48 protein-coding genes (1 of these 48 only partly in view) are annotated in these 56,997 nt (G+C 59.6%); 19 read left to right on the forward strand and 29 right to left on the reverse strand.

Annotated elements, in window-relative coordinates; translation table 11 throughout:
- The first annotated feature begins 472 nt into the window (after positions 1-472).
- The 7 genes from tig (at position 473) to FHL16_RS26500 (ending at position 10,058) form a co-directional block, all read left to right on the forward strand.
- Positions 473-1,783, forward strand: a complete 1,311-nt coding sequence (tig, locus tag FHL16_RS26470) for a trigger factor (RefSeq protein WP_010458704.1) — start codon at positions 473-475, stop codon at positions 1,781-1,783.
- A 93-nt stretch (positions 1,784-1,876) separates the two neighbouring features.
- The gene (gene clpP, locus FHL16_RS26475) at positions 1,877-2,512 is read left to right on the forward strand and encodes an ATP-dependent Clp endopeptidase proteolytic subunit ClpP (RefSeq protein ID WP_010458706.1); all 636 of its coding nucleotides are present in this window, start codon (positions 1,877-1,879) and stop codon (positions 2,510-2,512) included.
- Positions 2,513-2,624: 112 nt separating this feature from the next.
- Positions 2,625-3,908 (forward strand): ATP-dependent Clp protease ATP-binding subunit ClpX, encoded by a 1,284-nt coding sequence (gene clpX, locus FHL16_RS26480; protein WP_007946893.1) that lies wholly within the window; start codon positions 2,625-2,627, stop codon positions 3,906-3,908.
- Positions 3,909-4,070: 162 nt separating this feature from the next.
- The gene (gene lon, locus FHL16_RS26485; protein WP_010458711.1) at positions 4,071-6,467 is read left to right on the forward strand and encodes an endopeptidase La; all 2,397 of its coding nucleotides are present in this window, start codon (positions 4,071-4,073) and stop codon (positions 6,465-6,467) included.
- A gap of 147 nt (positions 6,468-6,614) precedes the next feature.
- On the forward strand, positions 6,615-6,887 hold the full coding sequence (locus FHL16_RS26490; RefSeq protein ID WP_002552737.1) for an HU family DNA-binding protein: 273 nt from the start codon (positions 6,615-6,617) through the stop codon (positions 6,885-6,887).
- Positions 6,888-7,120: 233 nt separating this feature from the next.
- The gene (locus FHL16_RS26495) at positions 7,121-8,992 is read left to right on the forward strand and encodes a SurA N-terminal domain-containing protein (RefSeq protein ID WP_077749741.1); all 1,872 of its coding nucleotides are present in this window, start codon (positions 7,121-7,123) and stop codon (positions 8,990-8,992) included.
- Positions 8,993-9,221: 229 nt separating this feature from the next.
- Complete coding sequence (locus FHL16_RS26500) at positions 9,222-10,058, forward strand: DUF2242 domain-containing protein (RefSeq protein ID WP_010458715.1); 837 nt, start codon at positions 9,222-9,224, stop codon at positions 10,056-10,058.
- Positions 10,059-10,403: 345 nt separating this feature from the next.
- On the opposite strand, the gene FHL16_RS26505 is transcribed toward FHL16_RS26500, so the two are convergent.
- Together FHL16_RS26505 and FHL16_RS26510 are read right to left on the reverse strand one after the other, a co-directional pair.
- Positions 10,404-11,444, reverse strand: a complete 1,041-nt coding sequence (locus FHL16_RS26505) for an AraC family transcriptional regulator (RefSeq protein ID WP_077749742.1) — start codon at positions 11,442-11,444, stop codon at positions 10,404-10,406.
- Positions 11,445-11,447: 3 nt separating this feature from the next.
- Complete coding sequence (locus FHL16_RS26510) at positions 11,448-12,578, reverse strand: carbon-nitrogen hydrolase family protein (protein ID WP_077749743.1); 1,131 nt, start codon at positions 12,576-12,578, stop codon at positions 11,448-11,450.
- A gap of 208 nt (positions 12,579-12,786) precedes the next feature.
- Here FHL16_RS26510 and FHL16_RS26515 point away from each other — a divergent pair, with 208 nt between their 5' ends.
- Together FHL16_RS26515 and FHL16_RS26520 are read left to right on the forward strand one after the other, a co-directional pair.
- Positions 12,787-14,826, forward strand: coding sequence for an oxidoreductase (locus FHL16_RS26515; protein WP_077749744.1), 2,040 nt, complete (start codon positions 12,787-12,789; stop codon positions 14,824-14,826).
- A 190-nt stretch (positions 14,827-15,016) separates the two neighbouring features.
- Positions 15,017-15,943 (forward strand): 1-aminocyclopropane-1-carboxylate deaminase/D-cysteine desulfhydrase, encoded by a 927-nt coding sequence (locus tag FHL16_RS26520; RefSeq protein WP_010458726.1) that lies wholly within the window; start codon positions 15,017-15,019, stop codon positions 15,941-15,943.
- A gap of 29 nt (positions 15,944-15,972) precedes the next feature.
- On the opposite strand, the gene FHL16_RS26525 is transcribed toward FHL16_RS26520, so the two are convergent.
- The 3 genes from FHL16_RS26525 to FHL16_RS26535 form a co-directional block, all read right to left on the reverse strand.
- Positions 15,973-16,521 (reverse strand): cytochrome b, encoded by a 549-nt coding sequence (locus tag FHL16_RS26525; protein WP_077749745.1) that lies wholly within the window; start codon positions 16,519-16,521, stop codon positions 15,973-15,975.
- A gap of 189 nt (positions 16,522-16,710) precedes the next feature.
- The gene (phnX, locus tag FHL16_RS26530; RefSeq protein ID WP_010458730.1) at positions 16,711-17,538 is read right to left on the reverse strand and encodes a phosphonoacetaldehyde hydrolase; all 828 of its coding nucleotides are present in this window, start codon (positions 17,536-17,538) and stop codon (positions 16,711-16,713) included.
- Between the two features lie 125 nt (positions 17,539-17,663).
- Positions 17,664-18,773, reverse strand: coding sequence for a 2-aminoethylphosphonate--pyruvate transaminase (locus FHL16_RS26535; RefSeq protein WP_077749746.1), 1,110 nt, complete (start codon positions 18,771-18,773; stop codon positions 17,664-17,666).
- A gap of 115 nt (positions 18,774-18,888) precedes the next feature.
- On the opposite strand from FHL16_RS26535, the gene FHL16_RS26540 reads away from it, so the two are divergent.
- The gene (locus FHL16_RS26540) at positions 18,889-19,752 is read left to right on the forward strand and encodes a LysR substrate-binding domain-containing protein (RefSeq protein ID WP_010458735.1); all 864 of its coding nucleotides are present in this window, start codon (positions 18,889-18,891) and stop codon (positions 19,750-19,752) included.
- A gap of 120 nt (positions 19,753-19,872) precedes the next feature.
- Here the strand turns inward: FHL16_RS26540 and FHL16_RS26545 are convergent, their stop codons facing one another.
- A complete protein-coding gene (locus tag FHL16_RS26545) occupies positions 19,873-20,745 on the reverse strand; it encodes a LysR family transcriptional regulator (protein WP_077749747.1) in 873 nt (290 codons plus the stop codon).
- Positions 20,746-21,014: 269 nt separating this feature from the next.
- Here FHL16_RS26545 and FHL16_RS26550 point away from each other — a divergent pair, with 269 nt between their 5' ends.
- Positions 21,015-22,334: an MFS transporter gene (locus tag FHL16_RS26550; protein ID WP_077749748.1), complete on the forward strand. Its 1,320-nt coding sequence runs from the start codon at positions 21,015-21,017 to the stop codon at positions 22,332-22,334.
- 164 nt (positions 22,335-22,498) lie between these two features.
- On the opposite strand, the gene FHL16_RS26555 is transcribed toward FHL16_RS26550, so the two are convergent.
- The gene (locus FHL16_RS26555; RefSeq protein WP_077749749.1) at positions 22,499-23,806 is read right to left on the reverse strand and encodes a type VI secretion system Vgr family protein; all 1,308 of its coding nucleotides are present in this window, start codon (positions 23,804-23,806) and stop codon (positions 22,499-22,501) included.
- 232 nt (positions 23,807-24,038) lie between these two features.
- On the opposite strand from FHL16_RS26555, the gene FHL16_RS26560 reads away from it, so the two are divergent.
- Positions 24,039-24,746, forward strand: a complete 708-nt coding sequence (locus FHL16_RS26560) for a YebC/PmpR family DNA-binding transcriptional regulator (protein WP_010458744.1) — start codon at positions 24,039-24,041, stop codon at positions 24,744-24,746.
- 137 nt (positions 24,747-24,883) lie between these two features.
- On the opposite strand, the gene FHL16_RS26565 is transcribed toward FHL16_RS26560, so the two are convergent.
- From FHL16_RS26565 to FHL16_RS26600, 8 genes are all read right to left on the reverse strand, one after another.
- Positions 24,884-26,200 (reverse strand): leucine-rich repeat-containing protein kinase family protein, encoded by a 1,317-nt coding sequence (locus FHL16_RS26565; RefSeq protein WP_077749750.1) that lies wholly within the window; start codon positions 26,198-26,200, stop codon positions 24,884-24,886.
- Positions 26,201-26,423: 223 nt separating this feature from the next.
- Positions 26,424-27,470: an ABC transporter substrate-binding protein gene (locus FHL16_RS26570; protein WP_077749751.1), complete on the reverse strand. Its 1,047-nt coding sequence runs from the start codon at positions 27,468-27,470 to the stop codon at positions 26,424-26,426.
- Between the two features lie 18 nt (positions 27,471-27,488).
- Entirely contained in the window at positions 27,489-28,604 is a 1,116-nt protein-coding gene (locus tag FHL16_RS26575) for an NAD(P)/FAD-dependent oxidoreductase (RefSeq protein ID WP_010458750.1), read from the reverse strand.
- Positions 28,601-29,956 (reverse strand): FAD/NAD(P)-dependent oxidoreductase, encoded by a 1,356-nt coding sequence (locus tag FHL16_RS26580; protein WP_077749752.1) that lies wholly within the window; start codon positions 29,954-29,956, stop codon positions 28,601-28,603. Before FHL16_RS26580 ends, FHL16_RS26575 begins: the two co-directional genes overlap by 4 nt.
- A 154-nt stretch (positions 29,957-30,110) precedes the next feature.
- The gene (locus tag FHL16_RS26585) at positions 30,111-30,401 is read right to left on the reverse strand and encodes a (2Fe-2S)-binding protein (protein ID WP_010458754.1); all 291 of its coding nucleotides are present in this window, start codon (positions 30,399-30,401) and stop codon (positions 30,111-30,113) included.
- Positions 30,402-30,408: 7 nt separating this feature from the next.
- Entirely contained in the window at positions 30,409-31,203 is a 795-nt protein-coding gene (locus tag FHL16_RS26590; protein ID WP_077749753.1) for an ABC transporter permease, read from the reverse strand.
- A 6-nt stretch (positions 31,204-31,209) separates the two neighbouring features.
- A complete protein-coding gene (locus FHL16_RS26595) occupies positions 31,210-32,079 on the reverse strand; it encodes an ABC transporter permease (protein ID WP_010458758.1) in 870 nt (289 codons plus the stop codon).
- Positions 32,076-33,095 carry an ABC transporter ATP-binding protein gene (locus FHL16_RS26600; RefSeq protein WP_010458760.1) on the reverse strand — a complete coding sequence of 340 codons (1,020 nt, stop codon included), beginning with the start codon at positions 33,093-33,095 and terminating at the stop codon, positions 32,076-32,078. The genes FHL16_RS26595 and FHL16_RS26600 overlap by 4 nt, the downstream gene beginning before the upstream one ends.
- Positions 33,096-33,339: 244 nt before the next feature.
- Between FHL16_RS26600 and FHL16_RS26605 the strand changes: the two genes are divergently transcribed.
- Positions 33,340-34,176, forward strand: coding sequence for an IclR family transcriptional regulator (locus FHL16_RS26605; protein ID WP_077749754.1), 837 nt, complete (start codon positions 33,340-33,342; stop codon positions 34,174-34,176).
- Positions 34,177-34,241: 65 nt separating this feature from the next.
- Here FHL16_RS26605 and FHL16_RS26610 read toward each other — a convergent pair whose 3' ends face one another.
- On the reverse strand, positions 34,242-34,994 hold the full coding sequence (locus FHL16_RS26610) for an anti-sigma factor family protein (protein ID WP_010458764.1): 753 nt from the start codon (positions 34,992-34,994) through the stop codon (positions 34,242-34,244).
- On the reverse strand, positions 34,991-35,497 hold the full coding sequence (locus FHL16_RS26615) for an RNA polymerase sigma factor (RefSeq protein WP_010458766.1): 507 nt from the start codon (positions 35,495-35,497) through the stop codon (positions 34,991-34,993). Before FHL16_RS26615 ends, FHL16_RS26610 begins: the two co-directional genes overlap by 4 nt.
- Positions 35,498-35,655: 158 nt before the next feature.
- Between FHL16_RS26615 and FHL16_RS26620 the strand changes: the two genes are divergently transcribed.
- A complete protein-coding gene (locus FHL16_RS26620) occupies positions 35,656-36,747 on the forward strand; it encodes a catalase family peroxidase (RefSeq protein WP_077749755.1) in 1,092 nt (363 codons plus the stop codon).
- Entirely contained in the window at positions 36,744-37,289 is a 546-nt protein-coding gene (locus FHL16_RS26625) for a cytochrome b (RefSeq protein ID WP_010458769.1), read from the forward strand. The genes FHL16_RS26620 and FHL16_RS26625 overlap by 4 nt, the downstream gene beginning before the upstream one ends.
- A gap of 43 nt (positions 37,290-37,332) precedes the next feature.
- Here FHL16_RS26625 and FHL16_RS26630 read toward each other — a convergent pair whose 3' ends face one another.
- Positions 37,333-38,484 (reverse strand): M14 family metallopeptidase, encoded by a 1,152-nt coding sequence (locus tag FHL16_RS26630; RefSeq protein ID WP_077749756.1) that lies wholly within the window; start codon positions 38,482-38,484, stop codon positions 37,333-37,335.
- A gap of 484 nt (positions 38,485-38,968) precedes the next feature.
- Complete coding sequence (locus FHL16_RS26635) at positions 38,969-39,307, reverse strand: DUF6124 family protein (protein WP_077749757.1); 339 nt, start codon at positions 39,305-39,307, stop codon at positions 38,969-38,971.
- A gap of 129 nt (positions 39,308-39,436) precedes the next feature.
- On the opposite strand from FHL16_RS26635, the gene FHL16_RS26640 reads away from it, so the two are divergent.
- A complete protein-coding gene (locus FHL16_RS26640; protein ID WP_077749758.1) occupies positions 39,437-40,084 on the forward strand; it encodes a LexA family protein in 648 nt (215 codons plus the stop codon).
- A gap of 39 nt (positions 40,085-40,123) precedes the next feature.
- Here FHL16_RS26640 and FHL16_RS26645 read toward each other — a convergent pair whose 3' ends face one another.
- The 4 genes from FHL16_RS26645 to FHL16_RS26660 form a co-directional block, all read right to left on the reverse strand.
- Positions 40,124-42,079, reverse strand: coding sequence for an acetyl/propionyl/methylcrotonyl-CoA carboxylase subunit alpha (locus tag FHL16_RS26645; RefSeq protein WP_010458777.1), 1,956 nt, complete (start codon positions 42,077-42,079; stop codon positions 40,124-40,126).
- Entirely contained in the window at positions 42,079-42,894 is an 816-nt protein-coding gene (locus FHL16_RS26650) for a gamma-carboxygeranoyl-CoA hydratase (protein WP_010458779.1), read from the reverse strand. The genes FHL16_RS26645 and FHL16_RS26650 overlap by 1 nt, the downstream gene beginning before the upstream one ends.
- 125 nt (positions 42,895-43,019) lie before the next feature.
- Complete coding sequence (locus tag FHL16_RS26655; RefSeq protein ID WP_010458780.1) at positions 43,020-44,624, reverse strand: carboxyl transferase domain-containing protein; 1,605 nt, start codon at positions 44,622-44,624, stop codon at positions 43,020-43,022.
- A 105-nt stretch (positions 44,625-44,729) separates the two neighbouring features.
- Complete coding sequence (locus tag FHL16_RS26660) at positions 44,730-45,893, reverse strand: isovaleryl-CoA dehydrogenase (protein ID WP_077749759.1); 1,164 nt, start codon at positions 45,891-45,893, stop codon at positions 44,730-44,732.
- Positions 45,894-46,186: 293 nt separating this feature from the next.
- On the opposite strand from FHL16_RS26660, the gene FHL16_RS26665 reads away from it, so the two are divergent.
- Positions 46,187-47,884, forward strand: a complete 1,698-nt coding sequence (locus tag FHL16_RS26665) for an AMP-binding protein (RefSeq protein WP_077749760.1) — start codon at positions 46,187-46,189, stop codon at positions 47,882-47,884.
- Positions 47,885-48,493: 609 nt separating this feature from the next.
- Here the strand turns inward: FHL16_RS26665 and FHL16_RS26670 are convergent.
- The 3 genes from FHL16_RS26670 to FHL16_RS26680 form a co-directional block, all read right to left on the reverse strand.
- Entirely contained in the window at positions 48,494-49,393 is a 900-nt protein-coding gene (locus FHL16_RS26670) for a hydroxymethylglutaryl-CoA lyase (protein ID WP_077749761.1), read from the reverse strand.
- Positions 49,394-49,542: 149 nt separating this feature from the next.
- Positions 49,543-49,944: a MerR family transcriptional regulator gene (locus FHL16_RS26675; protein WP_010458788.1), complete on the reverse strand. Its 402-nt coding sequence runs from the start codon at positions 49,942-49,944 to the stop codon at positions 49,543-49,545.
- 203 nt (positions 49,945-50,147) lie between these two features.
- Positions 50,148-51,077 (reverse strand): LysR family transcriptional regulator, encoded by a 930-nt coding sequence (locus tag FHL16_RS26680; RefSeq protein WP_008148497.1) that lies wholly within the window; start codon positions 51,075-51,077, stop codon positions 50,148-50,150.
- A gap of 153 nt (positions 51,078-51,230) precedes the next feature.
- Between FHL16_RS26680 and FHL16_RS26685 the strand changes: the two genes are divergently transcribed.
- Positions 51,231-52,460 carry an acyl-CoA dehydrogenase gene (locus FHL16_RS26685; RefSeq protein ID WP_077749762.1) on the forward strand — a complete coding sequence of 410 codons (1,230 nt, stop codon included), beginning with the start codon at positions 51,231-51,233 and terminating at the stop codon, positions 52,458-52,460.
- A 70-nt stretch (positions 52,461-52,530) separates the two neighbouring features.
- On the opposite strand, the gene FHL16_RS26690 is transcribed toward FHL16_RS26685, so the two are convergent.
- From FHL16_RS26690 to xthA, 3 genes are all read right to left on the reverse strand, one after another.
- The gene (locus FHL16_RS26690; RefSeq protein ID WP_077749763.1) at positions 52,531-53,754 is read right to left on the reverse strand and encodes a delta-60 repeat domain-containing protein; all 1,224 of its coding nucleotides are present in this window, start codon (positions 53,752-53,754) and stop codon (positions 52,531-52,533) included.
- Positions 53,755-53,894: 140 nt separating this feature from the next.
- Positions 53,895-55,235, reverse strand: a complete 1,341-nt coding sequence (locus FHL16_RS26695) for a substrate-binding domain-containing protein (protein WP_077749764.1) — start codon at positions 55,233-55,235, stop codon at positions 53,895-53,897.
- A gap of 193 nt (positions 55,236-55,428) precedes the next feature.
- Complete coding sequence (gene xthA / locus FHL16_RS26700; RefSeq protein WP_010458795.1) at positions 55,429-56,241, reverse strand: exodeoxyribonuclease III; 813 nt, start codon at positions 56,239-56,241, stop codon at positions 55,429-55,431.
- A gap of 331 nt (positions 56,242-56,572) precedes the next feature.
- Here xthA and FHL16_RS26705 point away from each other — a divergent pair, with 331 nt between their 5' ends.
- Positions 56,573-56,997 carry the 5' portion of a GNAT family N-acetyltransferase gene (locus FHL16_RS26705; RefSeq protein WP_010458800.1) on the forward strand. Its footprint extends 226 nt past the window's final position, so the window shows 425 of its 651 coding nt (coding positions 1-425); it begins with the start codon at positions 56,573-56,575; its stop codon lies beyond the right edge, outside the window.

Genomic DNA, 56,997 nt, shown 5'->3' on the forward strand with positions numbered 1-56,997 from the left:
CGTAGCTCAGTTGGTAGAGCACGGGATTGTGACTCCCGTTGTCGAGGGTTCGATCCCCTTCGTCCACCCCATATTTCGAGAGGCGCCAGATTTAACAGTCTGGCGCCTTTTTTGTTTTAGCGGTTCGAGTGTCAAGCGGCTGCATGTCCTGGGTCGCAGGGGTGGGGTGTTTCGTCGTATTTATGTTTCTCGATGATGCCGCGCCGCCCGCCGGCTTGCTCGCAAGACCGGCTGTCAGGGAGATGATTGGCAACTTCTTCTATATATAGAAGGATTGGTGCAGAGCCCTGGCGTGACTGGCTGTATTTGCTAACAGGGCGAGGCACAACCGTTTGTCCCCGCCTATAAATTGCCTGCTGCTTTTTTACCCGTTTTCAGTAGGGTGACTTCTTGAGTTTGACCCACTAGAATGCATGCCCTTGATTCTGGGGTCGGAAACGGCCGGCTAACGTCTGTGCAACGAGGAATATCCATGCAAGTTTCTGTTGAAAATACTTCTGCTCTTGAGCGCCGCATGAGCATCACCGTGCCGGCTGAGCGCATCGAGACTCAGGTCAACAAGCGTCTGCAGCAGACTGCCCAAAAGGCCAAGATTGCTGGCTTCCGTCCAGGCAAAGTGCCAATGAGCGAAATCAAGCGCCGTTTCGGTGCTGATGCGCGTCAGGAAGCTGTAGGCGATGTGATCCAGTCTTCGTTCTACGAAGCTGTTGTCGAGCAAAAGCTGAACCCGGCTGGCGCTCCTTCGATCGAGCCTAAATCGATGGAAGCTGGCAAAGATCTGGAATACGTTGCAGTTTTCGAAGTGTTCCCTGAGTTCACCGTTGCTGGCTTCGACGGCATCACCGTAGAGCGCCTGAGCGCTGACGTGGCTGACGCCGATCTGGACAAGATGCTGGACGTGCTGCGCAAGCAGAACACCCGTTTCGAAGTGGCTGAGCGCGCCGCTCAGAACGAAGACCAACTGAACATCGATTTCGTTGGCAAGGTTGACGGTGAAGTGTTCGCTGGCGGTTCTGCCAAGGGTACTCAGCTGGTGCTGGGTTCCGGCCGCATGATCCCTGGTTTCGAAGACGGCCTGGTCGGCGCTAAAGCCGGCGAAGAGCGCGTGCTGAACCTGACCTTCCCAGAGGACTATCAGAACCTCGACCTGGCTGGCAAAACCGCTGAGTTCACCGTGACCGTGAACACTGTTTCCGAGCCGAAACTGCCAGAACTGAACGAAGAATTCTTCGCTCAATTCGGCATCAAGGAAACGGGCCTGGAAGGCTTCCGCACCGAAGTTCGCAAGAACATGGAGCGTGAACTGCGTCAGGCGATCAAATCCAAGGTCAAGAATCAGGTAATGGACGGTCTGCTGGCCACCAACCCGATCGAGGTGCCTAAGGCGCTGCTGTCCAACGAAGTTGACCGTCTGCGCGTGCAGGCTGTTCAGCAGTTCGGCGGCAACATCAAGCCTGACCAACTGCCGGCCGAGCTGTTCGAAGAACAAGCCAAGCGCCGTGTTGTTCTGGGTCTGATCGTGGCTGAAGTGGTCAAGCAATTCGACCTCAAGCCTGACGAAGCCCGCGTTCGTGAAATGATTCAGGAAATGGCTTCGGCCTACCAAGAGCCTGAGCAGGTTGTGTCCTGGTACTACAAGAACGACCAGCAACTGAACGAAGTTCGTTCGGTTGTGCTGGAAGAACAAGTTGTGGATACTGTTCTGCAGAAAGCTAGCGTGACCGACAAATCGGTCTCTTACGAAGAAGCAGTCAAGCCGGTAGAAGCTCCACAAGCCGACTGATCGTTTTTGCGGTAAGAAGCACACACCATAAGCCAGCCTTCGTGCTGGCTTATGCGTATTCAAGACATAACTATTTGGGAGTGACTGCAGAGCATGTTCCGTAATTCGTATATTCAGCAGAACTCTGATATCCAGGCCGCTGGCGGCCTGGTCCCGATGGTTGTCGAGCAGTCTGCTCGTGGCGAGCGCGCCTATGACATCTACTCGCGCCTTCTCAAGGAACGAGTGATTTTTCTGGTTGGCCCGGTAGAGGACTACATGGCCAACCTGATTTGTGCGCAATTGCTGTTCCTTGAAGCGGAAAACCCGGACAAGGACATCCATCTCTATATCAACTCCCCGGGCGGTTCGGTGACAGCGGGCATGTCGATCTATGACACCATGCAGTTCATCAAACCCAATGTATCGACCACCTGTATTGGTCAGGCCTGCAGCATGGGCGCCTTCCTTTTGACGGCTGGTGCCGCCGGCAAGCGTTATTGCCTGCCGAATTCGCGCGTGATGATTCACCAGCCACTGGGCGGTTTCCAAGGCCAGGCTTCGGATATCGAAATCCATGCCAAGGAAATTCTCTTCATTCGTGAGCGTCTCAACACGCTGATGGCCAAGCACAGCGGCCACACACTTGAAGAAATCGAGCGCGATACCAACCGCGATAACTTCATGAGTGCAGAAGCCGCGCGTGAGTACGGGTTGATCGATGAAGTGATCAACCAGCGCCCCGCTTAAATTAAGCAGCTCAAAATAGGGTGGGTCGGCTGGTCCGATCACCGGCGGGCTTGAAAAAGCCCGCAATAGCCTTCATCTTGTGTTGCAAGCCTATCGGATTTGGATCGAACGAATGACTGACACCCGCAACGGCGAGGACAACGGCAAGCTGCTCTATTGCTCCTTCTGTGGCAAAAGCCAGCATGAAGTACGCAAATTGATTGCCGGCCCCTCGGTCTTTATCTGCGACGAGTGCGTCGACCTGTGCAATGACATCATCCGAGAGGAGGTGCAGGAAGCCCAGGCCGAAAGCAGCGCGCATAAATTGCCTTCGCCTAAAGAAATCAGCGGCATCCTTGATCAGTACGTGATTGGTCAGGAGCGTGCGAAAAAGGTTCTGGCCGTAGCGGTGTACAACCACTACAAGCGTCTGAACCAGCGCGATAAAAAGAATGACGACGTCGAACTTGGCAAAAGCAACATCTTGCTGATCGGCCCGACAGGCTCGGGTAAAACCCTGCTTGCCGAAACACTGGCCCGCTTGCTGAACGTTCCGTTCACCATCGCCGATGCAACCACCCTCACCGAGGCGGGTTACGTGGGTGAAGATGTCGAGAACATCATTCAGAAGCTGTTGCAGAAGTGCGATTACGACGTGGAAAAAGCCCAGATGGGCATTGTCTACATCGACGAAATCGACAAGATCTCGCGCAAGTCTGACAACCCGTCGATCACCCGGGACGTTTCCGGTGAAGGCGTGCAGCAGGCCCTGCTCAAGTTGATCGAAGGCACGGTCGCTTCCGTTCCGCCGCAAGGTGGTCGCAAGCATCCGCAGCAGGAATTCCTTCAGGTCGACACCCGTAACATCCTGTTCATCTGCGGTGGTGCGTTCTCCGGTCTGGAAAAGGTTATTCAAAACCGTTCCACCAAGGGCGGCATCGGTTTCAACGCGGAAGTTCGCAGCAAGGAAGAAGGCAAGAAGGTGGGTGAATCCCTGCGTGAAGTCGAGCCTGACGATCTGGTCAAGTTCGGTCTGATCCCGGAGTTCGTCGGTCGTCTGCCGGTCCTTGCCACGCTGGACGAGCTTGATGAAGCTGCGTTAATGCAGATTCTCACCGAGCCGAAAAATGCTTTGACCAAGCAGTATGCCAAGCTGTTCGAGATGGAAGGTGTAGACCTGGAATTCCGGGCCGACGCACTGAAATCGGTCGCCAAACGTGCCCTGGAACGCAAGACCGGTGCCCGTGGACTGCGTTCGATTCTCGAAGGTGTATTGCTCGACACTATGTATGAAATCCCCTCGCAGTCCGAGGTGAGTAAAGTAGTGATCGACGAAAGCGTTATAGAAGGCAAGTCCAAGCCACTGTATATCTACGAAAACAGTGAGCCGGCTGCCAAGGCTGCGCCAGACGCTTAAGCGTCCGGCAGCTGGAGCAAAGAAGGGGCCTTCGGGCCCCTTTTCTTTTAAAGCGTTTTTAACACCCTCTTTGCGCTTGTTTTTTTTCAAAGCAGCCCCCATCTTGGTTTCAAGCTTACTTCCATCTGTTTACGGCCATATGGCCGCCGTAGAGGCGAAATCATGAAGACAACCATCGAATTGCCTCTCCTGCCATTGCGTGATGTTGTGGTTTATCCGCACATGGTTATCCCGCTGTTCGTGGGGCGCGAGAAATCCATCGAAGCCCTCGAGGCTGCGATGACGGGCGACAAGCAGATTCTTCTGCTGGCTCAGAGAAACCCTGCTGACGACGATCCCGGTGAAGATGCACTTTATCGCGTAGGCACCATTGCGACCGTTCTGCAGCTGCTCAAGCTGCCTGACGGCACGGTCAAGGTTCTGGTCGAAGGCGAGCAGCGGGGCGCCGTGGAGCGCTTCAGCGAAGTGGACGGCCACTGCCGTGCCGAAGTCTCGCTGATCGACGAAGTCGACGCGCCTGAGCGCGAGTCGGAAGTGTTCGTCCGCAGCCTTTTGGCTCAGTTCGAACAATATGTGCAGCTGGGCAAGAAAGTCCCGGCTGAAGTCCTCTCGTCGCTAAACAGCATCGACGAGCCGGGTCGCCTGGTCGACACCATGGCCGCTCACATGGCCCTGAAGATCGAGCAGAAGCAGGAAATCCTCGAAATCATCGATTTGTCGGCCCGGGTCGAGCACGTTCTGGCGTTGCTGGATGCCGAGATCGATCTGCTGCAAGTCGAAAAACGCATTCGCGGTCGCGTCAAGAAACAAATGGAGCGCAGCCAGCGCGAGTACTACCTGAATGAGCAGATGAAGGCCATTCAGAAAGAGCTCGGCGACAGCGACGAAGGCCACAACGAAATCGAAGAGCTGAAAAAGCGCATCGATGCCGCTGGCCTGCCCAAAGATGCCTTGGCCAAGGCCCAGGGTGAGCTGAACAAGTTGAAACAAATGTCGCCAATGTCCGCGGAAGCGACCGTGGTGCGTTCGTACATCGACTGGCTGGTTCAGGTGCCGTGGAAGGCCCAGAGCAAAGTGCGCCTGGACCTTGCGCGCGCAGAAGACATTCTTGATGCAGACCACTACGGTCTGGAAGAAGTCAAAGAGCGGATCCTCGAATACCTCGCCGTGCAAAAGCGCGTGAAGAAAATTCGTGGTCCGGTGTTGTGCCTGGTCGGTCCTCCAGGGGTGGGTAAAACCTCTCTGGCAGAGTCGATCGCCCACGCCACCAACCGCAAATTTGTCCGTATGGCCCTCGGTGGCGTGCGTGACGAAGCGGAAATTCGTGGTCATCGCCGGACTTACATCGGTTCGATGCCAGGAAGATTGATTCAAAAGATGACGAAGGTGGGCGTCCGCAACCCGCTGTTCCTGCTCGATGAAATCGACAAAATGGGCAGCGACATGCGTGGCGATCCGGCGTCGGCGTTGCTGGAAGTGCTCGATCCGGAGCAGAACCACAACTTCAACGATCACTATCTGGAAGTCGACTACGACTTGTCCGATGTGATGTTCCTGTGCACCTCGAACTCCATGAATATTCCGCCGGCGCTGCTCGACCGGATGGAAGTGATTCGTCTGCCTGGCTACACCGAAGACGAAAAGATCAACATCGCCGTCAAATACCTCTCGCCCAAGCAGATTACAGCCAACGGCTTGAAGAAAGGCGAGCTGGAATTCGACGCCGAAGCGATCCGCGACATCATCCGCTACTACACCCGCGAAGCCGGTGTGCGTGGGCTGGAACGCCAGATTGCGAAGGTTTGCCGCAAGGCGGTCAAAGAGCACGCACTGGAAAAACGCTTCTCGGTGAAGGTCACTGCCGAGATGCTGGAACACTTCCTGGGTGTGCGCAAATTCCGCTACGGTCTGGCTGAGTCGCAGGATCAGATCGGTCAGGTCACCGGTCTGGCATGGACTCAGGTCGGTGGTGAATTGCTGACCATCGAAGCTGCTGTCGTGCCGGGTAAAGGCCAGCTGATCAAGACCGGTTCGCTGGGTGATGTGATGGTCGAATCGATCACGGCCGCGCTGACCGTTGTGCGCAGCCGTGCGAAGAGCCTGGGGATTCCCCTGGACTTCCACGAGAAGCGCGACACGCACATCCACATGCCGGAAGGGGCGACCCCGAAAGACGGCCCTAGCGCCGGCGTAGGCATGTGCACGGCCCTGGTGTCGGCATTGACCGGGATTCCAGTACGTGCGGATGTTGCCATGACAGGCGAAATCACCTTGCGTGGCCAGGTGTTGGCGATTGGCGGATTGAAGGAAAAACTGCTGGCTGCTCACCGTGGCGGGATCAAGACCGTGATCATTCCTGAAGAGAACGTGCGCGATCTGAAGGAAATTCCTGACAATATCAAGCAAGATCTGCAGATTAAACCGGTTAAATGGATTGACGAGGTCCTGCAAATTGCGCTGCAATACGCGCCGGAGCCGCTGCCAGATGTGGTTCCAGAGATAGTTGCAAAGGATGAAAAACGCGAGTCTGACTCTAAGGAAAGAATTAGCACGCATTAGTACGCATTTGCCTGAGTGGCTTGTTGACAGCTTTTTAGAGCCCTTGTTATAAAGCGGCTCTTAAGTGTCTGTAGGCCATTCAGCACTCGTTTTTGCTTTCACCAAAAAACTTAGAATCATACTCAAATAGATATAAGGGGACTTAGAGTGAACAAGTCGGAACTGATTGATGCTATCGCTGCATCCGCTGATATCCCGAAAGCTGCTGCTGGCCGTGCGCTGGACGCTGTAATCGAATCCGTCACTGGCGCTCTCAAGGCTGGCGACTCTGTTGTTCTGGTTGGTTTCGGTACCTTCTCCGTTACCGATCGTCCAGCTCGCATTGGTCGTAACCCACAGACCGGTAAGACGCTGGAAATCGCAGCAGCCAAAAAACCAGGTTTCAAAGCCGGTAAAGCACTGAAAGAAGCTGTCAACTAAGTTCGTTTCAGGTTTTTGCCTATCCGGGTCGGGGTCATGCCTGACCTGGCAGCGGAGCGGTAGTCCAGTCGGCAAGTTGCCGGTCCGAGACGCCGAGGGTCGCAAGTTCGAACCCTTGGTCCGCTCCGCCAGTTACGAGAAGGCGCATCCTCGGATGCGCCTTTCTTCTATCCGGATTCTACCCACGCTCCACGGTTGCCTAATTTTGAAGTTCAACCGTTTCTGGGGGACGCATGCTGCAGAATATCAGGGACAATTCACAAGGCTGGATTGCCAAGACCATTATCGGGGTCATCGTTGCACTGATGGCTTTGACCGGTTTCGACGCCATTTTTCAGGCCACCACCAGTCGTAATGATGCGGCCAAGGTTAACGGCGAAGAAATCAGCCAGAACGAGCTGAGCCAGGCGGTCGATATGCAACGCCGTCAGCTGATGCAACAGCTGGGCAAGGATTTCGACGCTTCCTTGCTCGACGAAAAAATGCTGCGCGAATCGGCTCTCAAAGGCTTGATCGACCGCAAACTGCTGCTGCAAGGCGCAGAAGAATCGAAATTCGCTTTCTCCGAAGCGGCCTTGGACCAAGTGATCCTGCAAACACCTGAGTTTCAGGTGGATGGCAAGTTCAGTGCTGAGCGCTTCGATCAGGTGATTCGTCAACTGGGCTACAGCCGCATGCAATTCCGCCAGATGCTGGCTCAGGAAATGCTGATCGGTCAGCTGCGCGCTGGCCTGGCGGGTAGCGGTTTCGTCACCGACGCACAGGTTCTGGCCTTCGCCCGTCTGGAAAAACAGACCCGCGATTTCGCTTCCCTGAACGTCAAGGTTGACCCGGCAGCGGTGAAGCTGACCGACGATGAGGTCAAGGCCTACTACGACGAACATGCCAAGGAATTCATGACGCCGGATCAGGTTGTCATCGATTACCTGGAATTGAAGAAGTCTTCCTTCTTCGATCAGGTCAGCGTCAAGGACGAAGACCTGCAAGCGGCGTATCAGAAAGAAATCGCGAACCTGTCCGAGCAACGCCGGGCTGCGCACATTCTGATCGAAGTGAACGATAAAGTGACCGAGGCGCAAGCCAAGGCCAAGATCGAAGACATTCAGGCGCGTCTGGCCAAAGGCGAGAAATTCGAGGCGCTGGCCAAGGAATTCTCCCAGGACCCGGGTTCGGCGAACAACGGCGGTGACCTGGGCTACGCAGGCCCTGGTGTATACGACCCTGCATTTGAAACCGCGCTGTATGCGTTGGCCAAGGATCAAGTGTCGGCACCGATTCGCACTGACTTCGGTTTCCACCTGATCAAACTGTTGGGCGTTGAAGCACCGGAAGTGCCGACGCTGGCCAGCCTGAAAGACAAGCTGACCCGTGAGCTGAAAACCCAGCAGGTCGAGCAGCGTTTTGTCGAGGCGACCAAGCAACTGGAAGACTCTTCGTTCGAGTCCTCCGATCTGGCCCAGCCGGCGCAAGACCTGAAGCTGACTGTCCACACCTCCAAGCCGTTTGGCCGCGAGGGTGGCGAAGGTGTGGCGGCTAACCGTGCCGTGATCACCGCGGCGTTCAGTCCTGAAGTGCTGGATGAAGGTGCCAACAGCACCGCCATCGAGCTGGACCCGGAAACCGTGATCGTGCTGCGCGCCAAGGAACACTTGAAGCCTGCGCAACTGCCGCTGGAAAGCGTCAATGCCAGCATTCGTGCGCAGTTGGCCAAGGAGCACGCCAGTGCTGCCGCCAAGACCAAGGCTGATGAGTTGATCGCCAGCCTGCGCGATGGCAAGACTCCGCTGGACAAGGCGATTGACGGTCAGAACTGGAAAGTGACTGAAGCGGCAACTCGCGCTCAGGAAGGGATTGACCCAACCGTGCTGCAAGCGCTGTTCCGCATGCCAAAACCTGTCGCCAAGGACAAGCCGACCTACAGCAGCGTGACCCTGACGGATGGTAGCCTGGTGATCGTGCGCCTGAACGGCGTGAACGAAGCCGCCGCGCCGACCGAAGAAGAGAAGGTCCAGTACCGTCGCTTCCTCGCCTCGCGCATTGGCCAGCAGGACTTTGCGGCCTACCGCAAACAGCTGGAAAGCCAGGCCGAGATCAAGCGTTTCTGATGCTTGACTGAGTTGCCCGTTCCACAAAGACCCCGGCCGAAAGGCCGGGGTTTTTTATGTGTGCGATCCAGACCGCGACTTCCGAGGGGCCCTTCGGTCACTCAGACGGGACTTTTTCCCATAGCTGACAGTCAGTAGCCTTGTAAATGTTTTAAGACACTAATCGATGCTCCGCTAAGCATCGATCTGTTGCACAATACGCCCCGGACCGTTTCCCTCAGGATGTTCAATGTTTAAATCAATTCCCATGCGTGTTGCCGGGCTGGCGCTGTTGCTGGCCGCCGCTGCCGGCTGCTCGTCGAAGAAAGCCCCCATCTACGAGCATGAGAACTTCGATGACTCCGGGACGTTTTCGCGCAATTACCCGGTGACGGATGCGCAGACCTGCGAAGCCGCCCGTCGGGCGTTGCTGAGCCAGGGCTATATCATCACCAGCGCCGACCCGAAACTGGTCAGCGGACACAAAAGCTTCCAGCAGACCGGCGAGACCCACATGGAGATCAGCTTCAGTGTGGTGTGTGCCGATGATGGCAGTGAGGGCCATCATGCGACCATGTTCGCCAACGCCCTGCAGGACCGTTATGCGCTGAAGAAAACCAATAACTCGGCCAGTGTGGGCGTGGGTGTGTTGGGTTCGGTGTCGATGCCGATCGGTTCCTCCGACGATTCGATGGTCAAGGTTGCCAGCGAAACCGTCTCGTCGGCCAAGTTCTACGAGCGTTTCTTTGCGCTGGTGGAGTTGTTCCTGCCGCCGGAAGCGAAAAAGGCTGCACACATCCCAGAGAAACCCAAGACCGACCTGGGCATGCCGGAAGCCAAGGCTGCTCCGGCGCCTTTGGCCCCAACGCCGGCACCTGCTGCGGAGCCTGCGCCAGTGCCTGCGGTTGAACCTGCTCCAGCCCCCGCGGCCTCGGAACCCGTCGCACCACCGCCTGAAACAGCGCCGATCACCCCGGTTGAAAACCCGGAGCCGGTTCCGTCCCCGGAAACCGTTACGCCACCGCCGCAATCCAGCCTGCCGCCACCGAGCGAGCCTATTTCGGCCATGCCGGCTGCCAGCCAGTAATCGATGTACATTTCGGGATCGTGTCAGATGGCACCGTTCCCGAAATGGCTGTTAGTTTGATCCGCGTCAACCAGGCTGCAGTCCTACAGCCTTTATCGAAAAAATCCTGTGATAAATTCCTGACCGCCTGCTACGTTTTATAAGTAGCCGCTGAGCGGTGCGCCCGCGTCATTTTTCTTTCACGCGGGCACTTTATGCTCGGGGCGTTGGTCATTTATTCAGGCATTTTTAAACGAGCGGTAGGGGGATTTCACAATGGACGATTATCAAGAAGAGCTGCTCGAGTATCAGGCATTTGAACTGGACCCATTGGAGCCAGCGGAAGACGCTACAGAGCTTTAAGCATCACGCGGATTGGCGATGGCTGCGGCGAAATTCGCCGGGTGTCTGGCCGTTCCAGCGTTTGAAGGCGCGTTGGAAAGCTTCGGCTGAGGCAAAACCCAGCAGGTAGGCGATTTCACCGAACGCCAGTTCCGTGTCGCGAATGTAGGTCATGGCCAGGTCGCGGCGCGTGTCATTGAGAATGGCGCGAAATTGCGTGCCTTCCTCGGCGAGTTTGCGACGCAAGGTCCAGGTCGGCAGCTTCAGGCGTGCCGCCACTTCTTCCAGGTCGGGTTCCCGGCCACCATTGAGCAATGGCCCCAGCAACTGAGTGATGCGTTCACGCAGGCTGCGGGTGCGTGTCAGTTGCTCCAGTTCCCGCTCACAGAGTTGCAGCAAGTGTCGCCAGGTACTCGGGCAGTGCTCCGGGTTGCGCTGGGCGAGGCTGGCCAGGCTCAGGCGCAGTTGATTCTGTTCGGCGCCGAACTGAATCGGACAATCGCCCAGCGCGGCATATGCTTCACGATAATCCGGTTCGGCAAACTCAATCTCGATCCGTTCGGCGCGAAGCGGGGCAGGGCTCACGCTGGACAATTGCTGCAACCACCCGGCGATGATCGAATCCACCACGAAGCGGTTGTAGGCGTTGTAGGGACTGATGGAATAGAACCGCAGCCACGCGCCCTGAGCGTCTTCAAGAAAGCTCGATTGACCACGGTAGTTGGAGCCATACAGGGCTTCAAAACGAATCAGGCAGCGCGCCGCTTCGCGAACCGTCGGCGCCTGGGCGGCGGTGACTCCGGCCAGGCCGGCCTGACTCAGACGACTGAGCTGGCCCATGCGCAAACCCAGCGCCGGGTTATCGGTCAGTTGAATGGCTCCGTGGCCCAGGCGCATGTAGCGCGGGATCGACAGCCGGGCCCCCGCTTCGGCCAGGCGCGCGGCATCGAGGCCGTATTGCTCAAGCAACGGTTGCGGGTCCACACCGTGGCTGCGCACGGCGTCGGCCAGGCTGTGTACAAAGCCCACCGACAGATCCCCAAGGCGCATCGGCAGCGGTTTCATGGGTTACAACCAGAGGTTCAGCAAACGCGCGCCACGGGCGTTGCCGTCGGCGAACTGCTGCCCGTTGTTGCTGAGAAAACTTTGACCCGCGCTGCCCTTGTCCCAGAATTGACCGCGCAGGAACACGCTCATGCCTGCAAGGGCCTTGCTGCTGGGCGGCTGGCCGGTCAATGTCAGACGATGCCAGGCCTGGCCTTCACTGAGTTCACCGGCCTTGAGGCTGACGGAGCTGGGCGTCGACAGCCCCTTGTAACCCCGCCACGGTTTGTCCCAGGTGTCGCGGCCAACGACATACGCCGGAACAGCCACCAAATGGGCGCCCTGAGCGTCGAGTTTGCGGTAGTTGTCCGGGTACCAGCTGTCGCTGCCGATCAGTACGCCCAAGCGTCCAGCCGGTGTGTCGACAACGTTGAGCGTATGCTCGCCATTGGCCTGGATGACGTCATGGTCAGCAAAGACCGGATGCATCTGGCGTTGCGGCTGGCCGATCGGCACACCGTCGCGACCGAACACCACGCTGCTGTTGTACAACGCACCGCGGCCGACTTTCAGTGTTCCGTCGATGATGCTCGGTTCGGGCAGCACGATAGTGCCGGCCACCAGGGTCACGTTGAACGCCTTCGCCAGCCCCCCGAACAGTGCCTGATAATCCTTGGCCATGCTTTTGGCCTTCATCCGCAAGTGAGCGTCATCGAGACGACTGTCGCCCTTGGCGCTGATCAACGCACGGACGAACTGCACAGGATTGCTCACCGCCAGCCAGTTCATGGCTTCCTCAAGTGTGGTCGCCTGGTACAGCTCATCTTTCTCGCCACTGACCATCAGCCAGGTGCCGATATGTTCGGGCAGCACGACGATGGTCTTTTCATTGAGCAAGCCTTGGTCCTGGGCCTGCTGCAAATAGGCGGCGAGCTTGCGGTGCAGGCGTTCGGGGCTTTGATAGTCGGTGGGAAACAGCTCGGGCTGGATACCCAGCAGATTGCCGCGATCGGCGGGTGTGCCTTGATCGACCGCGAGTTGGATGCGCAGGTCCGACAGGTAATGACCCACCGGACGGTCCGCGGCCCACATGGCGTAGGTCGTGAGGGCGGCAATCAATGCCATGGAGAAAGTCAGGTACAGAAGTTTGCGCATGGAAAACAGTCGACAGCCGTGTGCAGGGTTCGCGACTAGGGTAGGGCCCATGCCGACGCTTGCCAAGGGGCGCTGCACATTTGGATCAATAAGTTGTCAGTTTCGGTCATTGAGTGACGGGGGCGCGACTCTTAGTCTGTCCAACATGACTGACGGGGGCCGAAGAGCTCCTGCATTTTTTCCGTGATCGCTCGATGTGGAGTTACAAATGGCCGCCGCTCATTACCCGCACCTGTTGGCCCCGCTGGACCTGGGTTTCACCACGCTGCGCAACCGCACCCTGATGGGTTCGATGCACACCGGTCTTGAGGAAAAGCCTGGTGGTTTCGAACGCATGGCGGCGTACTTCGCCGAGCGTGCTCGCGGCGGTGTCGGCCTGATGGTCACCGGCGGCATTGGTCCGAACGATGAGGGCGGGGTGTATTCCGGCGCGGCCAAACTGACCACCGAGGAAGAAGCGCTCAAGCACCAGATCGTGACCCGTGCAGTGCACGAGGCGGGCGGCAAGATCTGCATGCAGATCCTCCACGCCGGTCGTTATGCCTACAGCCCGAAACAGGTCGCGCCGAGTGCCATTCAGGCGCCGATCAACCCGTTCAAGCCTAAAGAGCTGGACGAGGAAGGTATCGAGAAGCAGATCAGCGATTTCGTCACGTGCTCGACCCTGGCGCAAAAAGCCGAGTACGACGGCGTCGAGATCATGGGTTCGGAAGGTTATTTCATTAACCAGTTCCTCGCCGCCCACACCAACCACCGCACCGACCGTTGGGGGGGCAGCTACGAAAACCGTATGCGCCTGCCGGTGGAAATCGTCCGCCGTGTACGCGAAGCGGTCGGCCCGAACTTCATCATCATCTTCCGCCTGTCGATGCTCGACCTGGTGGAAGGCGGCAGCAGCTGGGAAGAGATCGTGACCCTGGCCAAAGCCATCGAGCAGGCCGGCGCGACCATCATCAACACCGGCATCGGCTGGCACGAAGCGCGGATTCCGACCATCGCCACCAAAGTGCCGCGTGCGGCGTTCAGCAAAGTCACGGCCAAGCTGCGTGGTTCGGTGAGCATTCCGTTGATCACCACCAACCGCATCAATACGCCAGAAGTGGCCGAGCAGATTCTGGCCGAAGGCGATGCCGACATGGTGTCCATGGCGCGGCCGTTCCTCGCCGACCCGGACTTCGTCAACAAGGCGGCCGCTGGCCGTGGCGACGAAATCAATACCTGCATCGGTTGCAACCAGGCATGCCTGGATCACACCTTCGGCGGCAAGTTGACCAGCTGCCTGGTGAACCCCCGTGCTTGCCATGAAACCGAGCTTAACTACCTGCCGGTGCAGCAGATCAAGAAAATCGCCGTGGTGGGTGCCGGTCCTGCGGGCCTGTCCGCGGCCACTGTGGCGGCCGAGCGTGGGCACTCGGTGACGCTGTTTGATTCGGCCAGCGAGATTGGCGGTCAGTTCAACATTGCCAAGCGTGTGCCGGGCAAGGAAGAGTTCGTCGAAACCCTGCGCTATTTCAACCGCAAACTGCAAACTACCAACGTCGAGGTGTGCCTGAACACCCGTGTCGACGTGGCGAAACTGGTTGAGGGCGGTTACGACGAAATCATCCTGGCCACCGGCATCGCCCCAAGAACCCCGGCGATTCCCGGCGTTGAAAACGCCAAGGTGCTGAGCTACCTGGACGTGATTCTCGAGCGTAAACCGGTGGGCAAGCGTGTCGCGGTAATTGGCGCAGGCGGTATCGGTTTCGACGTGTCGGAATTCCTGGTTCACCAAGGCGTTTCCACCAGTCTGGACCGCGATGCGTTCTGGAAGGAGTGGGGCATCGACACGCATCTTGAAGCGCGCGGCGGTGTTGCCGGCATCAAGGCTGAACCCCATGCGCCGGCTCGCGAGGTGTTCCTGCTGCAACGCAAGAAATCCAAAGTCGGCGACGGCCTGGGCAAAACCACGGGCTGGATTCATCGCACCGGTCTGAAGAACAAGCAGGTGCAGATGCTCAACAGCGTCGAATACTTGAAGATTGATGATGAAGGCCTGCACATCCGCATCGGCGAAACCGGTGAGCCGCAGGTGCTGCCGGTGGACAACATCGTGATCTGCGCCGGGCAGGATCCGCTGCGTGAATTGCAGGAGGGGCTGGTGGCTGCCGGGCAGAACGTGCATTTGATTGGTGGCGCGGACGTGGCGGCGGAGTTGGATGCCAAGCGCGCGATCAATCAGGGTTCGCGGTTGGCTGCTGAGTTGTAAGCAACTCAATCCCTGTGGCGAGGGAGGTTGCTCCCGTTGGAGTCCGAAGGACTCCCTCTATCAGCGATCGTGGTGTGTCAGGTTAATCACTGTCGCCAGTTTTGCGGCCGCTGCGCAGCCGAGCGGGAGCAAGCTCCCTCGCCACACATTGGCTGCTAAGATGCCGACTCTTCACCCAGAGCCGGCATTGATGCTTCTCCCTCCCAACGACTGGCTACCCCAAGCCCCGCTCCAGCCCCTTGACCTCGACTGGCTCACCACGGCCAGCATCGAAGTCGCCATCCTGCGTCTCGACCGGATCGACCCACTGATCAGCGGCAACAAGTGGTTCAAACTCATCGAACACCTCAACGCCGCTGACCGGATCGGCGCCCAAGGCATCATCAGCCTCGGCGGTGCCCACTCCAATCATCTGCATGCACTGGCAGCTGCCGGCAAACGTTTCGATTTCAAAACGGTCGGCCTGCTGCGCGGTCACCCGCTGGAAACACCGACGGTGAAGGACTTGCAAGCGTTCGGCATGCAGTTGCACTGGTTGGGTTATGGCGGTTATCGAGCGCGGCATGAAGCGGGTTTCTGGCTGCCCTGGCAGGTGCAATATCCCGACCTGTATCCGGTGCCTGAAGGCGGCGGCGGTCTTCGGGGGGCGCGGGGTTGCAGGCAGTTGAAGGCGATGGTCCTCGATCAACTCGGCGACCTGGGCTGGAGCGATTACGACGGTTGGTGGCTGGCTTGCGGAACCGGCACGACCCTGGCCGGCCTGACGCTGGCGGAGGCGGGCGAACACCCGGTGTATGGCGCGCTCGCGGTGCCCGACGATCATGGTGTGGCACAGCAGGTTGAATCGATTGTCCGAGAGGCGGGTAGTCATGACGTGGCTTACGAACTGTTCGATGCCAGCCGTGGTGGCTTTGCCAAAGTCGATCCGCTGCTGCTCAGTTTCATCGACCAGGCGGAACAGGCTTCGGGAGTTCCCCTCGAACCGCTGTACACCGGCAAGGCGCTGCTGATGCTCAAGCAGCAAGTCGAGGCTGGAACATTTGAAAAGGGCACACGGCTGATCTTCGTCCACACGGGCGGATTGCAGGGCTGCCGGGGGGGCAGCTTGAAAACCTGAACCCCCCTCGCCATAGGGATCAGTGTTTTTCACCCGCGCTTGGGCATCATCCGCAGCAGCGTGTTATCGCGCACCACATAGTGGTGATAAATCCCCGCCGCCGCGTGCAGGCCGATCAGCCAATAGCCGATGGTGCCGCCGAGTTCATGCCATTCCTCGATTTGCTTGGCCAGCGTCTTGTCCTCCGGGATCAGCAGCGGTAGGTCAACGCCATAAAACATCACCTGATGCCCCTTGGCGCTGGTCACCAGCCAACCGAGTATCGGCATCGCGATCATGAAAATGTACAGCGCCCAGTGCATCAGTCTGGCCAGCACGGTCTGCCAGCGGGGCGAGGCCGGGAAGATCTGTGGTGCCGGGCCCAGGCTGCGCGCGAACAACCGCAGCCAAACCAATACGAACACCGTCAAGCCGAGCATGAAGTGCGATTCGGTGATCAGCGTCCGGCCACCGCTGCCTTTGGGAAAGATCCCGCGAAATTCGATACAGGCGTAAACCAGCGCCAACAGGACCAGCATCAACCAATGCAGCGAGATCGATACAGTGCTGTAGCGTGATTCGGAGTTCTTCCAGGGCATACAGTGTTCCTCACAGGTCTGGTCAAAAAGCCCACCGTTCTTGTTCGACGGTGTTTTTTAACTGTAAACCGCTTTGGTCGATTTGCCTGTGGCTGTTTGGGCATTCAATGCTCTGGCTCAAGTGATCGCCCAAAAAAAGCGCCAGTTCCGAAACGGAGCTGGCGCTTTTTTATGAATCAGTAAACGTTATCAACTGCTTTGTGGCATCTCACCCTTGGCCAGACGCTTGTTGATGTCGGCGATCACTTGCGGCAAGTCGGTGATGGTGTCGATCATGTAGTGCGGCCGCGAACCTTCGAACATCGCGTGGATGCGTTTGCGTTCACTCTCGAGTTGCTCGCTGCCCAAGGCGCGGAAACCTTTGTAATCCAGCCCCAGCGCGTTACCGGAGCAGATCAGCGCCACGGTCCACATGCCGGCGCGACGTCCTTCGAGAATACCCGGCACGGTGTCATCGATCTTCACGCAGGCCGCGACGTCGTCGATGCCCAGCGCAATCACGTTGGCCAAGGCCTGTGCCGGCCATGGACGGCCGTTAGGCACTTCGTCGGTGGCGACCACGTGATCGGCCACGTAACCGTTGGTGGCGGCCAGTTCGACCACCTTGTCCATGACCTGTTTCGGGTAGCCGGAGCAGGAGCCGATCTTGATCCCTTGCTGACGCAGGTTGGCGATGGTGTCGAGTGCACCCGGAATCAGCGCCGAGTGCTCGGCGATTTTCTCGATCTGCAGCGGCATGAAACGCTTGTAGATGGCGGTGACATCATCGTCGGTCGGGGTGCGGCCGAACACGGTGCGATAACGCTCGGCAACTTCCGGCTGATCACACAGGGTGCGAATGTGGTCCCACTTGCCCATGCCCATGGGCCCGCGGGCTTCTTCGATGGAGACCTGGACGTCGAACTCGGCGAAGGCTTCGACAAAAATCTGCGTCGGCGCGAACGAGCCGAAGTCGACCACGGTGCCGGCCCAGTCAAGGATGGCGGCCTGGAGTTTGGTTGGGTTGTTGTAGTTCATGTGTTGTGTCCCTTGTAGGAGCGAGGCTTGCCCGCGAAGAACGATAATTCGGTGTGTTCGAAGAACCGCGTCGTCTGCATTCGCGGGCAAGCCTCGCTCCTACAGGATCAGCGGTGCCTGCTCATTCAGATTTCGAGGACTTCCATCTCGCGCAGTACTTCGGCGACCGCCGCTACCGCTGCGTGCATCTCGGCCTGGTTGACGTGTCCGATGCAGCCGACGCGGAAGGTTTCGACCTGGGTCAATTTGCCGGGGTAGAGGATGAAACCCTTGGCCTTGACGCGTTCGTAGAACTCCTTGAACTGATAGCGCGGGTCTTTCGGCGCGTGGAACGTGACAATGATCGGGGCCTGGATCGCGGCGGGCAGGAAGCTGCGCAAGCCGAGTTTGGCCATGTCATCGAGCAGCACCTGGCAGTTGTTGGCATAGCGCTGATGCCGCGCCGGCAAACCACCTTCTTCGTTGTATTGCAGCAAGGCTTCGTGCAGCGCGGCGACCACATGGGTGGGCGGCGTAAAGCGCCATTGGCCGGTCTTGGCCATGTAGGTGTGCTGGTCGAACAAATCCATCGCCAGCGAGTGCGAATTGCCAGCCGCGTTGGCCAGTGCGTCTTTGCGGGCAAAGACGAAACCCATGCCCGGCACGCCTTCCAGGCATTTGCCCGAGGCGGCGATCAGCGCGTCGAACGGCACCTGTTGCGCATCGATTGGCAGCGCGCCAAAGGAGCTCATGGCGTCGATGATCAGGCGTTTGCCGTGTTGCGCAATGACGTGGGCAATCTCCGGCAGCGGATTGAGGATGCCGGTGCTGGTTTCGCAGTGAATCAGCGCAACGTGGGTAATGCTGGCATCGGCGTGCAGCAGACGGTCGACGTCGGCGGCGGTGGTCGGTTCGTCTTCGGCGGTTTCGAAGGTGCTGAAGGAGCGCCCGAGCACTTCGCAGATTTTCGCCAGGCGTTTGCCGTAGGCGCCGTTGATCAGCACCAGCACTTTGCCGTCGCGAGGCACCAGCGTGCCGATGGCCGCTTCGACCGCGAACGTACCGCTGCCTTGCAAGGGCACGCAGTGGTGGCTGTCGCCGCCGTTGATGATTGCCAGCAATTGCTCGCACAGGCTGGCGGTCAGTTGATTAAAGCGGTCATCCCATGAACCCCAGTCGACCATCATCGCCTGACGGGTGCGGGCCGACGTGGTCAGTGGGCCGGGGGTGAGCAGGATTGGCTCGGCAGTGCTCATTCTTGTGTCCTCGCAAAAGCTCTCTGTGGGATGAAGCTACGGGGCATAAATTGCAATTTCGGGTGCTATCAATCAAATTGTTTGTTGTTATGCCAGCCATCAGTGAGAGTTATTCATGAACCTGTTCCAGCTTCGAGCCTTCGACGCCGTGGCCCGCGAAGGCAGCTTCACCCGTGCGGCCGAGCGGCTGTTCATCAGCCAACCGGCGGTCACCGGGCACATCAAGGCGTTGGAGGAGCATTATCAAATCACCTTGCTGCGCCGCACCGCGCGACGCGTGGAGCTGACGGAGGAGGGCACCAAGCTGGCGGCGATCACCCGGGCGATGTTTGGCCTGGCCGAAGAAGCGCAAGTGCTGCTGGAAGCGAATCGGCAGTTGCTGACCGGGCGCCTGGAAGTCGCAGCGGACGGGCCGCACATGGTGATGCCGATGCTCGCCAGTCTGCGCGCGCGATACCCCGGAATTACCGTGAATCTGCGCTTGGGCAATGCTCAGGAAACCCTGGCAGCGTTGTTGTCCGAGCATGCCGACGTGGCGGTGTTGACTGAAGTCGAGCCGCGCAAAGGCCTGCATCTGCAAGCGTTGAGCGAATCACGGATTTGCGCGCTGGTGCCTGACAGTCATCCCTGGGCCAAGGCGTCCAAGGGCGTGAAGCTCAAGGAGCTGGATCAGGTGATCATGGTGTTGCGTGAGCCGAGTTCGATTACCCGGCGGACATTCGATGAAGCTTGCGCGTCGGCATCGGTCAACCCGAGGGTGTTGCTGGAGCTGGACAGTCGCGAGGCGGTGACCGAGGCCGTGGCCGCCGAGTTGGGGGTTGGCGTGGTGTCTTCGGTTGAGGTCAGTCATGACCCGCGGGTGGCGGCAGTGCCGATTTTGGGTGAAGGGCTGGTTAACCGGCACATGATCGGGTGCATGGAACGGCGGCGGGATTTGCGCTTGATTCGGGCGTTTTTTGAATTGGCGCCTATCCGATAAACCGAGGCGCGACCTTCGCGGGCAAGCCTCGCTCCCACAGGGGTTTATGCTGGCCGCAGATCTTGTATACGACGCATAACCTGTGGGAGCGAGGCTTGCCCGCGAAGAGGCCAGACCTGCCTACACCAGACTCTCGCGCACCATCTCCAGAAACGTCGCCACCACCCGCCGTGAACTTTGCTCGCGCAAGCACACCAGCGTCTCTGTCAATCGCCGTGTGCAATCGGTAATCGGCAACGCACACACCCGCGAGTCCGCGCCAAACTCGGCGGCGGACACCACGCCCACCCCGATCCCCACGACCACCGCCTCACGCGCCGCTTCCCGGCCTTCAACCTGGATCGCCGGGCGGATGGAAAACCCGGCCTGGGCCATTTCCTCTTCCAGTGTCTGACGCGTCACCGAACCGATTTCCCGCAGCACCAGGGGCGTGTCGTGCAAATCCGCCAGGCAAATCGATTCGCGATCCGCCCACGGATGATTGTGTGAAACGAAGGCCACCATCGGGTCATTGCGCAGCGGCAGCGAGATCAGCCGCTCGTCACTCACATCCCGGCCGAGCAACGCCAGGTCGGCCTGATAGTTGAACAGGCGAAACAGCGATTCGTCAGTGTTGCCGGTTTCGATTTTTACGCTGATGCCGGGGTAGCGTTCACAGAAACGCGCAATCTGCGGCAGTACGTGCACCGGCGCATCCACCGCGAGAATCAGGCTGCCGGTCTGCAAGGCCCGGGAGTCATGCAAGAGCTCCTGCGCCTCGTCCTCGATGACGAACAGGCGCTGGGTAATGCTCAACAAGCGCTCGCCCAGATCCGTCAGGCGCACCGAGCGTTTGTTGCGGTGAAACAGCAACACCCCGAAGCGCTCTTCGAGCTTGCGCACTTGGTCGGAAATCGCCGGTTGCGTAAGAAAAAGCCGCTCGGCGGCTTTGGTAAAGCTTCCGTGGACGGCCACGGCGTGGAAGGCTTTGAGTTGGGCGTGGGAAACCGACATCGAAACCTCCAGTAACAAGCCGAGCCTATATTGGAAATACGATAAATCGATTTCACTTATTAATCAGTAATTGTTTTTATCGAACTGAGCCCCGGTGACTGGTCAGTCGAACAGCGTCGGTGGCCATGAGCCTGCGCGTGCAGTTACAGGCCTCATCTGACCGGTATCGCCTCAGGGAAGCAGCGGTATCGAAGTGCTCAACAATAAAAAAACAGGCGTTATTTCTCAATTTCTGCCGGCACACTCACACCCTGAGGTCAGAAATCACAATGAACAATTCCATCGGCACCATCAAGCGGTGGCGCGTGCAGATCTTCGCGATCACCTGGCTCGCCTACGCCGCTTTCTACTTCACCCGCAAAGCCTTTTCCGTGGCCAAACTGGGGATCGCCGAAGACCCCACCTTCATGCTCGACAAAATGGCCATGGCCAACCTCGACGCCCTCTACCTGACCGCCTACGCCTTCGGTCAATTCACTTGGGGCATCCTCGCGGACCGCTTTGGCCCTCGTGTCGTGGTGCTTGGCGGATTGCTCATTTCCGCAGCGGCCGCCCTGGTGATGGGCAGTTTCGCGACGTTACCGATCTTTGCCACCTGCATGCTGATTCAAGGCCTGGCGCAGTCCACCGGATGGTCGGGGCTGTGCAAGAACATGGGCAGTTTTTTCCCTGCCCGGCAGCGCGGAAGGGTGCTGGGGCTGTGGAGTTCCTGCTACGCCTTTGGCGGTCTGGTGGCCTCACCGTTTGCCGGCTGGTGGGCGTATACGCTCATCGGCAGCTGGCACGCGGCGTTCATTTCCAGTGCGGCGGTGGTTGGGCTGGTCGCCGTGCTGTTTTTTATTTTCCAACGCAATAAACCGCAAGACGTCGGCTTGCCCGCAGTGGAGCCGGAACTGACAACGAAAGAGGCCTGCGCGCAAAGCAAGACCAGCGTGCTTGAACCGTTAAAGGAAATCCTGCGCAACCGCACGGTGCTGGTATTGGGCCTGGCGTATTTCCTGTTGAAACCGGCGCGCTACGCGATTCTGCTCTGGGGGCCGGTGATCGTCTTCGAGCAGATGCCCTCGGTGGGCAAAGTGGGCGCGGCAATCATTCCTACCGCGTTTGAACTGGCCGGGCTGCTGGGGCCGATCCTGCTCGGGCTGGCCTCGGACAAACTGTTCGGCGCCCGGCGCATGCCGGCCTGCGTGATCAGTCTGTTGGCATTGACCGTTTCCCTGGCGCTGTTCATGGGCGCTCTGCACACCGGCAGCGTGTTGTGGGTGGTGGCGCTGCTGTTTGTCATGGGCCTGACCTTGTACGGGCCGGATTCGATGATCAGCGGGGCGGCAGCGATTGATTTCGGCACCGCCAAGGCGGGCGCCACGGCCGCCGGGTTCGTCAACGGTTGCGGCTCGGTCGGGGCGATTCTCGGCGGATTGCTGCCGGGTTACTTCGACTCGGTCACCGTGTTCATCGTCTTCGCCGGCTGCGCATTGTTTTCCGCCCTGGTGCTGATCCCCCACTGGAACAGCCGTCCGGCTGGCCTGCGCGTCGAAAGCGCTTCCGTGCCTAACCAGGCGATGACCGTAAAACCCCTGCGTACCTGAGGTAAAACCGATGAGACCTTTCTGGCTGGAACAGGCGCTGGAGGCCTGGTCCTGCGTGCCGTAAAAACATACAGGAACCTGCAGGAGCGAAGCTTGCTCGCGAAAGCGCTGTGGATGTGCGCCTGACCAGGTTCGCGGCGGCTGGCAAGGCTGACAAGGGCTGATCAGTCCCGACGGTTAACCAGCCAATCGAGCAACAGAAGGCCATCGCTGCGTGGCTGGCGAGTGGGTCGAGGCGCTGGCGGGTTGCTCGCCGCCGCACACAACACAGGACGATCCGGGTCGCTGTCGAGAAAACTGATTAGCACGTCGGTACCGGCGAGCGGCAGCCTGGACGGATCGATCCGACCGTCCGGCGCGGCGAGGGCCACGGGTAGCCAGAGGCCGGTGGATTCCTTGTCGTCGGCTTGCGCGGTGGGCCACAACCGGACCTCAATCCGCCCTTGAGCATCCAGCACCGCGGGTTGCCCGACAGCGCCCAGCACTCGCGCCTTCTGATAGCCCGGAATGCTCGGTCTGGCCTGTGTGAGCGCTGGCCGGAACACCGTGGACCACGGAATCGCGCTGAACTGATTGCTGTAACGCCGGAGCTTGTCGGTGTCCTCGGCGAGAATCGACGGCTGTCGGCCCTGATGCCGGATCTCGGTCAGCAGCCATTGGTCGTTGAAGTTCGCGATGGGATGTTCCGACACTTGCACGATGCATCCGCCGCGCAAATCACTGTGATTGCTTTGCCCCTGAATCTGCCGATGCCGGCAGCGCAGCCGTTCCAGTGATCGACGGCTCGATTGCTCGCGCTGGAGCTGTTGCGGTGCAGGCGAGGCATGGCGCTGGAACATCTCAGTGATCACCGGCACGCTGGCGGGGTCGGCCGTCTCGCCGTGAAAGGGCATCAGCAGCGGTTCCTGGGGAAAGCTCAGGCTGTCATCCGCCAACACCAGCACATGGCCGTCGTGCTGATGTTCGAAGTGATAGTGGATGCCTTCTTCTTCGCAGAGACGTTGCAGGAACGCCAGGTCGGTCTCATCAAACTGAATGCAGAACGGTCGCACCGCATAGCGTCCGTTGGGCAGTTCAAAACGGAAGCTGTCTTCGGCGATCGCGTTTTCGCTGAGCAACTGGCGCAGGATGGCGGGCGCGTCGAGTTGATGAAAAACCCGCCGGCAAGGGTGTCGGTCCAGTTGCTGCAGCCAGGGCACCAGCACCAGATGGTAGCCGATTCGGTGCGGGCCACGGTGCTCGCGACTGGCGCTGTGCAAGATGCCGTGAATACCGGTTTCACCCCTCAGGCTCAGGAACGCCGGTTGCTGCAGCAACTGCTCGAGGTTCATGGCGGGTGCCAGGCCGATTACTTCGATCTCGAAACGATAGGGCTGGTTGAGACTTTCTCGGCCACTGAACTGCAACACTTGCAGAGTCAATCCACTGTCCAGAAGGGTCAGGGTGTAGGGACTTTCCTTGTCGTTGTGCATCGAACGCGCTTCTGCCATGGAATATGGGCGCAGAGGGTACGAAACCACGGACCTTTATGGTCACCGCAAGTGAACATTTCAGAATCGCCCTACAACCGCCGGTGAAGAAGTCGATTGGTCATGCCGGTGAGCCGGGGTGGATTTTTTGGTCGATTGCCAACTTTAGGCCGTATAAACTTGCGCAAAGCGTCGGCCAATAGATGTCTCGGCGCCACAGATAAGAGAGTGAGTAATGGGCGCACAGTGGAAGGTTAAACACAAAGAAGCGGCATCTAACGCCAAGGGCAAGATCTTCGGCAAATTGGTGAAAGAAATCACTATTGCTGCCCGCAACGGTGCCGATACCGCCACCAACGCACACCTGCGTCTGGTGGTCGAACAGGCGAAAAAAGCCTCGATGCCCAAGGAAACCCTGGATCGTGCGATCAAGAAAGGCGCGGGTCTGTTGGGCGAAACCGTGCAATACCATCGTGTGACGTATGAAGGTTTCGCTCCGCATCAGGTGCCGCTGATCGTTGAATGTGTGACCGACAACATCAACCGCACCGTCGCGGAAATCCGCGTGGCTTTCCGCAAAGGCCAGTTGGGCGCTTCCGGTTCGGTATCGTGGGACTTCAACCATGTGGGCATGATCGAAGCGTCTCCGGACAGCCCTGACGCCGATCCGGAAATGGCTGCGATTGAAGCCGGAGCCCAGGATTTCGAGCCAGGAGACGAAGAGGGCACGACCCTGTTCCTGACCGACCCTGCGGACCTGGATGCCGTTCAGAAAGCGCTGCCTGAGCAAGGTTTTACCGTGTTGTCGGCCAAGTTGGGGTATCAGCCAAAAAACCCGGTAAGCGGTTTGAGCGATGAGCAGATGGCTGAAGTCGAAGCGTTCCTGGAAGGCCTCGATAACCATGATGATGTGCAGGATATGTTTGTGGGTTTGGCGGGTTAAGCCGAACCGGTTGTAATTCTATTTGTGGCGTGGGAGCTTGCTCCCGCTCGGGTGCGCAGCAGCCGTCGTTTTTGGGACGGCTGCGCCGTCCAGCGGGAGCAAGCTCCCTCGCCACAGGTTTTGTACTTGCCTTTAGCTCAGTTGAACGCGGCTAACGCCTGTCCTATCTCACTGAACCCCGGCCGCGCCAGCACCTGCGGCTGGCAGCAGCGCTGCTGTAACGCCTCCAGCTGCAAACGCCTTTCATCACTCAACCCCGAGTCGATCCGCTCCAGCAATTCCCCCAGCAACACCCCGAATGCCCGCACTTCGATCCGTTGCAGCGCACGGCTTTCAAGGCTGTCGCACGTCGCATGGAAAGACGCCGCGCCAAAGTCCCCCAACAGGCAATTACCGTGCTCGTTGCACAAAATATTGTGGCCATAGAGATCGCCATGGGTGATGCCCTGGTGATGCAAATGCTCGGCCACCGAGGCGATTGCGCGGGCCATGCGCAGTGCTACGTGCGCACTGAAACGGGTGTCATCGGCATAGACGTCACGGGTACAGGACGCCAGGCTCGGCAGCCCGGCCAGGTTGCGATAACTCGGATCAATCAGTTGCATCACCAGCCCGGCCTGCTCTTCGGGATGCCCGACGATTCGGCCTTCGACCCGGATCAGATTGGGGTGAAGACCGGCGGTAATGCAGGCGTTCATTTCGTGCAGCGGTGAACCGTCGCTGGTCATTTCGCCTTTGTAGAGTTTGACCGCAACCTGGGTGGCCGGTTGACCCGGTTGCTCCCACGCCGCCCGATGAATCACTCCCGAAGCACCTTCGCCCAGCTGTTGCTCCAGGCGCAGCTCGGACCACGCAATACTCGCCGTGGCATCGAGGGCTGCGGCATCGGCTTCGGTTTCCAGCGGGTTACCGGCATAGGCCAGCCAGGTCAGGCTTGGCAGGGTCAGCAGCCACTCGGGCAGCTCAGTCAGTTGGTTGGCGGCGATGCGGATCAGTTCGAGTCGATGGCATTGGCTCAGGCTTTCGGGCAGGCGCTGCAAGCGATTGCCGGCGAGCATGAGTTTTTGCAGGTGTGGGCGCTGACCCAACTCGGTGGGCAATTCACTGAGGCGGTTATCGGTCAGGATCAGCCAACGCAGCAATGGCGGCAGCGCAGCGGCGGGCACCGTATCGATGGCATTGGCCTTGAAGCCGATCATCGTCAATGCGGTGCATTGGCCGAGGCACGCGGGCAGTTCGGTGAACAGGTTGTCCGAGCAAAACAGCACGCGTAAGCGGGTCAGGCGGTGCAGATCATCTGGCAGCCGACTCAAGGCGTTGCCGCTGAGGTTGAGCACTTCGAGCGAGTCCGCCAGGTCGAAGATTTCTCGCGGAAATTCAGTCAGGCCGCAGGCCAGGTCCAGGCGGGTGATACCTGTCAGTTGACCGGCGCGCAGTTGGGCAAGGGTATCCATGGGCGGGTTCGCTATTGATCGAGGGGAGGGCGCGGGGGCTTGCAAATGGGCGACATGATAGCGGCAAAGTGTGCAGCCGGTGCTGCGACACACAATTTACGTCGGCCCGACTTCCACCAACCGTGTGCAACAAACCTTCCGACGGATAATGGGCGGTCGCCCTCAGCAGAATGCCCCGTTGGGCTGCTTCGCAGTCCAACGGGGTGATGCGGCGTGTCAGTCACTACCGCTCGATACTGCGATTCCACCGTGCATTCCACGCCGGGCGCTGCTCATTGACCTGGTCCCAGTCAACGGCAATCGCGGTGGTCAGATACTGTTTCATCGCCTCGACCTGACCCCGGGTTTTGTCGGTGGTCGGCGTATTCGGGTTGGACGGGATCTGGTCGCCATCCTCCAGCGCCGTGGCCTGGGCTTGCGGCGTCAGCAAAAACGCCGCGAGTTTCTGCGCCAGTTCCGGCTGCGTGTTGTTGGCGATGGCGCACTCGGCCACGTTGAGCACCACGGCGCCTTCCTTGGGCTGCGCGTATTCCACCGGCATGCCTTTGAGTTTCAGCGCAGTGACTTGGGTCGGGGTCAGCGGGAACAGCGCGGCTTCGTCGGTCTGGAGCATTTCGGAAATCTTCGCCGAGCTCGGAATGTATTCCAGCACGTTGCGGCCGACGGTGTTCGGCCAGGCCTTGAAGCCCGGCTCGACGTCGGTTTCGCTGCCGCCCTGAATCCGGTTGAACATCAGGAAGCCATGCAGGCCGAAGGTCGAGGAGGCCATCGACTGGAACACCAGCTTGTCCTTGAAGCGCGGGTCGGCCATGTCCATCCACGAGGTCGGCGCCGCCCAGCCTTTTTCCTTGAACAGACGCGTGTTGTACGCCAGCCCGGTCACGCCGAGGCTGACCGCCACCGCTTGATCCTTGATGCGACCCTTGGCCGGAATCTGCGCCAGCGGTGCGCTGTCTTCGAGTTTGTCGCACAAGCCCATGGCGATGGCGCGGTACATGATGCCGTCGTCGAGGAACATCACGTGCATCTGCGGGTTGCCTTTGCTGGCCTGGACCTTGGCCAGGATATCGGCGGAAGTCCCCGGTACGATCACCACTTTGACGTTGTTGGCTTTCTCGAACACCGGCAGCACCTTGTCGGCGTAGAGCCGTTCCATGGTCCCGCCGTTCATGCCGAGATAAAGCGTGGGTTCGGCCTGTGCCTGGGTGACCGTGAGCAGGGCAGTCAGACAGGAGAAACCGAGCAGTGCAGTGCGTTTGACGTTATTCATTGGCGCGACCTTCCTCTATCAAGCAACGGAGATGGAGTGAAACCGGGTGATGGAAAACGCATCCAGTGGCGTCTTGGAGGCGCCACTGCAGATGATCTCGGTGAGCGCCTGGCCCACCGCAGGACCGATCTGGAAACCCGCACCGGCAAAGCCGAAGGCGTGCAACAGACCGGGTTGAGTGCTGCTATGACCGATCACCGGTTGGCGATCAGGCAAGTAGCCTTCGGTACCGCTCCAGGTGCGAATCGCCTGGGCGCCTTGAAGAAACGGGTAGAGTTCGACGGCCTGGCGCAGGATCTCGATCACGGCGTGTTGGCCGGGCCGTGCGCGAGCGTCATCGAGGGCAAAACCCTGGCCGCCACCGAGCACGCAATTGCCACGTGCCACCTGACGCGCATAGATGCCGCCACCCTCGACGCCGGTGCTGGCATTCATCACCCATGGCAACGGCTCGGTGACCAGCATCGCCGGGTGGCCGGCGTGCATCGGCACCGCTTCGCCGAATTGTTCAGCCAGGCGTCCGGCCCAGGCCCCGGCGCAGTTCAGCAGCCAGGGCGCGTGCAATTCGAGGCCGGTTTGCGTGCGGACGCGAAAGCGCTGACCGTCGTGTTCTACCGCTGTGACGGCGCATTGTTCATGGACTTGCGCGCCGTGCCGACGGGCCGTTTGAGCAAAGGCGGGGGACACCAGGCGCGGGTTGGCGTGGCCGTCGTCCGGGCAAAACGATGCGCCGGCCGCGACGTCGCCGACCCACGGAAACCGCGCGCGCAATTGATGGCGGTCGAGCAGCTGCAAATCGAGGCCGAAGCCTTGGCTGCTGACGGCATAGTGCTGCAAGGCGTTCAGGTCGTTGAGGCTGCGGGCCAGTTTCAAGTGACCGCTGCGTTGATATTCGCCGTCGATGCCGATCAGTTGCGGCAACTGTCCCCAGAGCTCGTGGGCCCGTTGCGACAGCGGCAATTGCGACAGTGGGCGCCCCTGACGCCGAACACCGCCGTAGTTCACGCCGCTGGAATGCGAGCCGCAAAAGTCGCGCTCCAGCAGTGCAACACGCCGGCCGGCCTTGCTCAGGAACAGCGCGGCCGAGGCCCCGACAATGCCGCCGCCAATGATCACTGCATCGACTTCGATCATGCCTCGACCTCCAGGCCAAACGGCAGTGGTTTGATCGGCGCCTGCGCCCGCAAGCGACCGATGTCCGAGACCGGGCGCCGGCTTTCGCAGGCGATGATTTCCGCCGCTGCGGCGCCGCACATGCGCCCCTGACAACGGCCCATGCCAATGCGGCAATGCGCCTTGACCCGATTGATTTCCCAGTGACCTTCGCGCACCACCTGGCGGATGTCGCCGGCCAGCACTTCTTCGCAACGGCAGACGATCACCTCATCGGCGGTTTCGCTGGCCCAGTGCTCGGGGAAGGCGAAGGCGCGCTCCAGTCCGTTGCGGAATTCGCCGATGCGCTGCAGGGCGCGTTCAAGGTGGTCGGGATGTTTTGGCGGAATCAGGTAACCGATGTCTTCGAGCAACGCCAGCGCCGCCCGTTCGCCCGCCATTTCAGCGGCGTCGGCGCCCATGATGCCGGCGCCATCACCGGCCAGATAAACCTCGGCGACACTGCTGCGACCGGCGGGGTCACGTTGCGGTAGCCAGGCGCGGTTGAGTGGGTTCCAGGCGAATTCACAGCCGAGCAAATCGGCGAGTTGGGTTTCACTGCGCAGGCCGTGGGCGAAAGCAACGGCGTCGCAATCGAGCAGATGTTCGCCTTTGGCGTTGGACCAATCCACTGATTGCACGCGCTGTTCGCCATTGATGCGTTTGAGGGTTGCGCCCTGATGCACCGGGATGCCGTGGGCGGTCAGCCAGCTGCGGTAATAAATGCCTTTGGCGAGTGTGGCCGGTTGCGACAGCAGGCCGGGCAGGGCGCGGGCCTGAGCGCTGAAGGGTGAGCTGTCGAGCACCGCGAGCACTTTCGCACCGGCCTTGGCGTATTGATACGCCACCAGGTACAGCAATGGGCCGCTGCCAGCGAACACCACCCGCTCACCGATGGCGCAGCCCTGAAACTTGAGCGCGATCTGCGCTGCGCCAAGGCTGTAGACACCCGGTAGCGTCCAGCCTGACACCGGCAGAATCCGGTCGGTGGCCCCCGTGGCGACGATCACTCGGGAGAATTCCAGTCGTGAGGCTCGGCCCTCATGCACCGTGTCCAGCGCACCGTCTTCGGCGTTCCACACCAGCGTCTCGGGGCGGTAGTCGAGTTGCCCGCGTAGCGTGTCGATCGTTTGATGCAAGGCACTGGCCTTGCGCGCTTCAAAGCCGTACAGCTTGACCGCCGAGCGCTTGAAATTCTCCGGCTGACGTCGATAAATCTGCCCGCCACCGCGCGCCGCTTCGTCCAGCAGCACCGGACGAACACCATGCGCCACCAACGTCTGCGCCGCACGAATCCCGGCCGGGCCTGCACCAATGATGACCACAGCCTTCATACCCACCTCATCCATGAGCACTGCAAATCCCCTGTGGGAGCGAGCCTGCTCGCGATGGTGGCGGCACATTCAACAGATGTGTTGGCAGACAAACCGCTTTCGCGAGCAGGCTCGCTCCCACAGGGGATTCCGGTTCTGCGGGTAGTCAATGTATTCATAGGGTGCGTCCCGGTTCGCGGCTTATTTGTTGGCCTGCTTCGAGCAGCGTCGAGCAGGCCCGCACGCGGCGGCCGTCGCCCAGGCGGACCCAACAGTCCTGACAGGCGCCCATCAGGCAGAAACCGGCGCGGGGTTCGGCGCTGAAGTCGCTGCCGCGCAGGTGTTCGCTGCAAGTCAGCACTGCGGTCAGCAAGGTATCGCCGAGCAGGCCGCTGGCCGGTTCGCCGTCCAGGGTAAATTCCACAGCCGGGCGATCGCCTTCGGCCAGTCGTTTCAGCAGAGCCATGGCGCCCTCATTGTTTACCCACCAGAACCCGATCCAGGCCGTACACCCGATCGAGCAGAATCATGGTCAGCGCGGTCAGGCCGATCACCAATGCCGACACCGCCGCCATCATCGGGTCGATGGACTCGGTGGCGTAGACGTACATGCGCACCGGCAGGGTTTGCGTGGCCGGCGAGGTGACGAAGATCGACAGCGTGACCTCGTCAAAACTGTTGATGAACGCCAGCAGCCAGCCCCCGGCAACCCCCGGCAGAATCATCGGCAAGGTGATCTCCCGGAACAGCGTGAAGCGTCCGGCACCCAGCGACTGCGCGGCGTGTTCGGCGCTGCGGTCCAGGCCAATGGCCGACGCCAACACCAGGCGCAGCACATACGGCGTGATCACCAGCACATGGGCGAAGATCAACCAGGCAAAACTGCCGTTGACGCCCATCAGCGCAAACAGACGCAATAACGCCACGCCCAATACCAGGTGCGGAATGATGATCGGTGACAGAAACAGGCCGTTGAGAAAGTCCCGTCCAGGGAACTCGAAACGCGTGATCGCCAGCGCCGCCGGCACCGCAATCAGCGTGGCAATACTGGCCGCGCAGAACGCCAGGATCAGGCTGTTGTAGAACGCATCGACAAAGTCGGCACGCTCGAACACCGCACGAAACCATCGCAACGAAAACTCGGTGGTCGGCAGGCTCAGGGTGTTTTCCGGGGTGAAGGCCACGAGGCACACCACCACCAGCGGCGCGAGCATGAACAGCACCACCAGGGCATGGAACAGCAGGGCGAAAGGACCGTTCTTGGACATGACGAGTTATCCCAATGACTTCTTGTAGCGGCCTTCGATCATCCGGTTCCACGACAGCATGATCAGCAGGTTGAGCAACAGCAGCGCGACCGCGATGGCCGCGCCCATCGGCCAGTTGAGCTCCGACAGGTATTGGTCGTAGATCAACGTGGCGACCATCTTCAAGCGACGTCCGCCGAGCAGACCGGGAATGGCGAACGAACTGGCGGCCAGACCAAACACAATCAAGGTGCCCGAGAGCACGCCGGGCATGATCTGCGGCAACACCACCTGGCGCATCACCGTGAAGTGGCTGGCCCCCAGCGACAGCGCGGCCTGTTCGGCGGCGGGGTCGAGTTTTTGCAGCGAGGTCCACACCGGAATGATCATGAACGGCAGCATCACGTGCACCAGCGCAATCACCACCGCGAACGGCGTGTACAGCAACTTCATCGGTGAGCCACCGAAGGCTTGCAGGGTTTGATTGACCAGCCCGTCGGCACCCAGCAGCAGGCTCCAGCCGAAGGCACGCACCACCACCGAAATCAGCAACGGCGTGAGGATCAGAATCAGGAAAATCGAGCGCCAGGGTGCGCCCATGCGGCTGAGGATGTAGGCCTCGGGTACACCGATCACTACGCAGAGCAGGGTGGTCAGGGCGCTGATCCACATCGTGCGCAGGAAGATCTCGTAGAAGTACGGATCGCCCAGCAAGCTGCTGTAGTGGTCGAGGGTGAAGGCGTCGCCGTTGATCCCCGAGCTGTAATCGAACACGTTGAACGACAGCACCAGGGTCAGCAGCAGCGGGATGATCAGCAGGCCGAGGTACAACGCCAGGGCCGGTGCCGACAGCCAATACCCCTGGCGTCCCTGGCGGATGGCAGCAAGCGTACTCATGCCGGCACCTCATCCACGCTCAGTACCCGCAGCAAGGTCGCGTCCCAATCGAGTCCGACTGCTGTGCCTTCGGTCAAGGGTGCCGAGCCGTCGTTGCGGCGCACCACGCTGAGTTCGCCCAAGTTCGTCGAGACGCCGTACAACCATTGGCTGCCAAGGAAGAAACGGCTGACGATCTGGCCTTGCAGCCGACCTTGGCCGTGCTCCCGCAGATCGATTTTTTCCGGGCGCAGACTCAGGGTCAGTTCACCGCCCCTTTGCACCTGGACCACGCCCGCGCCATCACGCTCGCCGGGCAGCAAATTGGCTTTGCCGACGAACCCGGAAATGAACTCGGTGCGTGGGTGTTCATAAAGGGTGTAGGGCGCGTCGATCTGGGTGATGCGCCCGGCCTGCATCACCACCACGCGGTCGCTGATGGACAGTGCTTCGGACTGATCGTGGGTGACCATCAACGTGGTGATCCCGACTTCACGCTGGATGCGGCGGATCTCGAACTGCATCTCTTCGCGCAGGTTGGCGTCGAGGTTGGACAGCGGCTCATCGAGCAGCAGCACGGGAGGTTCGATCACCAGCGCCCGGGCCAGCGCGACACGCTGACGCTGGCCACCGGAGAGTTCCCGTGGGTAACGCTCGGCGTGCTGATTCAGGCGCACCAGTTTCAACACCCGATCCACTCGTTGCTGCAACTCGGCGCCTGGCACTTTGCGCATCCGCAGGCCGAAGGCGACGTTGTCTTTGACAGTCATGTGCGGGAACAGCGCGTAACTCTGGAACACCACGCCCAAGCCACGGCTGGCGGGTTTGGCGTGGGTGATGTCGCGACCGTCGAGCAGGATGCGTCCGCTGCTGACTTCGACGAAGCCGGCGATCATTTGCAGGGTGGTGGTTTTGCCGCAGCCGGAGGGGCCGAGCAGGGACACGAACTCGCCTTTCTCGACCGAGAGGTTGGTGGCGACGACGGCGTCGATCTCGCCGTAACGTTTGCCGAGTCCTTCAAGTTGCACAAAAGCCATGACTGCGCTCCACCTGAGATTGTTATGCGTCGCCCGAAGGCGCGCTTTTTTGTATGGGCAGATACGAAAAGATGTTGCGGGGTGCGTTGGCGCTCGACTTCAGTCGGCTGCCGCTGTTGTTCGAATCGCCCCTGTCTGGACGCAGAGTAGGACGAAGAATAGGATGGGCTCAATGGCCTATTTCACTGAAGCGATGACTATTTTCAGTTTCATTCGGTGAGTAAATTTTTTGTCGAGTAATCACATGCCTGATTCCACTGAGCGGAATGAAAACAAAAATGAAGTCGGTGTCGGGGCCGTGTCCAGACTGTTTGCCGTGTTGCGCAGTCTGGGTGACGCCGTCGAGGGCGGGGAGCGTGTGACCCAACTGGCCCAGCGTATCGGCCTGTCGCAACCGACCACGCACCGTTTGTTGCGCAGCCTGATGGACGAAGGCATGGTCGAACAGGACGCTCGCAGCAAACGCTATCGCTTGAGCCTGGATTTTTTTGCGTTGGCGGCGCGGGCCGGCAACACCGGGAATTTGCGCGAACTGGTGCGACCGTCGTTGCTGCGACTGTCGGCTTCGTTGGGGGATTCGTTGTTTTTACTGGCGCGCAGCGGGTTTGATGCAATCTGCCTGGACCGCAGTGAAGGGCCGTTTCCGATCCGCACCTTTACCGGCGATATCGGCGGGCGGGTGGCGCTGGGCGTCGGCCAGGGTAGTCTGGCGATTCTGGCGTTTCTGCCGGAAGAAGAGCGCGATACGGTGATCCATTACAACTTGCCGCGGCTCAAGGATTTTCACCTGTACGACGAGGTGTTCCTGCGTTCGGAAGTCGAGAGCGTGCGCACGCTGGGTTACGCCGGGCGCAACACTGGCGTACTGCAAGGCATGGCCGGCGTGGCGGTGCCGATTCTCGATCGGGAAGGACGGGCCGTGGCGGCGTTGAGCGTGGCCACGGTGAGTGATCGCCTGGGGCCGGATCGTTTGCCGACGGTGGTGGAGATGCTCAAGCGCGAAGCGGCGCTGATCGGGCCGCGGATCAATCCGTTTGATCCGCTGCTGCGTAGGCCTTCGCAGGTGTTCGGGCAGGGCTGAGCGCATTCTCCAAATAACCGCCGCTCCCCCTTTAGGAGTGAGCCTGCAGGGGAATGCGGTGGTGGTCAGAATTGGGTGGTTTGCTTGAGCCTCTGCGCCGCTGGCGTATCGCTCGGGCTGACCATCGCATAGTTGTAGCCGGCGCCGGACCAATACTCGGCCTGCAACTCGCCATCGCTGCGACTGCCCCGAGGCAGCAGGTTGTTTTTCGGTCCTGGTGGTCGCACGTAGAAGCTGATCTTGTGACCGCCCTGGTCTTCGTAAACCACCATCGCTGCCGGCCCTTGCTCGGTGCTGAGCAAGCGACCACTGACCGGCTTGTACCCCGAATCCGTCAGGTCCGGCAGTCGGTTGGCGCGGGTGAAATAACGGTCGAGCCAGGCCTGCATGTCACCGTCGTCGCTGACCTTGAAGTCGGCCGGCAGAATGCCTTGCTGGGCGATCAAGCGGTACGCCTGCAGGGCATCGGTCATCGGCGGTTGCGCGCTGACCAGTGTCATTTCCCGCGCCTGCCAGCCGCTCAGTCCACCGACGCTGACGGCGATCAAGAGCACCGCGGCGCTGGCCAGATGACGGCGCGACTGGCGTTTGATCCGCTGGCGAATCAGCGCCGGGTCGAGGTCCGGGTTGGCCGTATGGTGCAACGCGCCGCTCATGGCCGCGCGCAGGTGCTGGGCGTCCTGCTGCCAGGCGCGCACTTGCGCGGCGGTTTGAGGGTTGCTGGCCAGGTAAGTCTCGACCAGGCGTCGGTCGGCGTCATTGAGTTGATGATCGACGTAGGCGTGCAGGTCGCGTTCGCTCGGGGGCATGCTGATCATTTGAGTATCCGCAGAGAAGGGCTGGTGATTTCGCCGTCGCTGAGTTGGCGCAGGGCCTGACGGGCGCGGGACAGGCGGGACATCACGGTGCCGGTGGGGACGTCGAGAATCTCGGCGACCTCTTTATAACTCAAACCTTCCACCGACACCCAGAGCAGCAGCGCGCGCTGTTCGGTGGTGAGTTGGTCGAAGGCTTGCAGAGTCGATTGGGCGAGCACGGTACGTTCTACCGACGGTTGCGCATCGTCACGACCGGTAAAGAATTCGAGCATCCGCGCATAACGCCGGGAGCGCCGGTGGGCGTCGAGAAACTGCCGATAAAGGATCGAAAACAACCACGCGCGCAAGTCGCCCTCTGGGCGTTTGTCGCCCCAGCTCGACAGGGCGCGCTCCAGGCTCGACTGCACCAGATCGTCAGCGCTGCTGGGATTGCGGGTCAGCGACACGGCAAACCGTCGCAACCTGGGAATGATTTCTCTGAGTTGTTCGTCGATATCGTTCATGAAGTTCTGACTAGTCACTACGCTGTGGACTAGGAAGACGCCCGGCATTGGAGGTTATTCCACGTCCGGAAAAATAAATACCGGGCGATGGAATAAAGCGCTGTGGCGTACGTCTGCTTGGTTCTTCTCACTTGTGGCCGATGGCCCTGGAGTCATTCATGGTAGATCGTTCATCACCGCCCACCCGGCCACCGCTGAGTGCTGCAAGCCTGACGTTACGCCTGGGCGGCATTGCCGTGGTAGTCGCGGCGCTGGCCGGTGCTTTTGCCTACGTCAACGGCACGCTCGACCCACACCGCCTGACGCCGAAAAAGCTGATCAATGTGCTGGAAACCAACAACGGTGTGCACCCCGGATTTCGCCGTAACCACTCAAAAGGGGTGTGCGTGATCGGGCATTTCGAAAGCAGTGGCGAGGCGCGCAGCTATTCCAGCGCCCAGGTCTTCAACGAGGCGCAGACCCCAGTGGTCGGGCGTTTTGCCTTGCCTGCGGGTAATCCCTACGCGCCGGACAGCAGCGTGCCGATCCGCAGCATGGCGCTACGTTTTACCCAGGCCAACGGCCAGCAATGGCGCACCGGGATGAACAGCATGCCGGTGTTCCCGGTGGGTACGCCTGAAGCGTTCTATCAATTGCAGCAAGCGCAATCGCCGGATCCGGCCACCGGCAAGCCCAATCCTGCGGCGGTTCCGGCGTTCTTTGGAGCTCACCCGGAAGCCGCGCCATTCCTGGCCTGGATCAAGACGGCCAAGCCTTCGGCCAGCTATGCGACGGAGACGTACAACAGCGTCAACGCGTTTTACCTGGTGAACGCGGCCGGCCAGCGCCAAGCGGTGCGCTGGAGCATGACGCCGGTTGCCCAGGATGCTGCGGGTGCCACGGCGCCTGAAGGGGCTGACTTTCTTGAAAAAGACCTGGTTCAGCGTTTATCCGCCGGGCCGCTGCGTTGGCAGTTGAACATCACCCTGGCTAACCCCGGTGATCCGGTCAACGACGCCAGCAAGGCCTGGCCTGACGGTCGCAAAGTGGTGAATGCCGGCACCTTGGTGCTGGAACGCACCCAGCCGCAACTCGATGGCGAATGCCGCGACATCAACTATGACCCGCTCGTATTGCCGGCCGGTATTGAAGGCTCCGACGACCCATTGCTCGCCGCTCGCTCGGCGGGGTACGCCAGTTCCTATCTGCGCCGCACCAGTGAAGTCAAACAGTTGCCTGCCGCCAACGCTAAACAGGAGGCTCATCAATGAGTGCTCAACCGAATCATTTCGCGCCGTTGGCGCGGCTGCTGCATTGGCTGATGGCGCTGATGGTCATTGCAATGCTGTTTATCGGCGCAGGCATGGTGGCCTCGGTGTCCGAGCGGCATGAGTGGCTGATCCATCTGCACAAACCGTTGGGGATTGCGATTCTGCTGCTGGTGATCGTGCGCCTGGTCGTTCGTTTTTCCACTCGGCAACCACCATTGCCGGCGGATTTGCCCGGATGGCAGGCACTGGCGGCGAAGGCTTCGCATGTCTTGTTGTACGCACTGATGTTCATTTTGCCGCTGCTGGGCTGGGCGATGATTTCAGCGGCCGGGGATCCGGTGATGCTCAGCAATTCGTTCCAGTTGCCGTCGATCCTGCCCGCCAATGCGCAGATGTTTGCGTTTTTGCGCAAGGCTCACGGGTATCTGGCGTACTTGCTGTTTCTGACCGTGTTGCTGCATCTGGCGGCAGCGTTGTTTCACGGTTGGGTGCGGCGTGATGATGTGCTGGACAGCATGTTGCGCGGGAAGGATCGCGGCTGAAGGCATCATGGCTGCATGCCGGGCATGCAGCCATCGAGGGCGATCAGCGCAGGGTATCGATCATATCGGCAACGGTCGTCAGCACGTCCTTGCCCAACTGCTTGGAGCGCTTGCCCGACCAGCCGGTCAAGGCGTTCGGCGCATCGTTGTTGTCCTTGAAGGGCATCTCCAGGGTCAGCGACAGGCAGTCGAATTTCTGACCGACACTGTTACAGGCCAGCGTCATGTTGGCTTTGCCCGGTTCGTCGCGGGTATAGCCGTGCTTGGTCTGGAAGTCCTTGGTCAGGTGTTTCAGATGGCTGCGGAAATGCTCTTCGAGTTTTTCGATCCGCGGCGTGTAACCCGGGTTGCCTTCGCAACCGGCGGTGAATACGTAGGGGATTTCTTCATCGCCATGGATGTCGAGGAACAAGTCGACGCCGTACTTTTCCATTTGCTGCTGAACGAACAGCACTTCCGGGCTGATGTCCTGGCTGGCGCTCTGCCAGGCGCGATTGAGGTCCTGGCCCATGGCGTTGGTGCGCAAGTGACCGTGGAAGGCGCCGTCCGGGTTCATGTTCGGCACCAGGTACAGGTCGGCGCTGGTCAGCAGTTTGTTCAGTACCGGGTCGTCGTGCTTTTCCAGGCGTTCGATCACGCCTTCCATGAACCATTCGGCCATGTGTTCGCCGGGGTGTTGCTGGGCAATCATCCAGACTTTGCGCTGACCTTCGGCGCCGTTGCCTTTACGCAGTAACTGGATGTCACGACCTTCCACGCTTTTGCCGGTGGCGAGCAGTTCGGTGCCAGCCTTGGTCAGCGCCTGTTCGATCAACCAGTCGTGACGGCCACGGCTGTAGGGTTCGAAGTAGGCAAACCAGGCGTGGGTGGCCGTGGCTTCGAGGCTGAAGCGCAGGCAGTCGCCTTCGAAGATGGTCGGTACGCGGAACCAGTTGACGTGGTCGTAGGACGCCACCGCCTGATAACCGTCCCAAGCCTTGTTGTACGAGGATTTGCTGGCATTGTTCAGACGAAACCAGTGCTCCTGACCGACATGCAGACCGCTGGCCTTGAAATGAAACCACTGGAAATGCTGGCTGCGGGTGTCCGGTTTGATGGCCAGCAGGGCTTGAAGTGGATTACTGATGTCCAGCACTTCAATGTTGCCGCTGTCGAAATTTGCGCTGATGTCGAATGAGGATTTAGCCACGGTCATAGTCGATTCCTGAATATGATTTTTATGGCTGCTACTTTACACGCTGGGAAGGGAAAAACCGGGGGAAATTGCGGGGTAAAAGGGGGGCGTCTTCCTTGACGCAGACGCAGCTTAGAGACTGTGTGATTGATTCTCAAGCGCTATTTTTCATTAGTTTGGGCCAATGATGCCGGGCTTCTCTTGCCAGTGGATATTCTTTTGATATCATCCGCGCCAATCGAATTCGCAACACCTGAAGACTTCATTAGCCTGAAGCCAAAGCCAGAATAACTGGCAAAAAAAAGACCCGGCAAAAAGCCGGGTCAAAAACCGTGATTAGCCTGATGAGGAGATAGTCCAGGAGACCGACCTAAGGTCTCTTGGTCCATCGACTGATCTCGCGATCAGCTGCATGCAATAATAATCATTCTCGTTTGCAAGTCAAATGATTTTATCTGCTCGATTGGAAAATTCTTTCCCGTCTTTCCTCAAAAGTGCGTCCGGCTCAAACGCGCTGACCCTGTAAAGAACGATCAATCATCGCCTTGGCCATATCGATCATATGCACTGTCGAAAAGGCCAGGTCCCGACTTGCTCCGTGCAAGTTGCTGGCCGACTCGTAGGCGGTCGCTGCGGCACAGCGCAACAGATCCGACGCATGCACCAGCGCTTCTTCACCGCTGACCGCAGGGTTCACATCAAAAAATCGCTCCTCGGCCACCGCTTCTGACACAGTTGGTTTCAAGTAATAGTCCAAGGCTTTTTGCGCGGCGGCGTTGCCTTTGGGCGAGGTGAGGGTGGTGTCCATTTGCATATCCGACAGGTCATTGCGGGGTAACGTCATGGCGATGGCAAGCTCCGTGATAGATTCAGATCCGTGAACCAATCCTAGTACTAACTGTATTTGTGACGAGAATTTAAATACTACAATTTGTGTTTTGTTGCCCGGAGTCCGCCACGTATCGTGCCGCCCATGGATAAATGGATTGAGTTGGTCAAAGCCAAGATGAGTGAGTTGAAAGTCACTCAGGAAGTACTCGCCGATCGCCTCGGGATGTCCCAGGGCGGTGTGGGTCACTGGCTGAATAAGCGCCGTCAGCCGAGCATCGAAGACATGAATCGTGTCTTGCGGGCGCTCGGGATGGATTTTCTGGAAGTGGCGATGGTCATTCGCGAGCCTTTGGTCGTACCGGACGACGAGATGCCCCTGACGCAAAAGTACAACCCGTACTTCCGTTACCCGGTCAGTGACTGGCGCGAGCCTGCGCAGCTGCGTGACGGTGAGCTATCGGTCTACGGCAAGCCGCGTTTCGAACTGACCGATTACCACGCTCAGGGCGCGGCCTTCTGGCTCGAGGTGGTCGGCGACGCGATGACCGCGCCCAGCGGAATCAGCATTGCCGAAGGCATGATGATCCTGGTGGACCCGGCCATTGTGCCGGAACCCGGAAAGCTGGTGATCGCGCAATGGGCGGGCAGTGTTGAAGCGATCTTTCGCAAGCTGATCGAAGAGGGCGGGCAGCGTTACCTGGTCCCGCTCAATCCGACATATCCGAAAGCCCTTTTCACCGAAGAGTGTCGAATCCTCGGCGTGGTGGTTCAGGCAACGGCCAAATTCTAATCAGATCGGTCCTCGCAATGCGTAGGACCGATCTTCATTTCACGCTTCTTCCAGTTCGACCAACGCACTGCCTTCGCTGACCATCTCGCCTTCCTGGCAGTACAGCGCCTTGATCACCCCGGCATGGGGCGCGCGAATGCTGTGTTCCATCTTCATCGCTTCCAGCACCACCAGTTGCGCACCGGCCTCAACCGTTTGCCCAGCCTCGACGAGCACGCGCACGATGCTGCCGTTCATGGGCGCGGTGAGCCCACCCTGATGACTGTGACTGGCTTCGACGGCGCTGATCGGGTCGTAAGCCTCGATGCGGCGCAATTCCCCTTCCCACTGCAGATACACAACCTCGCCACGGCGAATGACCCGGTGCTGGCGGCGCACTCCGTTGTGCTCGGTCAGCAGCTGTTCGCCCTTGAGCTGTGCGGTGTGGGCATCAACGTTACCCAGCGTCAGCGCCCGGTCTTGTCCTTCACAACTGAGGTGGAGGGTGATTTCCCTCGGCAGTCCAGCACGAAAACCATTGCCCACAGCCCAAGGCGAGCTCAGGTCATCAGCGCGCGGAGAACCTGGCTGGCTCTGGGCAAACGCCTGAGCAGCGGCTTGCCAGAACTCGTCACTGAGGTCCGCTGGCTCTGGCAACAATTGCTCCTGATAACGCGGAATAAACCCGGTATCAAGTTCTGCCGCAGCGAATGCCGGGTGAGCGATGATCCGGCGCAGGAAGTTGATGTTGGTCTTCAGCCCGCCGATCGCAAACTCATCGAGCATGCTCAACAATCGCAGCCGCGCCTGCTCACGGTCCTCGCCCCAGGCAATCAGCTTGCCGAGCATCGGGTCGTAGAACGGCGAGATCTCGTCGCCTTCTTCCACACCGCTGTCGACCCGACGTCCCGGACCTTCGGCCGATTCGCGATACAACGCCAGGCGCCCGGTGGCCGGCAGGAAATCATGGCTCGGGTCTTCGGCGTACAGCCGCACTTCAATCGCATGGCCGATCAACGGAACCTGCTCTTGAGTCATCGGCAACGCTTCACCGCGCGCCACACGAATCTGCCACGCCACCAGATCGAGGCCGGTGATCGCTTCGGTGACCGGGTGCTCGACCTGCAGACGCGTGTTCATCTCCATGAAGAAAAACTCGCCGCGCGAATCCAGCAAAAACTCCACGGTGCCGGCGCCGACATAGCCGATGGCCTGTGCCGAACGCACGGCGGCTTCGCCCATGGCGCGACGCAGTTCCGGACTCAAGCCGGGAGCGGGCGCTTCTTCGACGACTTTCTGATGGCGACGCTGAATCGAGCAGTCACGTTCATTGAGGTACAGGCAGTTACCGTGCTGATCGGCGAACACCTGGATTTCCACATGACGCGGCTTGAGCAGGTATTTCTCCACCAGCATCCGCGAATCGCCAAACGAGGATTTCGCTTCACGCTGCGCCGAGGCGAGGGCTTCGGCCAGCTGGCTGACGTCCTCAACCACTTTCATGCCTTTGCCGCCGCCACCCGCTGTCGCCTTGAGCAACACCGGATAACCGATGCGTTCGCAGGCATCGCGGAAGGTATCGAAGTCCTGGGCTTCGCCGTGGTAGCCGGGCACCAGGGGCACACCGGCGGTTTCCATCAAGGCTTTGGCGGCCGACTTGCTGCCCATCGCGTCAATGGCCGAGGCGGGCGGGCCGAGGAAGATCAGGCCAGCGTCTTCAATGGCGCGGGCGAACCCGGCGTTCTCGGACAAAAAGCCATAACCGGGGTGAATCGCCTGAGCGCCGCTGGCCTTGGCCGCAGCGATCAATTTATCGATTTGCAGATAGCTGTCAGCGGCTTTGCTGCCGCCGAGGTCGACGCGGATATCCGCTTCGCGGCTGTGCCGGGCGTCGCGGTCAGTGGCGCTGTGCACGGCCACGGTGGTCAGGCCCAACGCCTTGGCGGTGCGCATCACCCGGCAGGCGATTTCGCCACGGTTGGCCACCAGCAGAGAGGTAATCACAGGTGCGCTCATCAACGCGGCTCCTTGGGGGTGGTCGGTGCTTGCCAGCTCGGCGGACGTTTTTGCAGAAAAGCCCGAAGACCTTCCTGGCCTTCGGGGCTGACGCGGATGCGGGCGATGGCATTCTCGGTGTAACGGCGCAGCGCCGGGGTCAGCGCGCCGTTGCCGACTTCACGCAGCAAGTCCTTGCTGACGCGCATGGCGGCCGGGCTGTTGAGCAGCAGGTTGTCGATCCACTTCTCCACGTTCTGCTCCAGCTCAGCGACCGGATAGCTCTCCGACAACAGGCCGATTTCCCGCGCCCGTTGCCCGCCGAAACGTTCAGCCGTCAGGGCATAACGGCGTGCTGCGCGCTCGCCGATGGCTTGCACCACGAACGGGCTGATCACCGCCGGTGCCAGGCCGATGCGCACTTCTGACAGACAGAACTGCGCGTCATCGGTGCCAATCGCCATGTCGCAGCAACTGATCAGGCCCAGCGCGCCGCCGTAGGCCGCGCCTTGCACCACGGCCAGGGTCGGGATTTTCAGCTTGGCAAGGTTGTACATCAATTCCGCCAGTTCCCGGGCGTCGTCGAGGTTGGTGTGGTAATCGAGCTCGGCCGATTGCTGCATCCAGGCCAGGTCGGCACCGGCGCTGAAATGCTTGCCGCGGCCGCGCACCAGCAGAAACCGCAGGCTGGCATCGGTTGATACTTTGTCCAGTGCGAGGATCAGTTCGCGGATCATCTCGGCGTTGAATGCGTTGTTCTTTTCTTCACGGCTGAGCCACAGGGTCGCGAAACCTCGTGGGTCGGTCAGCAGTTCGAGGGTGTTGAAGTCGCTCATGTTTGTCCGTCTCCACAACTCTATTCTGTGGGAGCGAGGCTTGCCCGCGAAGGTGGTTTGTCAGTCACATCGATGCTGGATGTGCCAATGCCTTCGCGGGTAAGCCTCGCCCCTACAGGGTCGGATCACATCCGGAACACGCCGAAGCGGCTCGGTTCGATTGGCGCGTTCAGCGACGCGGACAAGGCCAGGGCCAGCACGTCGCGGGTCTGCGCCGGGTCGATGACGCCGTCGTCCCACAGCCGTGCGCTGGAGTAATAAGGGTGGCCCTGTTCTTCGTATTGATCGAGGATCGGTTGCTTGATCTCGGCTTCCTGCTCGGCGCTGAAACCCTGGCCACTGCGCTCGGCCTGCTCGCGCTTGACCTGCACCAATACGCCAGCCGCTTGCTCGGCGCCCATCACGCCGATGCGCGCGTTCGGCCACATCCACAGGAAGCGCGGATCGTACGCGCGCCCGCACATGCCATAGTTACCGGCGCCAAAACTGCCGCCGATGATCACGGTGAATTTCGGCACCTTGGCACACGCCACGGCGGTCACCAGTTTTGCGCCGTGCTTGGCGATGCCGCCGGCCTCGTATTTCTGGCCGACCATGAAGCCGGTGATGTTTTGCAGGAACAGCAAAGGAATGCCGCGCTGGCAAGCCAGTTCGATAAAGTGCGCGCCTTTCTGCGCGGCTTCGGCGAACAGGATGCCGTTGTTGGCGAGGATCGCGATAGGGTAACCGTGCAGATGCGCGAAGCCGCACACCAGCGTGGTCCCGAACAGCGCCTTGAATTCGTCGAACACCGAACCGTCGACCAGTCGCGAGATCACCTCGCGCACATCGAACGGTTGCTTGGCGTCGGCCGACACCACGCCGTACAGCTCATCGCTGGCGTAGAGCGGGGCGATGGGTGTGCGCTGCTGCAGTTCGCCGAGCTTGCGCCAGTTGAGGTTGGCGACGCTGCGCCGCGCAATGGCCAGCGCGTGTTCATCGCTCTCGGCGTAGTGGTCGGCGACACCGGAAATCTTGCAATGCACATCAGCCCCGCCGAGGTCTTCGGCGCTGACCACTTCGCCGGTCGCGGCTTTCACCAACGGCGGACCGGCGAGGAAAATGGTGGCCTGCTGGCGCACCATGATCGCTTCGTCAGCCATCGCTGGCACATAAGCACCACCCGCGGTGCAGGAGCCCATGACCACGGCAATTTGCGGGATGCCCATGGCGCTCATGTTGGCCTGGTTGAAGAAGATCCGTCCGAAGTGCTCGCGGTCTGGAAACACTTCATCCTGACGCGGCAGGTTGGCGCCGCCCGAATCCACCAGATAGATGCACGGCAGGCGATTCTGCTGGGCGATGGTCTGGGCACGCAGGTGTTTTTTCACCGTCAGCGGGTAATACGAGCCACCTTTCACTGTGGCGTCGTTGGCGACGATCATGCACTCGACGCCTTCGACACGGCCGATCCCGGCAATCACGCCCGCCGCCGGAACGTCTTCGCCGTAGACCGCGTAGGCCGCCAGTTGGCTGATCTCTAAAAACGGTGAGCCCGGATCGAGCAGGCGATTGATCCGTTCACGCGGCAGCAATTTGCCCCGCGAGGTGTGACGTTCTTGCGCCTTCGGACCGCCACCTTGCTGCACTTGGGCGAGCAGGGTGTGCAGGGCGTCGACCTGTTTGAGCATCGCCGCGCTGTTGGCCGCGAACTCCGCCGAACGGGGGTTGAGCTGGGTATGCAGAATCATGGGGCTACTCCGTAGCAGCTTCGAGTTGCAAGCGACAAGCTACAAGTTGAAGCAAGAGCACGGTCCTCTTGCAGCTTGAAACTTGCCGCCTGCCGCTGACGAAATTTATTTCGTTTCGTTGAACAGTTCGCGACCGATCAGCATGCGACGGATCTCACTGGTGCCAGCGCCGATTTCGTACAGCTTGGCGTCACGCAGCAGACGACCGGCCGGGAATTCGTTGATGTAGCCGTTGCCGCCAAGAATCTGGATCGCGTCGAGGGCCATTTGCGTGGCGCGTTCGGCGCTGTAGAGGATCACGCCGGCGGCGTCCTTGCGGGTGGTTTCGCCACGCTCGCAGGCTTGGGCCACGGCATACAGATAAGCGCGGCTGGCATTGAGTTGGGTATACATGTCGGCGACTTTGCCCTGGATCAGCTGGAACTCACCGATGCTTTGGCCGAACTGCTTGCGGTCGTGGATGTAGGGAACGATCAGGTCCATGCAGGCCTGCATGATCCCGGTCGGGCCGCCGGACAGCACGACGCGTTCGTAGTCGAGGCCGCTCATCAGCACTTTCACGCCGCCGTTGAGCACGCCGAGGATGTTTTCTTCCGGCACTTCGACGTCATCGAAGAACAGCTCGCAGGTGTTGGAACCGCGCATGCCGAGCTTGTCGAATTTATTGCTGCGGCTGAAGCCTTTCGAATCACGTTCGACGATGAACGCGGTAATGCCGTGGGGGCCTTTTTCCAGGTCGGTCTTGGCGTAGATCACGTAGGTGTTGGCGTCGGGGCCGTTGGTGATCCAGGTCTTGCTGCCGTTGAGCACGTAGTGATCGCCACGCTTGTCGGCACGCAGCTTCATCGACACCACGTCGGAACCGGCATTCGGTTCGCTCATGGCCAGGGCGCCAATGTGTTCGCCGCTGATCAGCTTCGGCAGGTACTTGGTTTTCTGTTCGTGATTGCCGTTGCGGTTGATCTGGTTGACGCAGAGGTTGGAGTGCGCGCCGTAGGACAAGGCGACTGACGCCGAGCCGCGACTGATTTCTTCCATGGCGACCACGTGGGCCAGGTAGCCCAGGCCGGCACCGCCATATTCTTCCGCGACGGTAATGCCCAGCAGGCCCATGTCGCCGAATTTGCGCCACAGGTCAGCCGGGAACAGGTTGTCGATGTCGATCTGAGCGGCGCGCGGGGCGATCTCTTTGGCGACGAAGGACTGAACCTGATCGCGCAGCATGTCGATGGTTTCACCGAGGGCAAAGTTCAGGGATGGGTAGCTCATGGGTCACCTTTTGGCTTTTTTGTCGGTTGGTGAGGCCGTCAATTGGCTCTCACCTTTACGTTAACGTAAGCCTGTGACGAATGGCTGTCAATCACCCTTTACGTTAACGTCAACTTGAGCGACAGTAGGGCCAGTTCAAGATCGAACAGCGGCAAATCCTGTAGGAGCGAGGCGTGCTCGCGAAAGCGTCAGATCAGTCGACATCAGTGTTGAATGTACTGGCCTCTTCGCGAGCACGCTTCGCTCCTACAGGTTGGGTCGCCCACCCGCAAATAAAGACAATAGGGGTCGTCATGGATCAACCCAGTGCAAGCCCGCAGCGCAGCTATACCCGTGGTTCCCAGGAAAAAGTCTTACTGGCGATGACCATCGGTCAAGCATTCGACAACACCGTCGCGCAGTACCCGGCCGGGGAGGCGCTGGTCGTGCGCCATCAACAGTTGCGCTACACCTGGCAGCAATTGGCCGAGGCTGTCGACCTGCACGCCAGAGCTCTGTTGGCGCTCGGCTTGCAGACCGGTGACCGCCTCGGTATCTGGGCACCGAATTGCGCGCAGTGGTGCATCAGCCAATTTGCCAGCGCGAAAATCGGTGTGATCCTGGTCAACATCAACCCGGCCTACCGCAGCTCCGAACTTGAATACGTGTTGAAGCAATCCGGCTGCCAATGGCTGGTCTGCGCCGGTGCGTTCAAGACCTCCGACTACCACGGGATGCTGCAGGGCCTGGTGCCTGAGCTGGCGGAGCAATCCATCGGAAAGCTGCACAGCGAACGCCTGCCAGACTTGCGCGGCGTCATCAGTCTGGATGCACAACCCCCGTCGGGCTTCCTGCCGTGGTCGCAACTGGGCGATCTCGCCGCCAGCGTGTCCGCCGAACACTTGCGTGAGCGCCAGGACAGCCTGCATTTCGATCAGGCGGTGAACATCCAGTACACCTCCGGCACCACCGGTTTCCCGAAAGGCGCGACCCTCAGTCACTACAATATTCTCAACAACGGGTACATGGTCGGCGAAAGCCTCGGGCTGACGGCCCATGACCGCCTGGTGATCCCGGTGCCGTTGTATCACTGCTTCGGCATGGTCATGGGCAATCTCGGCTGCATCACCCACGGCAGCACCATGATCTACCCCAACGATGCGTTCGACCCGCTGCTGACCCTGACCACGGTGGCCGAAGAAAAAGCCACCGCACTCTACGGCGTGCCGACCATGTTCATCGCCATGCTCGATCACCCGCAACGTGCCGACTTCGATCTGTCGAGCCTGCGCACCGGGATCATGGCCGGGGCGACCTGTCCGATCGAGGTCATGCGCCGGGTCATCAATGAAATGCACATGAGCGAAGTGCAGATTGCCTACGGCATGACGGAAACCAGCCCCGTGTCGTTGCAGACCGGTCCATCGGACGAGTTGGAACTGCGCGTCACCACCGTCGGCCGGACTCAGCCGCAGCTGGAAAGCAAGATCATCGACGAGGCCGGCAACCTGGTGCCGCGTGGCACCATCGGCGAACTCTGCACCCGCGGTTACAGCGTGATGCTCGGTTACTGGAACAACCCGCAAGGCACCGCTGAAGCCATCGATCAGGCGGGCTGGATGCACACCGGCGACCTGGCGAGCATGAATGATGAGGGTTACGTGTGCATAGCCGGGCGCAACAAGGACATGATCATCCGCGGCGGTGAGAATGTTTACCCCCGTGAGCTGGAAGAGTTCTTTTTCACCCATCCGGCGGTGGCGGACGTGCAAGTGATCGGGATTCCGTGTTCGCGCTATGGCGAAGAGATTGTCGCCTGGATCAAATTCCACCCGGGCCACAGTGCGACAGAACAAGAGCTGCAAGCGTGGTGCAAGGAACGCATCGCGCACTTCAAGACGCCGCGTTACTTCAAGTTCGTGGAAGAGTTTCCGATGACCGTGACCGGCAAGATCCAGAAATTCCGGATGCGCGAGATCAGTATCGAGGAATTGCGCGAAAAGCAGGTCTGACAAATTCGCCCTTGTGGGAGCCAGCAGGCTGGCTCCCACAAGGGCGGTGGTGAATCCTGGATTGCAGAAAGCACAAAGGGGAGCCGAAGCTCCCCTTTAATTTTCGTCGCACGTGCTCTTTTTTTATTATTGAGGGGCGGTCTGTTGTTGTTTTTAGTGACCGTGACCCTTTACCGCTGTTTTTGTCGATCCCCATCCGGGATCAAGAGCAAACGTATTTTTTTGAGCGCTGATCTACTTTTTCGCTGAGCGATCCAACCAGTTCGGGAGCTACCTGAAGGTAGTTTTATTGTTCTCTGCCCGGTTGCGGGTTACTCCGAAAAGCACCCTGAAAAGCACATCCTCTCCAAAAAAATCTGTTAGCTGCGTCTCTGCCGTGTTGTTTTTGTTATGTCAGAGTCGTTACGTCTTATTTTTATTGGGTTTGCCGCTTTTTTTGTTCTTGTTATGCAGTAGAGATAGCAGAAGCCGTGCCAACTTTAAAAAAACCTTACAAATCAACTATTTAACTTTTTGTGAGATTTTTCCTTCGGATGAAACCAGACAATTTGTTTCCGTGTTACTCGCTTGTGCCCCACGTTTCAGGCACAGCGGTAACACCCGCACGCCTCACTGTGCGCTGCGAGCCTTGGCCACGCGCGAACCGGTCGGTCGCCCCAGCACGGAGCAAATCTGCTGGCCGGCCAAAATCAGAGCGTCCAGATCAATGCCGGTCTCAATACCGAGGCCGTTGAGCAGGTAAACCACGTCTTCGGTGGCGACGTTACCGCTGGCGCCCTTGGCGTAAGGGCAGCCGCCGAGACCGGCGATGGAGCTGTCGAACACCGCGATACCCTCCAGCAGGCTGGCATAGATGTTGGCCATGGCCTGGCCATAAGTGTCGTGGAAGTGCCCGGCCAGTTTTTCACGCGGCACTTGGGCCGAAACCACCTCGAACATCTTGCGGGTCGCGCCGGCGGTGCCGGTGCCGATGGTGTCACCCAGGGAGACTTCATAGCAGCCCATCGCGTAAAGCTCGCGGGCGACGTGGGCGACTTGTTCGGGAGCGACGTTACCTTCGTAAGGACAGCCCAGCACGCAGGACACGTAACCACGCACGCTGACGCCGTGTTGCCTGGCCGCATCCATGATCGGCACGAAGCGCGCCAGGCTTTCGCTGATCGAGCAATTGATGTTGCGTTGCGAAAACGCTTCGGAGGCCGCGGCGAACACCGCGACTTCCTTGACCCCGGCCGCGATTGCATCCTCAAACCCGCGCAGGTTGGGGGCGAGTGCGCCATAGGTCACACCCGGTTTGCGCTGGATTTGCGCAAAGACGTCGGCGGAGCCGGCCATTTGCGGCACCCACTTGGGTGAAACGAAACTGCCGACTTCGATATAGCCAAGGCCCGCAGCGGTCAGCGCGTCGACCAGTTGCACCTTGTCCGCAACGCTGATGGGTTGGGCTTCGTTCTGCAGGCCATCACGGGGACCGACTTCGACCAAACGTACATAAGAGGGTAGGGACATGGGAATCGACCTGCTGTAATTGTCTGAATGTTCAGCGAATCCCGTAGGAGCGAAGCTTGCTCGCGAACGCGGTTATGTCATTCAACGTTGGTGTCGACTGATGTGACGCTTTCGCGAGCAAGCTTCGCTCCTACAAGTATCCGGAATGTTTATTGAGCGGGTTGCTGGCTCTTGATCGTCTGCTCCAGCGCCTGGGTGCAGCGCTCCTGCGCGGTGTCCAGTTCCAGTTTCATCTGCTCGATGTCGAGCATCTGCTGCTCCAGCTGTTCGCGGCGCTCGGCGATCTTGCTCAGCATGGTTTGCAGCTGTTTCTGGTTGCCGCCGGTGGGGTCGTAAAGTTCGATCAGCTCGCGGCATTCAGCCAAGGAAAAGCCAATGCGCTTGCCCCGCAGGATCAGCTTCAGACTGACCTTGTCACGGGGCGTATACACACGTTCCTGGCCACGGCGCTCAGGGCTGAGCAGGCCTTGCTCTTCATAGAAGCGAATGGCCCGCGTGGTGATGTCGAGCTCGCGGGCGAGGTCTGAAATGCTATAGGTCTGGCTGCTCATGGAAGCGCTCGAAGAAGGTCATGGCGCTAAGCTAATGGCAGGTTGACGTTTACGTCAAGGGGCGTGAATTGTTGGTGTCCTTGCTGGCCTCTTCGCGAGCAGGCTTGCTCCCACATTGGATCTGCAAGGAACACAAAATCTGTGTGTGCAGAGATCCCTGTGGGAGCGAGGCTTGCCCGCGAACGATAACGCGGTCCAAAGCCTTACACCTTATCGAGCTTCTTCTCATGCGCCGTCACTTGCTGGCACAACTCGATCATCTGTTCGCGCATCCAGCGGTTGGCCGGGTCCTGGTCAGTGCTTTCGTGCCAGTAGAGGTGCGTTTCCACCGGCGGCACGTCGTTGACCGGCAGGTTCACCGAATACAGGTCATGACGACGGGCGAAGCGCTCCGGCACGGTCATGACCATGTCGGTCTGCTGCAACACCTGGGACGCCATCAGATAATGCTGGGAGCGCAGGGCAATCTTGCGCTGGATGCCCATTTTCCCCAGGGCCAGGTCGACGTGACCCAGACCGCTGCGGCGGCTGGAAATATGAATGTGCGTCAGCGACAGATAATCATCGAGGGTGAATTTCTCCTTGCCCGCCAGCGGATGGCCCTTGCGCATGGCGCAGACGTAGCGGTCTTCCATCAACTTGACGTGACGCACCTGCGGGTCAGTGTTGAGTGGCGCATCCACGGCGAAATCGAGACGCCCGGCCGCCAGTTCCTTGGTGGTCTCGCGGCGCTTGGACAGAAAACTTTCGATGATCACCGTCGGCGCCAGCCGGCGCAGGCGCTGGAACAGCGGTGGCAGAATCACCGCTTCGGTCAGGTCGGTCATGCTGATGCGATACGTCTTGACCGCTTGCAGCGGGTTGAAAATCCGGCTTTCCTGCACCGACACCCGCAGCAGGGAGAGCGCGTTACGCACCGGTCCGATGATGTTTTGCGCCATCGGTGTCGGCACCATGCCTTGCGCCGTGCGCACGAACAACGGGTCGTTGAAGGTCTCGCGCAGGCGGGCCAGAGCGTTCGAGACGGCTGGCTGAGTAATGCCGACAATCTGCCCGGCTCGGGTCAAATTGGCTTCGGTGTAGATCGCGTCGAAGACGATGAAAAGGTTGAGGTCGACCTTGCTCAGATTCATTGCGCTGCACTCTTATTGTTGGTTCTCAATCAGCCGATCATATATCGGTGATGAATGTTAATACACGCCGAGAATAGGCTAGGTAAATTATCAACGCTGTTCTAGCATCGATGCATGACCTAAAACAACCTCTGCCCAAGAAGGTAATTGCTCATGGATTTCGCTTATTCGCCCAAGGTTCAGGAACTGCGTGAGCGCGTGACCGCGTTCATGGACACTTACGTTTATCCCGCCGAAGCCGTGTTCGAGCGCCAGGTCGCCGAAGGCGATCGCTGGCAGCCGACCGCGATCATGGAAGAGCTCAAACTCAAGGCCAAGGCCGAAGGGTTGTGGAATCTGTTTCTGCCTGAGTCCGAACTCGGTGCCGGCCTGACCAACCTCGAATACGCGCCATTGGCGGAAATCATGGGCCGCTCGCTGCTCGGTCCTGAGCCCTTCAACTGCTCCGCACCGGACACCGGCAACATGGAAGTGCTGGTGCGTTACGCCAACGAAGAACAGAAACAACGCTGGCTCGAACCGCTGCTGCGCGGCGAGATCCGCTCCGCGTTCGCCATGACCGAACCGGACGTCGCTTCGTCCGACGCCACCAACATGGCTGCCCGCGCTGTGCGTGACGGCGACGAGTGGGTGATCAACGGTAAAAAGTGGTGGACCTCAGGCGCCTGCGACCCGCGCTGCAAGATTCTGATCTTCATGGGCCTGAGCAATCCTGACGCGCCACGCCACGCCCAGCACTCGATGATCCTGGTGCCGGTGGATGCCCCGGGTGTGAAGATCGTTCGTCCGTTGCCGGTGTTCGGCTACGACGACGCGCCTCACGGCCACGCCGAAGTGCTGTTTGAAAACGTTCGCGTGCCGTATGAAAACGTCCTGCTGGGCGAGGGACGCGGCTTCGAAATCGCCCAGGGTCGCCTTGGCCCTGGCCGGATTCACCACTGCATGCGCTCGATCGGCATGGCCGAGCGTGCGCTGGAGTTGATGTGCAAACGTGCAGTGAGCCGCACCGCGTTCGGTAAACCGTTGGCACGCCTGGGCGGCAACATCGACAAGATCGCCGACTCGCGGATGGAAATCGACATGGCACGCCTGCTGACATTGAAAGCGGCGTACATGATGGACACCGTCGGTAACAAGGTGGCGAAGAGCGAGATCGCGCAGATCAAAGTCGTCGCGCCGAACGTGGCCCTGCGGGTGATCGATCGGGCCATCCAGATGCATGGCGGGGCAGGGGTTTCCAACGATTTCCCGCTGGCCTATATGTATGCGATGCAACGCACCCTGCGCCTGGCCGATGGCCCGGACGAAGTGCACCGCGCGGCAATCGGCAAGTTCGAGATCGGCAAGTACGTGCCGAAAGAGATGATGCGTAGCGGGCACTGACGAAGCCTTGGAACGCCAGCAGATTTGGTTTGACTGCTGGCGTCCAAGCTGCGGTCATCGAGAAGTTGTGTCAGCCCTGAACTCCGCAGACTACAGACATTCGCGCATTTTCCCTTATGCCTGCAACGATGATTCTCCCACCGTTCTGGATGGCTACAGAATATGGGATTCCTGGCACGGATGATTTGATCCAGCCAGCGTTACCAAAGCCAGTGTCAAAAGTACCGTCAGACAACAATCGTCCCCAAAACATTGATGAAGGGAACCCGGGCGTCCAGCCTGCCACGACGATTTTTTTGTCGCTGGGCTGAATCGACAGTGCTCTCCAGCTCGCGTTTTGATGACCTAGCGCCGTAAGTACTTCATGACCTCCGTTAAATGTTGGGTCGGGCTTGCCGTTTGCGTCAAATCGCATCACCAGGGCATCGGAATGCCCCGTCATACCCACGCAAAGCAATTTACCGTCATCCTGAACGATCAACTCCCCCAACTCGTGTCGGCCATCTACTGGGCCCAACCACACGTAACCATCGTCGCCAAAACTCTTGTCGAGCGCTCCATCAATGTCAAACCGCGCCAACACAATTCGGGAGACGGAAGCGCTCACCGTGACGTAATTACCCCCAACAACGATCTTGCTGTCTGGTTGCACAACCACGTTAATCATTCGACTAAGGTGCTCGCCGAAGCTGACCTCGACTTTCCCTTGCTCGCCAAATTCGAGATCAGTCCCATCACTTCCATCGCCCAGGCCATCCTTTTTCAGTCGTGTCAGTTGACCCAAATTGCCGATACCCATTGCATCCGTCTTTTGGGTCAGGATGAGGATTTTGCCGTCGTGCTGCAGGCATCCCTCAGTCGAATCGTAATTTGAGGAAAACGCAGGAGAGGGCAACTGTATGGTGCCGAAAACAAGATCAGGGCTCCCACTATCATTCAGTCGTAAGACTGCCGGTGCTCCTGGTTTTCCTTGCTCAGTAAGAATATCGCCGATGACCAGAATCTTGCGCTCTTGAAGTATCAGTCGGCAGGGTTTGGATCTTCTGCCACTCTCAAATTGTCCTGTCACAATACCGTCGGTACCAAATGTAGTATCTCGATCGCCGTCGACGTGGTTCCTATGGATTTGAAATTCTCCGCCGTTCTCGATGGCGTAAGTCAGCATTCCGTTGTCCGATGAGACAATCGAATGAGCAATGGCGTTTGCAGGGCCAGTCACCGTGCCTAGAAAGCCGAAGGTTTCATCCCGGTCGCCAGATTTGAGTGGTGTTGGAGTTTGCGGGTCGGTTGGCATGTCATTATTCCTTTCAGGTGATAGACCCTCAACAAGGGGGTCACCATTCAGCAATAACTTTCGATAAAAAAAACCTGTAAGAAATGTCAGTATTAGTGTCTTTTCAGGCCAATTTAGTGACGAGGAAAAGCCTGCCCGCTTCAGTAAACCCAAACCTCTACCCGCCGATTCTTGATCCGCCCCTCATCCGCGCTATTCGCCGCCACCGGCATTTCGGCGCCAAAGCCGCGAATCTCGCGAAACACCACGCCGCTTTTCACCAGTTCCCGCCGCACCGCCATGGCCCGCAGTTTCGATAACAGATCGGCACGCGCCGGATCGCTCTTGGCATCACCAAATCCCACCAGCGTCACCTGCCGATTGGTTTTATCGTGCTGCTTTATATAGTCGAGCACCCGCGACAAGTCTTGTCGGGCCTTGTTGTCCAGCGTCGCGCTGCCTTCCTCGAAACGGAAATTCACCGACAGCCGCTGGGCGTGGCGACTTAGCGCCTGATATCCCTCGGGCATCAGTGCATTCGGCGTAACCGTCATGGCCTGGACGGTCTGCGCGATAAAACCATTGGCTGCGACGATTTCCTGCCCTTTGCTGCTTTGCGCGAACGCCACCAGCGCTTGTGCCCAAGGATTTTTCCCGGTGGGCGGCAGGTAAAAGAACAGTCGCCGGGACAGCGGATAGTCTTCCGTGGCAATAAGGTTGTTGAGCGGCAGCATGGCCTGGGATTGGCCATCGGCAATCGCCACGGCTTTGGCCTGGCGCACGTAGGGCAAACCGATAAAACCGATGCCTTGCCGATCCAGACTGACGGCGTCGGACAATTGCTCGCTGGATTCGAAGCGTTTCGCGGCGCTGTTGAGCGTTTTCCCGCGGCGGCTGAGGACCAATTCCTTGAAGGTGTCGTAGGTGCCCGATTGGTCATCCCGCGCATACAGGTGAATTGTCCCGCCGCTGCCACCGAGCTCTTCCCATGTTTTTGCCTCACCGCTGAAAATTCGCGCCAATTGGTCGGTGCTGAGCTGGTTCAGCGGATTTTGCGGATGGAGGATGATCGCCAGGCCATCGATGGCGATGACTTGCTCGGCGCCGGGGCTTTTGAAGTCGCCCAGGGTTTTGAGCTCGACTCGTTCGCTGTCCTTGATCGGGCGTGACGAGGCGGCGAGGTCGGCGGATGCTGTTTTGAGGGTGCTGAACCCGGTGCTGGAACCATGAGCAGCGACGTCCACTATCACCCGTCGTCCCTGAACCGTTTCGCCGACGATACGTTGTTCGTTGGCTTTGTCCGGGACTTCACTGCGGACCTTGAGCAAGCCTTGTTCGCGCATCAGTCCTTCGACCAGCGCCGGCCCCAACGCGGCGCCAATGGTGTTGGAACCCTGGATGCGCAGGACGGGGCTGTTTTCGGGCGTCGGCAGATCGCCCGCTGAGGTGGTGAAGGGCAAACAGGCACACAGCATCAACAGGAACGATCTGCACAGCGTCATGCCGGCACCTTGTTTGGCCAAAGGAAGTGCCGGGAGAATAAGTCAGTGAGATTTCTAAAAGATGACAGTCACTAGATGTGGGAGCGAGCCTGCTCGCGATGAGGGCTTAACAGTCAACACTTGTATTGAATGTAAGTCCGCTATCGCGAGCAGGCTCGTTCCCACAATTTGATCTGTGTAAAGCCTGGGGGAATCAGCTCAACTCAAGCCAGATCGGCGCATGATCCGATGGTTTTTCCATCCCACGCAGTTCGTAGTCCACTCCCGCATCCTTGACGCGCGGCAACAACCCATGGGACGCCATGATCAGGTCAATCCGCAGCCCGCGCTTGGGTTCGTCTTCAAAACCGCGGCTGCGGTAGTCGAACCAGCTGAAACGGTCGGCCACGTCCGGGTTCAAGTGACGGAAACTGTCGACCAGGCCCCAGTTCTTCAAGCGGGCCATCCACTCGCGTTCTTCCGGCAGGAAGCTGCATTTTCCGGTTTTCAGCCAGCGTTTCATGTTGTCCGGGCCGATGCCGATGTCGCAGTCTTCCGGAGAAATGTTCACGTCGCCCATCACCACCACCGGCTGTTCATTGCTGAACTGGCTTTCCAGCAACTGCTGCAGGTCGCCGTAGAAACGCTCCTTGGCCGGGAACTTGGTCGGGTGATCGCGGCTTTCGCCCTGTGGGAAATAGCCGTTCATGATGGTCACCGGCACGCCATTGGCGTCGGCGAACGTGCCCCAGATGAAGCGTCGTTGGGCCTCTTCGTCGTCGGTGGCGAAGCCTTTATGCAGGGCAATCGGTTCTTTACGCGAGAGCAGGGCGACGCCGTAATGGCCTTTCTGCCCGTGGAAATACACGTGATAACCCAGCGCCTGTACCTCGGCCAACGGGAACTGGTCGTCGTGAACCTTGGTTTCCTGCAGCCCGATCACGTCCGGCTGGTGCTTGTCGATCAGCGCCGCCAGCTGATGCGGGCGAGCGCGCAGCCCGTTGATGTTGAAGGAGACGATCTTCATGGTCGGCAGTCCTGGCAAAAGGGCGATGCTAGCTGACCTGTGGGAATCGGGCCAGTGTTGGGGTGAGGGGATTCACTGTGTTCTGTCAGATCTGTATTGGCAGTCAGGGCCTCATCGCGGGCAAGCCACGCTCCTGCAAGGTTTCGAGCGGACACAGATTTTGTGTACGCCACAGAACCTGTGGGCGCGTGGCTTGCCCGCGATGAGGCCCGTCCAGTCGATGAAGAGCCCGCCTTGGTCTATACCTGTGGGGGAACTGTATTGCCACCCAAAGGCTCGTACCAATAAGAGCGCCGCCATTTTGAGCAGCGCCCCGGGGAGATCTACCGTTATGCCCGAAACCTCGACCGCCATTGCCGATATCCACATGCTCGACAGCGGCTATGCCCACGAAGCGCGCTCCCTGCTTTACCACGCTTACCGGCACGAACCGACCTTCGGCTATTTGTTCGAGGCCGAACGTCCCGGCTATGAGCATCGTGTGCGAGCGACCGTGCGGGAACTGGTCAAACAACACTTTCTTCAGGATCTGCCGGCCATTGGCCTGCTGGTCAACGACCGCCTGATCGGCATCGCCCTGATCGCTCCACCGCAACGTCGATTGGGCATCACCGAAAGCTGGGCCTGGCGCCTGCGCATGGTGCTCAGCGCCGGTTTCCGTTGTACCCGTCGTTACCTCGATTACCACGCTGCCGTTGCCGCTTGTGTGCCGTCCGACTCGGTGCATGTCCTGCCGTTGCTGGGGATTCACCCGCA

Origin of the sequence: Pseudomonas sp. FSL W5-0299 (genome assembly GCF_005930655.1) — a bacterium.
GTDB classification, from domain to species: Bacteria; Pseudomonadota; Gammaproteobacteria; order Pseudomonadales; family Pseudomonadaceae; genus Aquipseudomonas; species Aquipseudomonas mandelii.

Bases quoted from the DNA above. Each gene is read 5' to 3' on its own strand.
- FHL16_RS26605 (WP_077749754.1), top strand. From the start codon at position 33,340: ATGCCTGATTCCACTGAGCGGAATGAAAACAAAAATGAAGTCGGTGTC.
- FHL16_RS26565 (WP_077749750.1), bottom strand. From the start codon at position 26,200: ATGGATACCCTTGCCCAACTGCGCGCCGGTCAACTGACAGGTATCACC.
- FHL16_RS26510 (WP_077749743.1), bottom strand. From the start codon at position 12,578: ATGCGCAAACTTCTGTACCTGACTTTCTCCATGGCATTGATTGCCGCC.
- FHL16_RS26680 (WP_008148497.1), bottom strand. From the start codon at position 51,077: ATGAATCTGAGCAAGGTCGACCTCAACCTTTTCATCGTCTTCGACGCG.
- FHL16_RS26695 (WP_077749764.1), bottom strand. From the start codon at position 55,235: ATGACGCTGTGCAGATCGTTCCTGTTGATGCTGTGTGCCTGTTTGCCC.
- FHL16_RS26665 (WP_077749760.1), top strand. From the start codon at position 46,187: ATGGATCAACCCAGTGCAAGCCCGCAGCGCAGCTATACCCGTGGTTCC.
- FHL16_RS26560 (WP_010458744.1), top strand. From the start codon at position 24,039: ATGGGCGCACAGTGGAAGGTTAAACACAAAGAAGCGGCATCTAACGCC.
- lon (WP_010458711.1), top strand. From the start codon at position 4,071: ATGAAGACAACCATCGAATTGCCTCTCCTGCCATTGCGTGATGTTGTG.
- FHL16_RS26570 (WP_077749751.1), bottom strand. From the start codon at position 27,470: ATGAATAACGTCAAACGCACTGCACTGCTCGGTTTCTCCTGTCTGACT.
- FHL16_RS26590 (WP_077749753.1), bottom strand. From the start codon at position 31,203: ATGTCCAAGAACGGTCCTTTCGCCCTGCTGTTCCATGCCCTGGTGGTG.
- FHL16_RS26645 (WP_010458777.1), bottom strand. From the start codon at position 42,079: ATGAGCGCACCTGTGATTACCTCTCTGCTGGTGGCCAACCGTGGCGAA.
- FHL16_RS26575 (WP_010458750.1), bottom strand. From the start codon at position 28,604: ATGATCGAAGTCGATGCAGTGATCATTGGCGGCGGCATTGTCGGGGCC.
- FHL16_RS26610 (WP_010458764.1), bottom strand. From the start codon at position 34,994: ATGATCAGCATGCCCCCGAGCGAACGCGACCTGCACGCCTACGTCGAT.
- FHL16_RS26495 (WP_077749741.1), top strand. From the start codon at position 7,121: ATGCTGCAGAATATCAGGGACAATTCACAAGGCTGGATTGCCAAGACC.
- FHL16_RS26550 (WP_077749748.1), top strand. From the start codon at position 21,015: ATGAACAATTCCATCGGCACCATCAAGCGGTGGCGCGTGCAGATCTTC.
- FHL16_RS26520 (WP_010458726.1), top strand. From the start codon at position 15,017: ATGCTTCTCCCTCCCAACGACTGGCTACCCCAAGCCCCGCTCCAGCCC.
- FHL16_RS26585 (WP_010458754.1), bottom strand. From the start codon at position 30,401: ATGGCTCTGCTGAAACGACTGGCCGAAGGCGATCGCCCGGCTGTGGAA.
- FHL16_RS26625 (WP_010458769.1), top strand. From the start codon at position 36,744: ATGAGTGCTCAACCGAATCATTTCGCGCCGTTGGCGCGGCTGCTGCAT.
- FHL16_RS26525 (WP_077749745.1), bottom strand. From the start codon at position 16,521: ATGCCCTGGAAGAACTCCGAATCACGCTACAGCACTGTATCGATCTCG.
- FHL16_RS26640 (WP_077749758.1), top strand. From the start codon at position 39,437: ATGGATAAATGGATTGAGTTGGTCAAAGCCAAGATGAGTGAGTTGAAA.
- FHL16_RS26545 (WP_077749747.1), bottom strand. From the start codon at position 20,745: ATGTCGGTTTCCCACGCCCAACTCAAAGCCTTCCACGCCGTGGCCGTC.
- FHL16_RS26580 (WP_077749752.1), bottom strand. From the start codon at position 29,956: ATGAAGGCTGTGGTCATCATTGGTGCAGGCCCGGCCGGGATTCGTGCG.
- FHL16_RS26615 (WP_010458766.1), bottom strand. From the start codon at position 35,497: ATGAACGATATCGACGAACAACTCAGAGAAATCATTCCCAGGTTGCGA.
- tig (WP_010458704.1), top strand. From the start codon at position 473: ATGCAAGTTTCTGTTGAAAATACTTCTGCTCTTGAGCGCCGCATGAGC.
- clpP (WP_010458706.1), top strand. From the start codon at position 1,877: ATGTTCCGTAATTCGTATATTCAGCAGAACTCTGATATCCAGGCCGCT.
- FHL16_RS26620 (WP_077749755.1), top strand. From the start codon at position 35,656: ATGGTAGATCGTTCATCACCGCCCACCCGGCCACCGCTGAGTGCTGCA.
- FHL16_RS26670 (WP_077749761.1), bottom strand. From the start codon at position 49,393: ATGTCCCTACCCTCTTATGTACGTTTGGTCGAAGTCGGTCCCCGTGAT.
- FHL16_RS26595 (WP_010458758.1), bottom strand. From the start codon at position 32,079: ATGAGTACGCTTGCTGCCATCCGCCAGGGACGCCAGGGGTATTGGCTG.
- FHL16_RS26655 (WP_010458780.1), bottom strand. From the start codon at position 44,624: ATGATTCTGCATACCCAGCTCAACCCCCGTTCGGCGGAGTTCGCGGCC.
- FHL16_RS26660 (WP_077749759.1), bottom strand. From the start codon at position 45,893: ATGAGCTACCCATCCCTGAACTTTGCCCTCGGTGAAACCATCGACATG.
- FHL16_RS26555 (WP_077749749.1), bottom strand. From the start codon at position 23,806: ATGCACAACGACAAGGAAAGTCCCTACACCCTGACCCTTCTGGACAGT.
- FHL16_RS26650 (WP_010458779.1), bottom strand. From the start codon at position 42,894: ATGAGCGACTTCAACACCCTCGAACTGCTGACCGACCCACGAGGTTTC.
- FHL16_RS26505 (WP_077749742.1), bottom strand. From the start codon at position 11,444: ATGAAACCGCTGCCGATGCGCCTTGGGGATCTGTCGGTGGGCTTTGTA.
- FHL16_RS26515 (WP_077749744.1), top strand. From the start codon at position 12,787: ATGGCCGCCGCTCATTACCCGCACCTGTTGGCCCCGCTGGACCTGGGT.
- FHL16_RS26500 (WP_010458715.1), top strand. From the start codon at position 9,222: ATGTTTAAATCAATTCCCATGCGTGTTGCCGGGCTGGCGCTGTTGCTG.
- FHL16_RS26540 (WP_010458735.1), top strand. From the start codon at position 18,889: ATGAACCTGTTCCAGCTTCGAGCCTTCGACGCCGTGGCCCGCGAAGGC.
- FHL16_RS26535 (WP_077749746.1), bottom strand. From the start codon at position 18,773: ATGAGCACTGCCGAGCCAATCCTGCTCACCCCCGGCCCACTGACCACG.
- FHL16_RS26630 (WP_077749756.1), bottom strand. From the start codon at position 38,484: ATGACCGTGGCTAAATCCTCATTCGACATCAGCGCAAATTTCGACAGC.
- FHL16_RS26690 (WP_077749763.1), bottom strand. From the start codon at position 53,754: ATGCCAACCGACCCGCAAACTCCAACACCACTCAAATCTGGCGACCGG.
- FHL16_RS26675 (WP_010458788.1), bottom strand. From the start codon at position 49,944: ATGAGCAGCCAGACCTATAGCATTTCAGACCTCGCCCGCGAGCTCGAC.
- FHL16_RS26635 (WP_077749757.1), bottom strand. From the start codon at position 39,307: ATGACGTTACCCCGCAATGACCTGTCGGATATGCAAATGGACACCACC.
- xthA (WP_010458795.1), bottom strand. From the start codon at position 56,241: ATGAAGATCGTCTCCTTCAACATCAACGGGCTGCGCGCTCGCCCGCAT.
- clpX (WP_007946893.1), top strand. From the start codon at position 2,625: ATGACTGACACCCGCAACGGCGAGGACAACGGCAAGCTGCTCTATTGC.
- phnX (WP_010458730.1), bottom strand. From the start codon at position 17,538: ATGAACTACAACAACCCAACCAAACTCCAGGCCGCCATCCTTGACTGG.
- FHL16_RS26685 (WP_077749762.1), top strand. From the start codon at position 51,231: ATGGATTTCGCTTATTCGCCCAAGGTTCAGGAACTGCGTGAGCGCGTG.
- FHL16_RS26600 (WP_010458760.1), bottom strand. From the start codon at position 33,095: ATGGCTTTTGTGCAACTTGAAGGACTCGGCAAACGTTACGGCGAGATC.